The 56388-nt window shown below is 63.4% G+C and carries 53 protein-coding genes, 1 tRNA gene and 1 riboswitch (2 of these 55 running past the window's edge); of the genes, 21 read left to right on the top strand and 33 right to left on the bottom strand.

The window, feature by feature from the left end; translation table 11 throughout:
* Nucleotides 1-306: the 3' portion of an ABC transporter permease gene (locus tag AC0QTX_RS08995; RefSeq protein WP_474603492.1), read on the top strand. The gene continues 498 nt to the left of window position 1, outside the view; the window shows 306 of its 804 coding nt (coding positions 499-804); its start codon lies off the left edge, out of view; its stop codon occupies nucleotides 304-306.
* Here the strand turns inward: AC0QTX_RS08995 and AC0QTX_RS09000 are convergent.
* Nucleotides 300-2111: an AsmA family protein gene (locus AC0QTX_RS09000; RefSeq protein ID WP_474603493.1), complete on the bottom strand. Its 1812-nt coding sequence runs from the start codon at nucleotides 2109-2111 to the stop codon at nucleotides 300-302. The genes AC0QTX_RS08995 and AC0QTX_RS09000 overlap by 7 nt on opposite strands.
* A 198-nt stretch (nucleotides 2112-2309) precedes the next feature.
* Here AC0QTX_RS09000 and AC0QTX_RS09005 point away from each other — a divergent pair, with 198 nt between their 5' ends.
* Both AC0QTX_RS09005 and AC0QTX_RS09010 read left to right on the top strand, forming a co-directional pair.
* Complete coding sequence (locus AC0QTX_RS09005; RefSeq protein ID WP_474603494.1) at nucleotides 2310-3047, top strand: CoA transferase subunit A; 738 nt, start codon at nucleotides 2310-2312, stop codon at nucleotides 3045-3047.
* Nucleotides 3047-3727, top strand: coding sequence for a 3-oxoacid CoA-transferase subunit B (locus AC0QTX_RS09010; protein WP_474603495.1), 681 nt, complete (start codon nucleotides 3047-3049; stop codon nucleotides 3725-3727). The genes AC0QTX_RS09005 and AC0QTX_RS09010 overlap by 1 nt, the downstream gene beginning before the upstream one ends.
* Nucleotides 3728-3775: 48 nt before the next feature.
* Here the strand turns inward: AC0QTX_RS09010 and AC0QTX_RS09015 are convergent, their stop codons facing one another.
* The 4 genes from AC0QTX_RS09015 to AC0QTX_RS09030 form a co-directional block, all read right to left on the bottom strand.
* Nucleotides 3776-5500: an ABC transporter permease gene (locus tag AC0QTX_RS09015; protein WP_474603564.1), complete on the bottom strand. Its 1725-nt coding sequence runs from the start codon at nucleotides 5498-5500 to the stop codon at nucleotides 3776-3778.
* A gap of 81 nt (nucleotides 5501-5581) precedes the next feature.
* Nucleotides 5582-6622, bottom strand: a complete 1041-nt coding sequence (locus AC0QTX_RS09020) for a Fe(3+) ABC transporter substrate-binding protein (protein ID WP_474603496.1) — start codon at nucleotides 6620-6622, stop codon at nucleotides 5582-5584.
* Nucleotides 6623-6769: 147 nt separating this feature from the next.
* Entirely contained in the window at nucleotides 6770-7432 is a 663-nt protein-coding gene (locus AC0QTX_RS09025; protein WP_474603497.1) for a Crp/Fnr family transcriptional regulator, read from the bottom strand.
* A 145-nt stretch (nucleotides 7433-7577) separates the two neighbouring features.
* A complete protein-coding gene (locus tag AC0QTX_RS09030) occupies nucleotides 7578-7805 on the bottom strand; it encodes a hypothetical protein (RefSeq protein ID WP_474603498.1) in 228 nt (75 codons plus the stop codon).
* A 155-nt stretch (nucleotides 7806-7960) separates the two neighbouring features.
* On the opposite strand from AC0QTX_RS09030, the gene AC0QTX_RS09035 reads away from it, so the two are divergent.
* The 3 genes from AC0QTX_RS09035 to AC0QTX_RS09045 all read left to right on the top strand — a co-directional run bounded on the left by AC0QTX_RS09035 (nucleotide 7961) and on the right by AC0QTX_RS09045 (nucleotide 10431).
* Entirely contained in the window at nucleotides 7961-8755 is a 795-nt protein-coding gene (locus tag AC0QTX_RS09035) for a pentapeptide repeat-containing protein (RefSeq protein ID WP_474603499.1), read from the top strand.
* A 124-nt stretch (nucleotides 8756-8879) separates the two neighbouring features.
* Nucleotides 8880-9329: an RNA polymerase subunit sigma-70 gene (locus AC0QTX_RS09040; RefSeq protein ID WP_474603500.1), complete on the top strand. Its 450-nt coding sequence runs from the start codon at nucleotides 8880-8882 to the stop codon at nucleotides 9327-9329.
* Between the two features lie 364 nt (nucleotides 9330-9693).
* A complete protein-coding gene (locus tag AC0QTX_RS09045; protein ID WP_474603501.1) occupies nucleotides 9694-10431 on the top strand; it encodes an outer membrane protein in 738 nt (245 codons plus the stop codon).
* Between the two features lie 480 nt (nucleotides 10432-10911).
* Here AC0QTX_RS09045 and AC0QTX_RS09050 read toward each other — a convergent pair whose 3' ends face one another.
* The 11 genes from AC0QTX_RS09050 to AC0QTX_RS09100 all read right to left on the bottom strand — a co-directional run bounded on the left by AC0QTX_RS09050 (nucleotide 10912) and on the right by AC0QTX_RS09100 (nucleotide 22493).
* Nucleotides 10912-12144: a phenylacetate--CoA ligase family protein gene (locus AC0QTX_RS09050; protein ID WP_474603502.1), complete on the bottom strand. Its 1233-nt coding sequence runs from the start codon at nucleotides 12142-12144 to the stop codon at nucleotides 10912-10914.
* Between the two features lie 94 nt (nucleotides 12145-12238).
* On the bottom strand, nucleotides 12239-12628 hold the full coding sequence (locus AC0QTX_RS09055) for a DUF805 domain-containing protein (RefSeq protein ID WP_474603503.1): 390 nt from the start codon (nucleotides 12626-12628) through the stop codon (nucleotides 12239-12241).
* 103 nt (nucleotides 12629-12731) lie between these two features.
* Nucleotides 12732-13568 carry an ABC transporter ATP-binding protein gene (locus tag AC0QTX_RS09060; protein WP_474603504.1) on the bottom strand — a complete coding sequence of 279 codons (837 nt, stop codon included), beginning with the start codon at nucleotides 13566-13568 and terminating at the stop codon, nucleotides 12732-12734.
* A gap of 143 nt (nucleotides 13569-13711) precedes the next feature.
* Nucleotides 13712-15034, bottom strand: a complete 1323-nt coding sequence (locus AC0QTX_RS09065) for an ABC transporter substrate-binding protein (RefSeq protein ID WP_474603505.1) — start codon at nucleotides 15032-15034, stop codon at nucleotides 13712-13714.
* A gap of 77 nt (nucleotides 15035-15111) precedes the next feature.
* Nucleotides 15112-16197 (bottom strand): branched-chain amino acid ABC transporter permease, encoded by a 1086-nt coding sequence (locus AC0QTX_RS09070; protein ID WP_474603506.1) that lies wholly within the window; start codon nucleotides 16195-16197, stop codon nucleotides 15112-15114.
* Nucleotides 16198-16209: 12 nt separating this feature from the next.
* Entirely contained in the window at nucleotides 16210-17166 is a 957-nt protein-coding gene (locus AC0QTX_RS09075) for a branched-chain amino acid ABC transporter permease (protein ID WP_474603507.1), read from the bottom strand.
* A gap of 9 nt (nucleotides 17167-17175) precedes the next feature.
* The gene (locus tag AC0QTX_RS09080; protein ID WP_474603508.1) at nucleotides 17176-17976 is read right to left on the bottom strand and encodes an ABC transporter ATP-binding protein; all 801 of its coding nucleotides are present in this window, start codon (nucleotides 17974-17976) and stop codon (nucleotides 17176-17178) included.
* A complete protein-coding gene (locus AC0QTX_RS09085) occupies nucleotides 17973-19964 on the bottom strand; it encodes an AMP-dependent synthetase/ligase (RefSeq protein WP_474603509.1) in 1992 nt (663 codons plus the stop codon). Before AC0QTX_RS09085 ends, AC0QTX_RS09080 begins: the two co-directional genes overlap by 4 nt.
* 243 nt (nucleotides 19965-20207) lie before the next feature.
* A complete protein-coding gene (locus tag AC0QTX_RS09090) occupies nucleotides 20208-20411 on the bottom strand; it encodes a hypothetical protein (protein ID WP_474603510.1) in 204 nt (67 codons plus the stop codon).
* A gap of 324 nt (nucleotides 20412-20735) precedes the next feature.
* Complete coding sequence (locus AC0QTX_RS09095; protein ID WP_474603511.1) at nucleotides 20736-20903, bottom strand: hypothetical protein; 168 nt, start codon at nucleotides 20901-20903, stop codon at nucleotides 20736-20738.
* A 66-nt stretch (nucleotides 20904-20969) separates the two neighbouring features.
* Entirely contained in the window at nucleotides 20970-22493 is a 1524-nt protein-coding gene (locus AC0QTX_RS09100) for a sensor histidine kinase (RefSeq protein ID WP_474603512.1), read from the bottom strand.
* A gap of 228 nt (nucleotides 22494-22721) precedes the next feature.
* On the opposite strand from AC0QTX_RS09100, the gene AC0QTX_RS09105 reads away from it, so the two are divergent.
* Nucleotides 22722-23096, top strand: coding sequence for a response regulator (locus AC0QTX_RS09105; RefSeq protein ID WP_474603513.1), 375 nt, complete (start codon nucleotides 22722-22724; stop codon nucleotides 23094-23096).
* A 12-nt stretch (nucleotides 23097-23108) separates the two neighbouring features.
* Here AC0QTX_RS09105 and AC0QTX_RS09110 read toward each other — a convergent pair whose 3' ends face one another.
* The gene (locus AC0QTX_RS09110; protein WP_474603514.1) at nucleotides 23109-24431 is read right to left on the bottom strand and encodes a cobyrinate a,c-diamide synthase; all 1323 of its coding nucleotides are present in this window, start codon (nucleotides 24429-24431) and stop codon (nucleotides 23109-23111) included.
* On the bottom strand, nucleotides 24428-25222 hold the full coding sequence (gene cobA / locus AC0QTX_RS09115; protein ID WP_474603515.1) for a uroporphyrinogen-III C-methyltransferase: 795 nt from the start codon (nucleotides 25220-25222) through the stop codon (nucleotides 24428-24430). Before cobA ends, AC0QTX_RS09110 begins: the two co-directional genes overlap by 4 nt.
* A 68-nt stretch (nucleotides 25223-25290) precedes the next feature.
* Here cobA and AC0QTX_RS09120 point away from each other — a divergent pair, with 68 nt between their 5' ends.
* Nucleotides 25291-26394, top strand: coding sequence for a cobalt-precorrin-5B (C(1))-methyltransferase (locus AC0QTX_RS09120; RefSeq protein ID WP_474603516.1), 1104 nt, complete (start codon nucleotides 25291-25293; stop codon nucleotides 26392-26394).
* A gap of 11 nt (nucleotides 26395-26405) precedes the next feature.
* On the opposite strand, the gene cobM is transcribed toward AC0QTX_RS09120, so the two are convergent.
* From cobM to cbiE, 3 genes are read right to left on the bottom strand one after another with little or no spacing between them, the layout of a single operon-like run.
* Nucleotides 26406-27179: a precorrin-4 C(11)-methyltransferase gene (cobM, locus tag AC0QTX_RS09125; protein ID WP_474603517.1), complete on the bottom strand. Its 774-nt coding sequence runs from the start codon at nucleotides 27177-27179 to the stop codon at nucleotides 26406-26408.
* Nucleotides 27176-27562, bottom strand: a complete 387-nt coding sequence (locus tag AC0QTX_RS09130; RefSeq protein WP_474603518.1) for a cobalamin biosynthesis protein — start codon at nucleotides 27560-27562, stop codon at nucleotides 27176-27178. Before AC0QTX_RS09130 ends, cobM begins: the two co-directional genes overlap by 4 nt.
* Nucleotides 27559-28770 (bottom strand): precorrin-6y C5,15-methyltransferase (decarboxylating) subunit CbiE, encoded by a 1212-nt coding sequence (cbiE, locus tag AC0QTX_RS09135; protein ID WP_474603519.1) that lies wholly within the window; start codon nucleotides 28768-28770, stop codon nucleotides 27559-27561. The genes AC0QTX_RS09130 and cbiE overlap by 4 nt, the downstream gene beginning before the upstream one ends.
* Here cbiE and AC0QTX_RS09140 point away from each other — a divergent pair.
* Nucleotides 28769-29560 (top strand): cobalt-precorrin-6A reductase, encoded by a 792-nt coding sequence (locus AC0QTX_RS09140; RefSeq protein WP_474603520.1) that lies wholly within the window; start codon nucleotides 28769-28771, stop codon nucleotides 29558-29560. The genes cbiE and AC0QTX_RS09140 overlap by 2 nt on opposite strands.
* Here AC0QTX_RS09140 and cobJ read toward each other — a convergent pair.
* The 8 genes from cobJ to AC0QTX_RS09180 are packed head-to-tail and all read right to left on the bottom strand — an operon-like array spanning nucleotide 29542 to nucleotide 38649.
* On the bottom strand, nucleotides 29542-30306 hold the full coding sequence (cobJ, locus tag AC0QTX_RS09145; RefSeq protein ID WP_474603521.1) for a precorrin-3B C(17)-methyltransferase: 765 nt from the start codon (nucleotides 30304-30306) through the stop codon (nucleotides 29542-29544). The two genes, AC0QTX_RS09140 and cobJ, sit on opposite strands and share 19 nt — an antisense overlap.
* Complete coding sequence (locus AC0QTX_RS09150; RefSeq protein ID WP_474603522.1) at nucleotides 30303-31043, bottom strand: precorrin-2 C(20)-methyltransferase; 741 nt, start codon at nucleotides 31041-31043, stop codon at nucleotides 30303-30305. Before AC0QTX_RS09150 ends, cobJ begins: the two co-directional genes overlap by 4 nt.
* Before the next feature lie 7 nt (nucleotides 31044-31050).
* Nucleotides 31051-31683 carry a precorrin-8X methylmutase gene (locus AC0QTX_RS09155; RefSeq protein ID WP_474603523.1) on the bottom strand — a complete coding sequence of 211 codons (633 nt, stop codon included), beginning with the start codon at nucleotides 31681-31683 and terminating at the stop codon, nucleotides 31051-31053.
* Nucleotides 31680-32978, bottom strand: a complete 1299-nt coding sequence (gene cobG, locus AC0QTX_RS09160) for a precorrin-3B synthase (RefSeq protein WP_474603524.1) — start codon at nucleotides 32976-32978, stop codon at nucleotides 31680-31682. The genes AC0QTX_RS09155 and cobG overlap by 4 nt, the downstream gene beginning before the upstream one ends.
* Nucleotides 32975-36532, bottom strand: coding sequence for a cobaltochelatase subunit CobN (gene cobN / locus AC0QTX_RS09165; protein ID WP_474603525.1), 3558 nt, complete (start codon nucleotides 36530-36532; stop codon nucleotides 32975-32977). Before cobN ends, cobG begins: the two co-directional genes overlap by 4 nt.
* 1 nt (nucleotide 36533) lies before the next feature.
* The gene (gene cobW / locus AC0QTX_RS09170) at nucleotides 36534-37571 is read right to left on the bottom strand and encodes a cobalamin biosynthesis protein CobW (RefSeq protein WP_474603526.1); all 1038 of its coding nucleotides are present in this window, start codon (nucleotides 37569-37571) and stop codon (nucleotides 36534-36536) included.
* A gap of 26 nt (nucleotides 37572-37597) precedes the next feature.
* Nucleotides 37598-37993, bottom strand: a complete 396-nt coding sequence (locus AC0QTX_RS09175) for a DUF1636 family protein (protein WP_474603527.1) — start codon at nucleotides 37991-37993, stop codon at nucleotides 37598-37600.
* 20 nt (nucleotides 37994-38013) lie between these two features.
* On the bottom strand, nucleotides 38014-38649 hold the full coding sequence (locus tag AC0QTX_RS09180; protein ID WP_474603528.1) for a HupE/UreJ family protein: 636 nt from the start codon (nucleotides 38647-38649) through the stop codon (nucleotides 38014-38016).
* A 119-nt stretch (nucleotides 38650-38768) separates the two neighbouring features.
* Nucleotides 38769-38955, bottom strand: a riboswitch (cobalamin riboswitch).
* A gap of 104 nt (nucleotides 38956-39059) precedes the next feature.
* Between AC0QTX_RS09180 and cobO the strand changes: the two genes are divergently transcribed.
* Nucleotides 39060-39665, top strand: a complete 606-nt coding sequence (gene cobO / locus AC0QTX_RS09185; protein WP_474603529.1) for a cob(I)yrinic acid a,c-diamide adenosyltransferase — start codon at nucleotides 39060-39062, stop codon at nucleotides 39663-39665.
* Between the two features lie 12 nt (nucleotides 39666-39677).
* Nucleotides 39678-41120, top strand: coding sequence for a cobyric acid synthase (locus AC0QTX_RS09190; RefSeq protein ID WP_474603565.1), 1443 nt, complete (start codon nucleotides 39678-39680; stop codon nucleotides 41118-41120).
* Here AC0QTX_RS09190 and cbiB read toward each other — a convergent pair.
* Complete coding sequence (gene cbiB / locus AC0QTX_RS09195) at nucleotides 41107-42093, bottom strand: adenosylcobinamide-phosphate synthase CbiB (RefSeq protein WP_474603530.1); 987 nt, start codon at nucleotides 42091-42093, stop codon at nucleotides 41107-41109. The two genes, AC0QTX_RS09190 and cbiB, sit on opposite strands and share 14 nt — an antisense overlap.
* Nucleotides 42094-42104: 11 nt before the next feature.
* On the opposite strand from cbiB, the gene cobD reads away from it, so the two are divergent.
* A complete protein-coding gene (cobD, locus tag AC0QTX_RS09200) occupies nucleotides 42105-43109 on the top strand; it encodes a threonine-phosphate decarboxylase CobD (protein WP_474603531.1) in 1005 nt (334 codons plus the stop codon).
* Between the two features lie 589 nt (nucleotides 43110-43698).
* Entirely contained in the window at nucleotides 43699-43869 is a 171-nt protein-coding gene (locus AC0QTX_RS09205) for a hypothetical protein (protein ID WP_474603532.1), read from the top strand.
* A gap of 19 nt (nucleotides 43870-43888) precedes the next feature.
* On the opposite strand, the gene AC0QTX_RS09210 is transcribed toward AC0QTX_RS09205, so the two are convergent.
* On the bottom strand, nucleotides 43889-44143 hold the full coding sequence (locus tag AC0QTX_RS09210) for a hypothetical protein (RefSeq protein ID WP_474603533.1): 255 nt from the start codon (nucleotides 44141-44143) through the stop codon (nucleotides 43889-43891).
* A gap of 221 nt (nucleotides 44144-44364) precedes the next feature.
* Between AC0QTX_RS09210 and AC0QTX_RS09215 the strand changes: the two genes are divergently transcribed.
* Nucleotides 44365-44607 carry a DUF6894 family protein gene (locus AC0QTX_RS09215; protein WP_474603534.1) on the top strand — a complete coding sequence of 81 codons (243 nt, stop codon included), beginning with the start codon at nucleotides 44365-44367 and terminating at the stop codon, nucleotides 44605-44607.
* 1167 nt (nucleotides 44608-45774) lie between these two features.
* The gene (locus AC0QTX_RS09220) at nucleotides 45775-46161 is read left to right on the top strand and encodes a hypothetical protein (protein WP_474603535.1); all 387 of its coding nucleotides are present in this window, start codon (nucleotides 45775-45777) and stop codon (nucleotides 46159-46161) included.
* Nucleotides 46162-46379: 218 nt separating this feature from the next.
* On the opposite strand, the gene AC0QTX_RS09225 is transcribed toward AC0QTX_RS09220, so the two are convergent.
* Entirely contained in the window at nucleotides 46380-46577 is a 198-nt protein-coding gene (locus AC0QTX_RS09225) for a pyocin activator PrtN family protein (RefSeq protein WP_474603536.1), read from the bottom strand.
* 407 nt (nucleotides 46578-46984) lie between these two features.
* Between AC0QTX_RS09225 and AC0QTX_RS09230 the strand changes: the two genes are divergently transcribed.
* The 5 genes from AC0QTX_RS09230 (at nucleotide 46985) to AC0QTX_RS09250 (ending at nucleotide 55416) form a co-directional block, all read left to right on the top strand.
* Entirely contained in the window at nucleotides 46985-48643 is a 1659-nt protein-coding gene (locus AC0QTX_RS09230) for a cadherin repeat domain-containing protein (protein WP_474603537.1), read from the top strand.
* 10 nt (nucleotides 48644-48653) lie between these two features.
* Nucleotides 48654-49490 carry a hypothetical protein gene (locus tag AC0QTX_RS09235; RefSeq protein ID WP_474603538.1) on the top strand — a complete coding sequence of 279 codons (837 nt, stop codon included), beginning with the start codon at nucleotides 48654-48656 and terminating at the stop codon, nucleotides 49488-49490.
* A gap of 93 nt (nucleotides 49491-49583) precedes the next feature.
* Nucleotides 49584-50030 (top strand): hypothetical protein, encoded by a 447-nt coding sequence (locus AC0QTX_RS09240; protein ID WP_474603539.1) that lies wholly within the window; start codon nucleotides 49584-49586, stop codon nucleotides 50028-50030.
* Nucleotides 50027-50386: a hypothetical protein gene (locus tag AC0QTX_RS09245; RefSeq protein WP_474603540.1), complete on the top strand. Its 360-nt coding sequence runs from the start codon at nucleotides 50027-50029 to the stop codon at nucleotides 50384-50386. Before AC0QTX_RS09240 ends, AC0QTX_RS09245 begins: the two co-directional genes overlap by 4 nt.
* A gap of 911 nt (nucleotides 50387-51297) precedes the next feature.
* Nucleotides 51298-55416: a calcium-binding protein gene (locus AC0QTX_RS09250; RefSeq protein WP_474603541.1), complete on the top strand. Its 4119-nt coding sequence runs from the start codon at nucleotides 51298-51300 to the stop codon at nucleotides 55414-55416.
* 187 nt (nucleotides 55417-55603) lie between these two features.
* Here AC0QTX_RS09250 and AC0QTX_RS09255 read toward each other — a convergent pair.
* Nucleotides 55604-55677 (bottom strand) — tRNA-Gln (locus AC0QTX_RS09255).
* A gap of 369 nt (nucleotides 55678-56046) precedes the next feature.
* On the opposite strand from AC0QTX_RS09255, the gene AC0QTX_RS09260 reads away from it, so the two are divergent.
* Nucleotides 56047-56388: the 5' portion of a calcium-binding protein gene (locus AC0QTX_RS09260; RefSeq protein WP_474603542.1), read on the top strand. It continues 213 nt past the right edge of the window; 342 of the gene's 555 nt are visible here — the first part of the coding sequence; the start codon lies at nucleotides 56047-56049; its stop codon lies beyond the right edge, outside the window.

Raw genomic sequence — 56388 nt, forward strand, 5'->3', positions numbered from 1 at the left:
GATCTCGGCGCGCCGCCCATGCGCACCTTCTTCTCGGTGACGCTGCCGCTGATCGCGCCCTCCATCGTGGCGGGCTTCCTGCTCGCCTTCACCCTGTCGATGGACGATCTGGTGATCGCGAGCTTCAACGCGGGTCCCGGTGCCACAACTCTGCCGATCAAGATCTACAGCGCCGTGCGGCTCGGGCTCTCGCCGGAGGTCAATGCGGCCTCAGCCATCCTGATCGGGATCGTGACTATAGGTGTGATCTCAGCAACCCTGCTCAGCAAGCGTTCGACCTTAAGCTCGCGCCGCAACGCTCACTGAGCCGTGGCCTGCGGGACCTGTTCGTTGGCCGGAACGCGCTGCACGGGGAAGAGCGGCTTGGCAGCACCGGACCGTTCGATGAGCGAGCGGACCTGAGGGGTGACGGCTACATTGTCCCAGTCGCCCGTGACATCGAAGGCGAGGGCAGGGGATTGTCCCGCCGGTGCATCCACCGGCGCAATGCCCGCCGTGACCTGGAGCGTCCTGTCGACCAGCAGCACCTGTCCGCGAAGCTGGGCCTGCACCGCTGGCCCCTTGAGCTTGCCCTCGGCGATCTCTCCGACTCCGTCCTGAATGACGACCTGGGCCTCGGCCTTGCCGAAAGGCGTACGGCCCCCCTTCCAGTTCAGCGACGCGAGAAGAGGACGCTTGTCCACGCGGCGAAGGGCATCTTCGAGGTTGATCCCCACCAGCTCTCCGTCCGTCAGCTCGATCGAGGAACGGCCTTCCGCCTGACGGATGACGTCCGCAGGGTTTCGACCCTGCCCGTCGAAGCTGAACTGCCCCTGAGCGCGGCCAGTAATCCAGCGCGGCTCCCCGACGGCCGTGAGGAACGACGCGATCTTCACCCCTGAGAAGGTTCCTTGGCTCTTGAAATCGACCAAACCGTTCTGGGCCGCCAGGGACAGCCGCCCCTTCAGGGTGCCGTCATAAAAGGCCGCTCGCCCGATGGAGGCCTCGATGCGATTGGGCTGGACGAGCACGCTGGCCGCCATGTCATCCAGGCTGAGGCGTCCGAGGGTGGCGGTCGTGGCCGAGAGGCGAAGGTCGAGATCGGCCCCGGTCGCGCGGGTCAGGTCGATCGCTTCCTCGCTCCATGGCCCTGCGGGGGTGCGGGTCTGGTGGAACGGGGCGAAGAGATCCGACAGGTTGAGCGTATCGGCCGCGAGGGTGCCGGCGATGACGGGCCGCTCCGTATCGAAGCGGACGCCTAAGGTGCCCTCCAGCTTGTCCGATCCCAGGGTAATGGAGACCGCAGGCCAGGAAAGGCGGCGGCGATCCATGGAGAAATCGCCGTTGATCGACAGGGCCTGCAACAGGGATCCGAAGGGAAGATCCAGTCCGCTCCAGCGGGTGAACTCGCGCACCGAAGTGGTCTTGATGGTGCTTTCCCCCGTGACGCGAGGCCCGTCGCCGAGCTGCGCCTCACCTTCGGCCGTGAGGCGGGCGCCGGGCGCGGAAAGGGTGAGCGAGAAGGGGCTAATCTTGTTGGATGCGAGCAGGTTCGGGAAGATCGAGGACTGTTCCAGGGAGACGAGTTCGTCCCGCCAGAGAGCGGATCCTGACATCATCAAGGGCTCGGACGGATCCGCCCAGCGGATGATGCCATTGAGCTCATCAAGATCGGCATCCTTCAGGTCGGTCCAGCGCACTGAGGACTTCGTCACCACGAGGCGGCGGGCATGGGTTTGGCTCGAGCGGTCCCTGAGGATCTCGGCCCATTTGACCCCTTGGAGCTTCTGAACCGAACCGGTGATGCGGGTTCCCGTCAGGTCGAAATCGGAAAGCTCAATCCGTCCTAAGAGCAGCGGCAGGAGGCGCAGCTCGCCCCGCAGGGTGCCGCCTTCGGCAGTGAGAGCCCCCTCCGGGAACTCGAGTGCCACGTTTTCGAACTTGACCCGCGGGATGGGCAGCACCGCAAAGGTGCTCCGGCCCCTGACCGTCAGGTCCAGGCCATACCGCTCCTTGACGTGCTCCTTCAGCTCCGCCGACAGGCCGCCTCCGGGCAATGTCCAGGGGGAGGCCGCCGTTCCCAGAACGGCAAGCGATATCAGCGCAATGAGGAGGACAACGCGGCGGGACATGGAACGAATGTTGTAAACCTTGGGCGCTGCCTCGCAAGCGGTGAAGAGGAGATGTCCTCAAGGCAAGCCGATTTCATGAGTCGTTTCCATATATCCATACGAAGGGATTGTCTAAATTGAGGCCAGGTTGCAGGGTGGCCGCCATTCGAACCGCGACACTTCGAACGGGCGGGCACCTGCCCACAAGGAGAGGATTTGATGGATAAGGTTTACAGCGACGCGCGCTCGGCGCTGGCTGGCCTGGTCAAGGATGGCATGACCATCATGGCCGGAGGTTTCGGTCTCTGCGGGATACCGGAGGCGCTGATCGAGGCAATTCGTGATTCGGAGGCGAAGGACCTGACCTTCATCTCGAACAATGCGGGCGTGGACGGGGTCGGCCTCGGTCGCCTTCTGGAAACCCGCCAGATCCGCAAGATGATCTCGTCCTACGTGGGAGAGAACAAGCTCTTCGCCCAGCAGTACCTCTCCGGCGAGCTGGAGCTCGAGTTCAACCCCCAGGGCACCCTGGCCGAGCGCATCCGCGCCGGCGGCGCAGGCATCCCGGCCTTCTACACCAAGACCGGCGTGGGCACCCTCATCGCCGAGGGCAAGGAGGTGCGCGAGTTCAACGGCGAGAAGTACGTCATGGAGACGGGCCTGTTTGCCGACATCTCCGTGGTCCATGCCTTCAAGGGCGACACCGAGGGCAACCTCGTCTACCGGAAGACCGCCCGCAACTTCAACCCGATGATGGCCACCGCCTCGCGCATGACCGTCGCCGAGGTCGAGCATCTTGTGCCGGCGGGCGAGATCGACCCGGACTGCATCCATACGCCGGGCATCTTCGTGAAGCGCATGGTGCATGTGCCCAATCCCGCCAAACACATCGAGCAACGCACGACCCGCAAGCGCGCCGACGCCGCGGTGCCTGCCGGAGCAGGGGAGGAAGTCTGATGGCCTGGACCCGTGAACAGATGGCCGCCCGCGCGGCCAAGGAGCTGCGCGATGGCTTCTATGTGAATCTCGGCATCGGCATTCCGACGCTGGTGTCCAACTTCATTCCGAAGGGGATGCGCGTGCAGCTCCAGTCGGAGAACGGCATGCTGGGCATGGGCCCGTTCCCCTTCGAGGGAGAGGAGGACCCGGATCTGATCAATGCCGGCAAGCAGACGATCACCGAACTGCCCACCACGAGCTATTTCTCGAGCTCGGATTCCTTCGGCATGATCCGCGGCGGGCATATCGACCTGTCGATCCTCGGCGCCATGCAGGTGGCCCAGAACGGCGATCTCGCCAACTGGATGATCCCCGGCAAGATGGTGAAGGGCATGGGCGGCGCCATGGACCTCGTGGCCGGCGTCAAGCGCGTCGTCGTGGTCATGGAGCACGTGGCCAAGGCCAAGGACGGTTTGGAGGATCCGAAGCTCCTGAAGGAGTGCAACCTGCCGCTGACCGGCACGGGCGTTGTGGATCTGGTGATCACCGATCTCGGCGTGTTCGCCATCGACAAGAAGGGTGGCTCCGGCATGACCCTGATCGAGCTCGCCGATGGCGTGACGGTCGATGAGATCAAGGCCAAGACACAGGCTGACTTCAAGGTCGCCCTGAACGGCAGCCAGTCGGACGCAGCCTAAGGCTCAATCGGACAACCAATCAAAAGCGGCTCGAAAGGGCCGCTTTTCTCATGGGCCGGCCGTTTCAGATGAACCCGTGCTTTCCACGGCCGCCTTTGGGCGAGCCTCGGCGCTGCGCACCAACTGAATCACCGGAACGAGTCCCACCAGCACGATGACGAGAGCAGCCAGAGAGCCGTCCTCGAAGCGCCCGCGCGAGGCATAGGTGTAGACGAGCGTCGAGAGGGTTTCCGTATTGAGGGGCCGCAGCAGCAGGGTCGCAGGCAGCTCCTTGATGCAGTCGACGAAGATCAGCAGGGCGGCACTCGCGAGCGCAGGACGCATGAGCGGGACCTGAATCTTCCAGACCATCTCTCGCCGAGAGGCGCCGAGCGTGCGTGCCGCATCCTCGAGGCTCGGCGACACACGGTCGAGACCCGCGGAGAGAGAGCCTGTCGCGATCGACAGGAAGCGGATCACATAGGCGATGATGATGCCGCCTGCGGCACCCATGAGCAGGAGACCGAGGCGCTCGCCGGTCAGGTGGCGCCAGATCGTGCCGATCAGGTTGTCGAAGCCGACCAGCGGCGTCATGAGCCCCAGCGCCAGCACGGTGCCCGGCAAAGCATATCCGAGACCCGCCACGAAGAGCGCTCCCCTGGTCAAGGAGGTTTTGGACAGGCGGGCCGCCGAGACCAGCAGGACCGCGATAGCCAGCACCGCCAGAGTCGCGACCACCGACAGGACGATGGTCGTCATGAAGTGGACGAGGAAGTCAGTGCCGAACTGGTCGACGAGGCCCCCGCGCAGGGTCTCGCGCAGGAGGAATCCCGTTGGCAGGATGAAGCCCATGAGCACGGGCAGGGCGCAGAGCAGGGACGCTGTCCAGGCCCGTCCCCCGGTGAGCGGAACGGGATGCACCGTGCGATGGCGCTTCGGGGAGAGAGCGTAGCGCCTGTCCCGCCGCCCGTAGCGCTCGATCAGGATCAGGCCGACGACGAAGGCCAGCATGACGCACGCGATCTGTGCCGCGCCCGCAAGGCTGCCGCGGTTGAGCCAGGTGTTGTAGACGGACACCGTGAGCGTGCGCACGCCGAGATATTCGCTCGCCCCGATGTCGTTGAGCGCTTCCAGCAGCGCCAGCGAAAGGCCGACCGCCAGCGCCGGGCGGGCAAGGGGAAGGGCGATGATGCGGAAAAGCTTGATGCGGCTGGCGCCAAGGGTGCGCGCCACTTCCAGCATGCTGGCGCTCTGCGTCAGGAACATCGCCCGCGCGGCGATGTAGATGTAAGGATAGAGCACCGCGGACATGACGAGGATGCAGCCGGGAAGCGAGCGGATCTCCGGAAACCAGTAATCGGCCCGCGACCGCCAGCCCATGAGGTCGCGCAGCGCCATCTGCACGAGGCCGGCGGAGTCGAAGATCTCCACATAGATATAGGCCGTGATGTAGGTGGGCACGGCGAGTGGCAGCGGCAGAAGCCAGACCAGGATACCGCGTCCGGGGAAGCGATGAGCTGTGACGAGCCAGGCCGTCGTGATTCCCATGGAGCCTGCCACGACCGCAACGCCGGCGAGCAGGGCGAGCGTGTCGATCGTGCTGGCCGGCAGCACATTGGCGATGAGATGCGGCCAGATTTCCGCATCGCCCTCGGCCGCGATGCCGATGAGGGCGGCGACAGGCAGGAAGACCAGCAAACCGACAGCCGCCACGGCGGCTGACAGCCACCACGGGATATGCCTTGCCTTCGTCCTGGACGAAAAGCCGATTGCTTTCTGGGTCTTGGCGATCACGGTCAAATGGAAACGGCGCCGCCGGGGTCGGCAGCGCCTCTGTGAAAAGAAAGAGGGCGGCTGAATGAGCCGCCCTTCGTCTTATTGGTCGAAGCCGACCTTGTCGACCAGTTCGCTGGCCTTCTTGCGGAGCTTGGCGATCTCGGCGATCTGCACGTTGTCGGCCTTGAGCTCGCCGAAGGAGGCGATGGTCGGGTGGATCTTGATGCCCGCCTTGATCGGGTATTCCGAGTTGAGCTCGGCGTGGATCTGCTGGGAGGCGTCCGAAACCATATACTCCATGAACTTCACGGCGTTCGCCTTGTTCGGAGCGTTCTTCGCCAGCGCCAGGCCGGAGACGTTCACGTGGGTGCCGCCGCCTTCGAAGGTGGGGAGGATCACGTTGATCGCCTGGCCCCACTTCTTCTGCTCCTCGTCCTTGCCGTTCAGCATGAGCGAGACGTAGTAGGTGTTGCCGACGGCGATGTCGCAGACGCCGGCCAGGATGTCCTTGGCCTGCTCGCGGTCGCCGCCCGAGGGCTTCTTGGCGAGGTTGGCCTTCACGCCCTTCAGCCATTCCTCGGCCTTCGCCTCGCCCTTGTGGGCAATCATCGCGGCGATCAGGCTGATGTTGTAGAGATGCTGGCCGGAGCGGATGCAGACCTTGCCCTTCCACTTGGGATCGGCAAGCTCTTCGTAGGTGATCTTGTCCTGCTTCACGCGCTCCTTCGAGGCGTACACGACGCGGCCGCGCAGGGCGATGCCGAACCAGTGGCCTTCAGGATCTCGATAGGCCGTCGGAATGACCTTCTCGAGCGCGTCGGACTTCACAGCTTGAGTCACGCCGTAATCCTTGGCCGCTGCCAAGCGACCGATGTCCACCGTGATGATCACGTCGGCCGGGCTGTTCTGGCCCTCGGTGCGGATGCGCTCCTCGAGGCCGTTGGCGATGAAGATCGTGTTGACCTTGATCCCGGTCTCCTTGGTGAACTCATCCAGGACGGGCTTGATCAGGCCGGGCTCGCGGGTGGTGTAGATGTTCAGCACTTCCTCGGCCGAAGCGGAGAGGCTTGAGCCGGCCAGAGCACCAAGAGCCGCCGCTCCGCAGAGCAGGCCGCGAGCAAACGAGATGTTCGCCATCATGAGTTCCTTCAGAATTGATTGTGGGCGGCGTAGTGCCGTATCCCATTGATGCTGCAAGAACCACGATCGCACTTTGCGGTCAATCAAAAAGCAGATAAAAATCAATAACTTATAAGAATTCTAAACTGCTTGTTCCTTGTAATTCTTCTAAGCTGAGGCCGCTTTCCGGACCGTCTCGACCTCCGGCAGGGCAGCGCGAAGACGGACGATTTCCTCTTCCATTTTTTCCATGTTGTTGAACAGCCGCTCGCTGGCGAGGCGCAGGAAGTAGAAGCCGAACTGAGGGTTCTGGAAGTAGAGCTGACGCACCTCGTCATAGGAGATGCTCAGCACTTCGCCGGCCTCGATGCATTCCAGGGTCTGCGTGCGGGTGTTGTCGGGGGAGAGGAAGCCCATCTCGCCGACCACCTGGCCCTGAACCAGCTCGATACCGATTTCCCTCAGCCGGTAGCGCCCGGAAATCGTGTAGAACATGCAGGTGGCGACGTCCCCCTTGGCGAACAGCACCTCGCCGGCCGTCGTCTTGCGGCGGGTCATGAAGGGCTTGAGCCACTCCATGGATAGGTCGCTCTTGGAAGCCTGCTTCACGCGCTTGATCAGGCCCAGCATCTGATAGAGCCGCACGCTGTTGAGAGGCAGCAGGATCAGATTGACCACAAGGCTGGGGTAATTGCCCGTAAACGACGAAAAGATCAGGGAGCAGATATTCGCTCCGATCCCGATGCAGCGCAGCGGGATGATGGTCTTCATCGCGCTGCCCGTTATGGCAAGGGCTGCCCCGAGCCAGCCGATGGCCTCAACCCAAGTCATGGAAACTCACCCGCATTCTTATGTACCGTTAGGGCATATACCATCAGAATAGGAATCCGCGCCAGCTACGCATTGGCGCAGCATCGCGGCCCTCCAGAGGGAGGAGGCTCTCCGCTCCGGCCGCGAACTGCCGGATCCGATGGGATCAGGAGCGAGGGGAGGCGGCCCGGTTCGGTACGCTCAGCGCCCGTCGCTGGCTCGTCGTGCCGGCTGTCTGGCCGGCAGCGCTTCCCCGCGGCGTCTGGCCGGAAACGGACGGCGGGGGTGGAACAGGGTCACGGGGCAGCACGCCGACAGTAGCAGTCGAGGCAACGCAGCCGCCGAGGGTGAAACCGGCAAGAAGCAGTGCTGGAAGGGGGACGATCATGCGCATCTGGTGCTCCTCAAGAATCGTCGCAGAAGCTAGACCATAGGGAAGGGAAGTCGAGTCCTGCGCAAATCATGAAAGTCCTTTGGTGGAAGCGGAAAGCCGGGTCCACTTTTGCGCACGATGCGCTAGTTTATAGATCATAGCCTTGAGAGGGGCCCATGGAGGATTATTACCGCGTGCAGATCCGGACGTCATCGCTGGCCTTGGGGGCGGTGAGCCGCATCATGGGAAGCCTGATGCTCCTTGCTCTCTGTGCAGGATCCGCAACGGCCAAATGTCAGGACGCGCCGGGTCCGGGTGCCGACTGGTCCGGATGCTCCAAGGCGCGCCTCGTCCTCACCGGCGAGGATCTGACTGGAACCGTTTTCCAGCGCTCCCTGCTGACCTTGAGCGACTTCGCATCCTCGAAGATGGCAGGGGCCAACCTGAGCGAGACCGAAGTGAGCCGCACCCGCTTCGAGGGAGCGGATCTCTCTCGCGCCGATTTCACCAAGGCTCTCGGCTGGCGTGCCAATTTCGGGCAGGCCAATCTGACCGGGACCGTATTCGTTTCCTCTGACATGAGCCGCTCCAACTTCGCTCAGGCCAAGGCTGCGGGCGCGAATTTCAATAAGGCCGAGTTGAACCGGTCCGACTTCAGCGGCGCGGATCTCACAGGAGCGAACCTCTCCAAGGCCGAGCTTGCCCGCGTGCTCTTTCAGAGCGCCAAGGTGACGGGAGCGGACTTCAGCTACTCCAATCTGTCCAGAGCGGGCCTCAGCGGGCTGAATCTTCAGGGGGCGAATTTCACCGGGACATACATGTTTCTGGCCCAGATCGGCGGTTCGGACCTGAGCGGCGCCGTCGGGCTGACCCAGGCCCAGGTCGACATTGCCTGCGGCACGGGGCAGACCAAGCTTCCAGAGGGTCTGTCCCGGCCGAAATCCTGGCCCTGCAAGGAAGAGGAAGACTGATCGCCCGGAAGTTGCTGAAACCAAGCCCGAGCGTGGCCGTTGTCCTGTTGAAGGACGTTCGGGTTGTGATCCGGGTGCCTGTTTCCATGCAGGCCTTCCTCATCTCTCAAGGAGTGCGTTCGATTTGACCACGCTCAAGGAATTCGAGGATGCCCTGCGCGAGCAGGGAATGCACATGGCCCTCGCCATCCTGCAGAGGCTTCGGGAGCGGGATCGCACGAAGCGTTCCGTGGCTCCTGCGCGACGCATCACCGGCCGCAAGATGACGCCGGAACTCGCCAGGCGCATCCTGGAGCTTCACGGGACGACAGAGATGACCCAGCAGGAAATCGCCTTCCAGCTCGGCGTCAATCAGGGTCGCGTCAACGAGGTCATCAAACGCGGCAAGTGGCTGGACGACAACCCGGCAGCCCCGGAGGCTATCGCACGGGACAAGGCCAAGGCCCGGATGGCAAGTCCAAATGTTCGAAAGCGAGCCGAAAGCCGCGAAGTCAGGGCTGCGGCGTCTCCTGAAAAGAAAAGCTCAAGCCCCAAGGCGAGCAGTCAGGCTCAATTATTGCTGGGTGATCTGTAGTCTCTGGGTCGCCAAGGCAGTATTCCCAGAAAAAACCCCGCCCGATTGGGCAGGGTTGAGTGATCTCCTCGCCTTCAGTTGTCAAGCCGAAAACATAGATATTAGGACATCACGGGATAGTAATGTCAATTGAATTTAAACAGTTTGTTAAGAGACTTATTTTCATGATTGCTGGACAATATTCTTCATGTCGAAGGTGGTACTACTTTTTTGCCACTTGAATACTTTACGTTTGTCCGAGTGTTGCTGGTTTGCAATAGCCTTCCCCTTGGTAACGAGCGTAAGTTTTGCTCGTGAATCCTCACACCAAGGGGTTACGGTCATGAGAAAGTGCGTACTTAGTCTCCTGACAGGGGCTGCCAGCTTGACGCTTGCTGCAGCCGCTGCCTCTGCTGCGGACCTGCCGGCCCGCGAAGCACCACCTCCGGCTCCGATCATTGCGGCAGCTCCGATTTTCACCTGGACCGGGTTCTATGGCGGCGTGAACGCTGGCTGGGGCTGGCGCAGCGACGATGAAGAATCCGTCGTTCTCGGTGGCGCTACGCCGGGGACACTGATCTTCCCTGACAACGGAGACGGCGGTTTCACGGGCGGTGCCCAGATTGGCTACAACTACCAGATCGGGTCCTTCGTGATCGGTCTCGAGACCGACATTCAGTGGGCGGACACCGATGAAGGCGAGGATGTCAGGTTCGTCCCAGCCGGTGGTGGCGGGGTGTTCGTCCCCGGCACATTCGATAACAATCTGTCGGATTGGTTCGGCACGGTCCGTGCTCGTGCAGGCGTCGCGTTTGATCGCGTCCTGATTTACGCCACAGGCGGCCTTGCCTACTCAGAGGATACGACCGGCTGGGTTGCAGGCGGTGGCGTGGAGTGGGCGCTGCCCGTGAACTGGTTCGGCTCTTCGGCAGTCACCTTCGGCATCGAGGGATTGTGGCTGAGCTTCGATGAAGACGATGACGACTTCAATGGCGTGGTCGGTACGTTCACCCCTGCAGGCGGAGGAGCTGCCATTCCGGTGGTCGCGCCCACCGGAGGGAACGATGAGAACGACTTCTTCATCGCTCGCGCCAAGCTGAACTTCAAGTTCGGCACCTACTGAGGGCGCCTCAGGCCCCATGCCAACAAGGTCCGGGACACCCCGGACCTACTCTCGTCCTCGGAAGCGGACGAAAAGGCAGTGAAAGATGCTGCTTTGGGGAAATTGGCCGCGACCCGTCCTTGAAGGATCTATGGTCGCGGCCCCGGCCCGTAGTTGCCCCCACGGGAAGCTCAGCTCTAGACCCGGTAAACGTGACCTCATTGAGGCGCTGTCTAGGCCATAAAATTTTTCAAAAAAGTTTGGAACCAACTTAAGGCACCAGAGTTAATAAGCATCTCCGGTCACTTTTGCCCCTACGGCCGGACACCTTAGAGCACCCTTCGGGGTGCTCTTTCTTTTTGTGATCCTTCATCTTTTCCGAGTTCTCGAATCACCGACGAGCTTGAGCTTATGAAGTGCGAGTCAGGCGTTCAAGGCATGTAAGCTTGGCCGTCATTGCATCCACGCAAAGCGATATTGCCCAGATGAAAACAGGGCAACTCAATCATATCGGCGCTCGTCGGCGATCACCTTCCCATCGTTTGGGAGGCCTCCGGGCGAGGCGAAAGTCACGACCCCCTTCATCTTTGCCACGCTCTGCAATGTCGCGCCGACCGCAGCGGCGAGGTCACCGCTCGGTGCGTCTGTCTCTACTGCCAGGGTCATCACGTCCGTTTCGCCCTCCCTGGTCACGATAAGACGCATGCGCCCCAGTTCCGGATGGCGCCGGCCGATCTCCGCTACCTGCTCGGGCCGGACGAACATGCCCTTGACCTTGGTGGCCTGGTCGGCCCGGCCCATCCAGCCCTTGATGCGCGTGTTGGTGCGCCCGCAGGAGCTTGCCCCCGGCGTGACGGCAGTCAGGTCGCCCAGAGCTAGGCGAATGAAAGGGTGATGCGGATCGAGGGTGGTGACGACGATCTCGCCCACCTCGCCCTCAGGCACCGGATCGCCGGTTCCGGGGCGGACGATTTCGACGATGATGTCCTCGTTGACTACGAGTCCTTCCCGAGCCGAGGTCTCATAGGCGATGAAGCCGAGATCCGCCGTGGCGTAGGCCTGATAGGCCTCGATGCCCCTGGACGAGAAATCTTCCTGAAGCGACTTCGGAAAGGCCGCACCCGACACGAGCGCGCGCCTGATGGAGGAGACGTCCCGCCCCGCTGCCGCAGCGCCGTCGAGCAGGATCTTGAGGAAGTCCGGCGTGCCGCAATAGGCCACCGGGCGGTAGGCTTCGATCAACTCGAACTGCTGCTCGGTGTTGCCGGGTCCTGCCGGAATGACGGCGCAGCCCAAGGCCCGTGCGCCGGAATCCATGATGAAGCCGCCGGGCGTGAGATGATAGCTGAAGGTGTTGAGCACCACGTCGCCGCGCCGGAACCCGGCCGCGAACAACCCGCGTGCCGACCGCCACGGATCGGTAACAGCTGCCTCCGGTTCGAAGATGGGACCTGGCGATGTGAAGAGGCGTCCGAACGATCCTGGCGCATCGGCGATGAGTCCGCCGAAGGGCAGGGTGGTTTTCTGCAGGCCCGGCAGTTCGGCCTTGCGAAGCACCGGTAGGGTCGCCAGAGCCTCACGGCCAGTGATGGCGGCAGAATCGATCCCTTTCAGCCGCTCGGCATAGGCCGGCGAACGGATCGCATGGGTCAGGATCTCGGGCAGTCGCGCGAAGAGGGATGCCTCGCGCTCATGGGGATCACGGGTTTCGAAAGCATCATGATAATCTGCCAAGAGCCTGTCCCTCGTTCAACTGAATGCCGTTTCGTGGAGATCGCCCGAGCTGTTAGACGATCTCCCCATGGTCATAACGCCCGCCGACAAAGCTTCATGCGCGGGCCATGTGCGCATTCGCGATCGACGCCTGCAGCGGATCCGGTCCGAACTGGTTCGGTCCGACAGTACCGCGCTGGCAGAAGAACACGATGAGCACGATGGCGCCGACCAGAGGAATCAGGCCGAGAAGCAGCCACCAGCCCGACTTGTCCGTGTCGTGCAGGCGGCGCACGCCGGCAGCAATGCTGGGGACCAGAAGAGCCAGTGTGGCGATCAGGTAGAGAACGGGGATGTCGCCGAAGATCGCCGAGTCCAGAATGCTGGCGAGGATGTTCACGATCACCATGAACAGGAAGAAGTACCAGTACTCCGAACGCTGAGCGCGTCCCGAGAAGGTGGCATATTTGTTGAGACAGGTCCTGATTGCTTGAGAAAAGTCCATTGAGTGCCCCCAAGGTGAGTTGACGTGAGATCTTAGCGCTCACGGCTTGGACCGTAAGTAAAGCTATGACGTAACGTCAAGTGCGGTTCGGCACATCGCTCGATCAAGCCAGCCAGCGCTTGCGCCGCTTGTAACTTTTCACGTCGCGGAACGACTTGCGGTCCCCCTCCGATACACCGAGGTAGAATTCCTTCACGTCCTCGTTCTCGCGCAGCATCTGCGCCGGTCCGTCCATCACCACGCGGCCGGTTTCGAGGATGTAGCCGTAGGTGGCGTATTTGAGCGCCATGTTGGTGTTCTGCTCGGCAAGCAGGAAGGAAACGCCCTCCGTCGCGTTGAGCTTGCGCACGATCTCGAAGATCTCTTCCACGATCTGCGGCGCGAGACCCATGGAAGGCTCATCCAGCAGGATCATCGAGGGCTTGGACATCATGGCGCGGCCGATGGCGCACATCTGCTGCTCGCCGCCCGAGGTGTAGCCCGCCAGCGACGTACGGCGCTGCTTGAGACGCGGGAAATATTCGTAGATCCCCTCGATGTCCCGGCGAATGGCGGCATTGCCGTCGCGCCGCGTGAAGGCGCCGGTGAGCAGGTTCTCCTCGATGGTGAGATGGCCGAAGCAGTGCCGGCCCTCCAGCACCTGGATGCAGCCGCGGCGTACGAGCTCGTTCGGGGAGAGCTTGTCGACCCGCTTGCCGTTGAACTCGATCGAGCCCTTCGTCACCTCGCCACGCTCGGCGTGCAACAGGTTGGAGATGGCCTTCAACGTGGTTGTCTTGCCTGCGCCGTTGGCCCCGAGCAGCGCGACGATGCCGCCCTTGGGCACATTGAGCGATACGCCCTTGAGCACGAGGATCACGTGGTCGTAAACGACCTCGATGTTGTTGACCGTAAGGACGGTTTCGGCCGTCTGCGGTTGCGTCTGAACAGAGCTCGTCATCAGGGGCTCTCTGCGTTTCCCTCCCCTTGTGGGGAGGGATTAAGGGTGGGGGTGCCTGCGCCAGACCTATATAGGCTATCGCTCACACCCCCACCTCCAACTCCTCCCCACAAGGGGGAGGAGGGCTGGGGTTGCGTTCGAACTTAGCTCGCCTTGTCGCAGGCTTCCGAGCGCTTGGGCCAGCCGGCGTTCTTCTCGGCATAGTCCTTCGCGGCGGCTTCGAGCTGGCCGCGGACGCGGTCGGTCATCGGCTCGATGGGATTGGAGATCTTCACCCACTTGGTGCCGTCCCATTCCTGCATGAAGGCGGCACGGTGGCCGTTATGGTCGGCGCAGGACAGAACGAGCTGGTCAGTGAAGCCCTCGAGGCCGAGCTCCTTCAGACGGGCTGGATCGAGCTTGATGTTCTCCATGCCGCGGCGCACGTCCTCACCGGTCACGACCTTCTTGCCGGTGACCTTCTGGGCCTGGGCGATGCCCTCGGCGATCAGCAGCGAGTTGTAGACGCCGCGATTGTAGAGAAGCTCGCCGACCTTGTCCTTCTGGGCTTTCGAGAGGCCCTTGTCGACCACGTGCTTCTGGATGTCCTGGAGGGCGGGGAAGTTGGTGCCCACGGCATGCCAGTTGAGCATCTTGAAGCCCTTGGCGCCGGCGCCGCCCGAACGGGCGTCATCCTCACCCGGCCACCAGACCGAGTAGAACCTGTCGATCGGGTAGCCCGAGCGGACCGCTTCCTTCACGGCCGCGCCGTTCATGGAGCCCCAGCCCCACATGATCATGTAGTCGGGCCGGTCGCGCCGAGCGCTGAGCCATTGCGAGGACTGGTTCTGCATGTCCTGCGCGGCTACCGGGTAAAGGGCGACTTCGAATCCGATATCTTTCGCCAGTTCCTGAAGCAGCGGCACCGGTTCCTTGCCGAAGGCGGCGTCGAGATGCAGGAAGCCGATCTTCTTGCCCTTGAGCTTCTCAAGGCCGCCTTCCTTCTCGCCGATGTACTTGACGATCATCGACAGGCCGTCCCAGTAGGTGGCCGGCGGGTTGAAGACCCAGGGGAAGATGTCGCCGCGCGCCGAGGCCGAGAGGCCGTAGGCCATGGACAGGATCGGGATCTTGTCTACGGAGGCGCGCGGGATCAGCGGCAGGGTGATGCCCGTCGACCACGGGTTCACGATGACGGGGTTCTTGCCCTTCACCGACTCGTAGCATTCGACACCCTTCTTGGTGTCGTAGCCGGTCTCGCATTCCTCGAGAACGAGCTTCACGCCGCCGATGCCGCCATCGCGCTCGTTCAGCATGCGCAGGTAGTCGTGCATGCCGTCGGCGATAGGGGTGCCGGATCCGGCGAAGGGGCCGGTGCGGTAGGTGAAGAGGGGAACATAGACCGAGTCCTGCGCGAAGGCAGGAAGGGCCATGCCGGCGAGCATCGTCGCGGCGACTAATCCAAGACCAATTTTGCGAAACGACATTGTTGCGTTTCCTCCCGTTGTATCGGCCGGTGGCCGAATTCTTGTTCCGTCTTTTCTCGTCTCCTTGCGGTCCGCCTTCAGTAGGGGAACGGCCAGACCAGGAGCTTCTGCTTGCCGATCTGCCAGAGCCGCGCGAGGCCGTGCGGTTCGACGATCAGGAAAAAGATGATGAGCGCGCCCACGATCATGAAGCGCAGGTGTTCGATGACGTCGGCGCCGACCGAGATGCCGAAGGGCGAAAGCATTGCGGGCAGGACGATGCCGAGGACGATCGGCAGGATGAAGATGAGCGCCGCGCCGAAGAACGAGCCGATGAGGCTGCCCAGTCCGCCGATGATCACCATGAACAGGATGAAGAAGGACTGGTTGATGTTGAACACGTCGTATTCCGCGCCGCCATACCAGAGGAAGACGAGGAGCGCGCCGGCGACGCCGCAATAATATGACGAGACGGCAAAGGCCAGGAGCTTCGTCTGCAGCGGCCTGATGCCCATGAGCTCGGCTGCCAGATCCATGTCGCGGATCGCAATCCACATGCGCCCGATGCGGCCGTGGACGAGGTTCGAGGCGAGCCAGGTGAGCAGGATGACGATGGTCAGCACCAGGAGATAGCGGGTCTGCGGCGTGGCGTTCGGGCCCATGATCGGGGTGCCGAACAGGGTGCGCAGCGGCGCATCGAGAGCGCCCGAGACGTTGTAGTTCACCAGCCACGGGATGCGGATGAAGCACCACTGCAGGAAGAATTGCGCAGCAAGGGTCGCGACTGCGAGATAGAAGCCCTTGATGCGCAGGGACGGCAGGCCGAACAGAGCGCCGACGGCGGCGGAAAAGAAGCCGGAGACGAAGATCCAGACGATGACGTTCACCCCCGGAAAGGCCGTCATCAGCTTGTAGCAGGCATAGGCGCCCACGCCCATGAAGGCCCCGGTGCCCAGGGACAGCAGGCCCGTGTAGCCCGTGAGGATGTTGAGTCCGATGGAAGCAAGCGAGAACACCAGGAATGGGATCAGCACAGCCTGGAGCAGGAAGTCGCTTCCGAGGAAGGCGAGGGCATAGGCAGCAAGGATGATGAGTCCGAGCCCGATCCGGTCCTGGCGCAGGGGAAAGATCGCGCTGTCAGCGACGTAGTTGGTCTTGAACTGGCCGGCCTCACGGTAGAGCACGGAATGATCCTCTTAAATCCGTTCGATGATCTTTTCGCCGAACAGTCCTTGCGGCCTGTAGAGCAGGAAGAGCAGGGCGATCACGTAGGCCAGCCACGTCTCGATGCCTCCGCCCACCAGCGGACCCCAGTAGAACTCGCCGATCTTCTCGCCCACTCCAATGATCAGGCCGCCGATGATGGCGCCGGGAATGGAGGTGAAGCCGCCGAGGATGAGCACGGGAAGGGCCTTGAGGGCGATGATCTGGAGCGAGAAAGACACGCCCGAGCGTGCGCCCCACATGATCCCCGCCACCAGCGCGACCAAGCCGGCGGCAAACCAGACGATGACCCAGATCTGGTTGAGGGAGATGCCGACCGAGAGCGCCGCCTTGTGGCTGTCCGCCACCGCGCGGAGCGCTCGGCCGATGCGGGTCTTGGAGAAGAACACCGCCAGCAGCCCGATCATGATAGAGGCGATGACGGCCGCGGCGATGTCGAGGTGCTGGAAGCGCACCATTCCGCCCAGCATGTCCAGTTCCGTCGTACCCTGGGGCAGGAGCAACGCATCGGTGATCATTTCCTTCGGGTTTCCGCCGAAGATGAGCTCGCCGAAGCCGATGAGGAAGTAGGTGAGCCCGAAGGTCGCCATGAACAGGATGATGTCGGGCTGGTTGACGAGCGGCCGCAGCACGACCCGCTCCACCACCACGGCCAGGACGAACATCGTCAATGCCGCGAGGATCAGGGCAAGAAAGGCCGGCACGCCCTTCTCGTAGAGCCCCACCAAGGTCAGGGCCGCGAATACGACCATGATGCCTTGCGCGAAATTGAATACGCCTGAAGCCTTGAAGATGAGCACGAATCCGAGCGCGATCAGCGCATAGAGCACGCCGGAGACGAGCCCCTCCCAGAGGGTCTGGATCAGGAGGTCAGGCGCTTCGCCCATGAACACGAAGGGCTCGATGAAAACCTTATAGAGAATGTCCATCGCCCGTCCTCAATGCGCCACGCCGAGATAGGCATCGATGACGCGCTGGTCGCTCTTGACCACTGTTGGCGTCCCATCGGCGATCTTGCGCCCGTATTCCAGCACAACGACCCGGTCTGAGAGATCCATCACCACGCCCATGTCGTGCTCGATGAGTGCGATAGTGGTGCCGTATTGCTGGTTCACCTCGAGAATGAAGCGCGACATGTCCTCCTTCTCCTCGAGGTTCATGCCGGCCATGGGCTCGTCGAGCAGCAGCAGCTCAGGCTCCATCGCGAGCGCGCGCCCGAGTTCGACCCGCTTCTGCAGGCCATACGGAAGGCGTCCGACGGGAGTCTTGCGGATGTGCTGGATCTCGAGGAAGTCGATGATCTCCTCCACGAAGCGGCGATGCTCGACCTCTTCCTTCATGGCAGGGCCATGGCGGAAGAGCTGCCAGAAGAAGTTCGACCGCATTTTGATCGAGCGGCCGGCCATGATGTTGTCCAGCGTCGACATGCTCTTGAAGAGCGCCACGTTCTGGAATGTGCGGGCGATGCCGCCCCGCGCAGCCTCATAGGGGCGCATCTTGGGGCGCCTGACGCCTTTGAAGGTGATGCGCCCCTCCGTCGGGTAGTAGAAGCCGTTGATGCAGTTGAGCATCGAGGTCTTGCCGGCGCCGTTAGGCCCTATGATGGCGCGGATCTCGCCTTTGCGGATGTCGAACGACACGTCGGTGAGCGCCTTCACGCCGCCGAAGCCGAGCGACACGTTCTCCACCGCGAGCAGCACGTCGCCCTTGGCAAAGACGGGATGGTCGGGCGCCCTCATTCTGCGGCCTCCGGAAGGGGCGTGGCGTGTGCGGCTGGATAGAGCTTCATGTCCTTGATCTTAACCCGTGCGGAGATCACACCCTTGCGGCCGTCCTCGAAGGTGACTTCCGTCGAAATGTCCGCCTCTTCGGAGCCGTCATAGAGCGCCTGAATGAGGGGAGCGTAGCGGTCGGCGATGAAGCCGCGGCGCACCTTCTGGGTCCGCGTGAGCTCGCCGTCGTCGGCATCGAGCTCCTTGTGCAGGATCAGGAACCGCTTGATCTGCGCGCCGCCCATGAGCGGCTCGGAGGCCAGCAAGCGGTTCACCTCGTCCACATGCTTCTCGATCATCTCGTAGACCAAGCGATGACCGGCGAGCTCCTGATAGGAGGCGTAGGTAACGCCGTTCCGCTCGGCCCAGTTGCTCACCGCCACGAGGTCGATGTTGATGAAGGCCGCCACGTGATCCCTGCCGTCGCCGAAGCAGACCGCTTCCTTGATGTTGGGATAGAACTTCAGCTTGTTCTCGATGTATTTCGGCGGGAAGAGGGCGCCGTCCCGCATCTTGCCCACGTCCTTGGCGCGGTCGATTATCTTGAGATGGCCGCTCGCATCGAAGAAGCCGGCATCGCCCGAATGCACGAAGCCGTCGGGAGTCTTCGTCTCGGCGGTCTTCTCATCGTCCTTGTAGTAGCCCACGAAGACCCCTGGAGAGCGATAGAGGACCTCGCCATTGTCCGCGATGCGGATCTCGACCTGCGGGGCAGGGCGGCCCACCGTGTCGGCGCGGATCTCGCCGTCGGGCTGCATGGTGATGTAGACGGAAGCTTCCGTCTGCCCGTAGAGCTGCTTCAGGTTCACGCCGATGGAGCGGTAGAAGCGGAAGATCTCGGGACCGATCGCTTCGCCTGCGGTGTAGCCCACCTTCACCCGCGTCATGCCGAAGCGGTTGCGAAGCGGCGCATAGACGAGCACGTTGCCGAGCCTCCAGAGAAGCCTGTCCCAGGCGCCGACGCCCGGTTCTCTGTTCAGGATCTTTTCGCCGACTTTGTTGGCATGGTTGATGAAGTAGTGGAACATCCGCCGCTTGAGCGTACCCGCATCCTCGATGCGCACCATGGTCAGCGTCAGCATGCTCTCGAAGATGCGCGGAGGAGCGAAGACGTAGGTGGCGCCGATTTCGCGGCGGTCGTCCGCCACGGTCTCCGGGCTTTCTGGGCAATTGACGCAGAGCCCGGCCAGAAACGCCTGCGCGTAGGAGAAGATGTGGTCGCCCACCCAGGCAATGGGCAGGTAGGCCATGATCTCGTCGCTCTCGTCGAGCTTGTCGAAATCGCAGCCGATCTCGGCCGCTGCGATCACCGCATCCGAGGTGAGCATCACGCCCTTGGGACGGCCCGTGGTGCCGGAGGTGTAGAGGATGATCGCGAGGTCCGAGCCCTTGCCGTCCTGGAGGGTGCGATCGATGGCTTGCGCCTCCTGAGCATCCGCGAGTCTGGCGCGGCCTTCCTCAACGACGGATTGGATCGAGTGCAGATGGCCGTGATCGTAGTCTCTCAGGCCCTTCTGTTCGTCATAGAGCACATGCTGAAGCTGGGGCAGCTGCTCCGACACGGAGAGAAGCTTGTCGACCTGCTCCTGGTCCTGCACGGCCGCATGGGTCACCTCCGCATGGGCCAGCACATAGGCCATCTCGTCCGCGACGGAATCCGCATAGACTGGGATCGGAATCGCGCCGATCCACTGGGCTGCGGCGATGCTCCAGTAGAGGTAGGGCCTGTTGTAGCCGATGATGGCGATCTTGCCGCCCCGCCTCAGTCCGAGCGACTGCAACCCGCTGGCATAGGCCCGCACGATCTCGTGCACCTCGCCCCATGTCCAGGATTGCCAGATTCCAAGGTCCTTGTGCCGAAACGCCGTGCGGTTCGGGCGCGTGCGCGCATTGCGCACGAGCAGCTTTGGAAATGTATCCGCTCGCGCTTCTGCTGCCGTCGTCAAAGACGTCAACCTCCCTGGCACCCGCGCGTGTTTTGGCGCGGTATGGCTACGTTCCCTCTTGATGCACGGCCGTACCGGCGCATGCACCTGCCGGTCTCATGCCGGCTGTCCGCCTTGGGACTTCGTTAGGGAAGCATTCTGTCGCGCCCATCCAGGGAGGGCAAGGGCCATCACCCGCTACCATGGGCTAATACGCCGTCGGAAGCCGATCCCCGGCGGGTTCGATGTTCAATCAGAACCTAGGTGGTCTCGCTACGGAACGGCCGTGAGTGCTGCCGGCTCGATCTCATTGGCCTTGACGAGGCGCTCGACCCCGACCGTGTTCTTGACCCGGTACACCGCATATCCGTCTGTCTTGGACACAAGGCAGACGATGCAATAGGTGCGGTGATCCGCATAGCCTGAGGCAGGTCTGCTGATCCGCACGAGCTGCCCGATTTGGAATGCCTCTTTCATGGGCGCCTCCACGATCCTCGAAGCAAGAGGAGGGAGCTTGAAGGTCGGGGAGGGCGCCTTGCGATCTCCCGGCTGAAACTGTCAAGCTCGAACGTCCGCTTGCTTCCTTCCACGCTTTGGTCGGATCAAGAACGAAGGCTGAGGCAAAAGGATGACGATTCTCTCCTTTGAACCCTGCCGCGGCATGATGCCGTCCCCATTCCGGACATGACGGGTGTAAGGAAATCGCGCATGGATGGCAGGCGCATTAACATGAGATAACCCCGAGGCACACTCGCTGTCGCGCCTCGGATTCGCTTCTTATTCCGCGGAGAGGCGACCGGCCTACTGCGCAGGCGGTCCGGCCGGACGGCTTGGAGCATTGGGGTTGGCAGGCATCGTGTTGGCCGGCTGGTTGTTATTGTCTGTGCTGCCCGTCTCGTCGGGGCCGTCGTCGCCGCAGGCGGACAGGGCGAGCAGGGCAGCCAGGGACAGGATCAGTTTCAGCCTCATGGTGGTCTCCTTGTTGGGTCCTGTTCAACTCCCACCCCATCCTGTGGTTCAACATTCGGGCTCGGCTCAGCCCGGCTGGATCGGCATGGTCACCACGAACCGCGCGCCGGAGGGAGAGTTCGCGCTTGCCTTCACCTGAGCCTGCAGCTGCCGGGCGGTGTTCACGATAAGGCGTGATCCGAGACTCTGGCGGTGCTTGGAGAAGTCGAACTCTGCCGGGAGGCCGACACCCCGATCGGCCACTTCCAATCGGAGCTGTTCGCCGCCTGCCGAGAGCCGGACCTCGACGGGCCCGCCGCCACCCTCCGGATAGGCATACTTGAAGGCGTTGGTGACAATCTCGTTGAGCAGCAGGCCAAGGGAGATCGCCCGGTCGGTCGAGATCATGACGGAATGGCCCTGAAACTCGAGCCGATGCTCCATGGCTGTTTCCTGAAGCTTGTGACAGAGATCGTTCAAGAAGCCGCAGAGGTCGACGCTCTGGGCATCGTATTGCCGCCAGAGCCGGTCGTGGATCTGCGCGATCGTCTGAACCCGCGCGTAGGCATCCTCCAGAGCCCGCCGAGCCTCGGGGTTGGTCGTCGAGCGGGATTGGAGGCCAAGCAGGCTCGCCACCAGCGCCAGGGAATTCTTGACCCGATGGCTGACCTCCTGGGTCATCAGCTGGTTCCGCTCCTCCGCCTCGCGCTGCTCGGTCACGTCGGTGTTGGTGCCGAACCAGCGCAGAATCCTGCCGTCACTGTCGCGGATCGGCAGGGCGCGGGAGAGGAACCAGCGGTAGGAACCATCCTGTGCCCGCAGGGGAAAGGTGTCCTCCCACGGCTCGCCCGTCTCGAAGGAGCGGCGGAAGCGCTCGACCACCCGCTCAATGTGATCGGGATGGTGGAGGGAGCGCCAGCCCCAGCCCTTGATCTCCTCAAGGCTGACGCCCGCATAGTCGAAGACGCGCTGGTTGTACCAGTAGATCGAGCCCGAAGCGTCAGCCATCCAGGCGAGCTGCGGGATGGAATTGGCCAGGGTGCGGAAGCTCTCTTCGCTCTCCTGCACCGCTCCCTCGATCCTGATGCGCTCCATGGCGACGCCCAGGATGTTGGCGACGCCCTCCAGAAACGCGATGTCGGTCTGGGTGAATTTGTTTTCCTGCGGGCTGTCGACTTCGAGAACACCGAAGGACCAGTTCCGCCCGCGGACCGGCACGTTGATGGCCCGGCGAACACCATGCTCGACCATGACATGGGAGGCGCGAAACCGGTCTTCTCCCTCGGCTGCGGCTGCTCCGAGATGACTCGAAAGCACAGCCTCGCCGGTACGGTAAACATAACCTGCCGCGGATCCCAGGTCGGCAGACACACGAGCATGCCCGATCACGCCCGGCCGCCAGCCGATGCCGGCCCGCAGGAAGAGCTTGTCCTCATCGGGGCGGTACTCGAGCACTTTCGACAGCTCCCCTCCGAGGCCATTGGCGCCGATTCTGCAAGCCTCCTGCAGAAGCGCATCGAGATCCATGGCCTGCAGCGCGAAGAGACCGAAACCTGCCAGGAGCTCCTGTTGCCGGAGCCGGTATGCCAATTCCTCGGATCGGTGCGACATGGGGAGGAGATCGGCTCCTCTTGAATGCGATGGACTGCTGCTCACGAGCCGAACTCAATTGGCAAGATGTGAAAACACTAACCGTTCGAAACGTGTGATTGCGGCGCTCTGTTCCCATGGCCGCTCACGTCCAAGTCATGGCTGCCCCTCGTCCGATGGCCGGAACAGCCGCCGAGGTGGGGAATTGACTCGATCTGAAGCCCTTGTCCTGCAACCGAGGAGGCCGGGATGTTGAATGGCTTGCGTGTTCTCGTGGTCGAAGACGATCCTGCCATCGCAACCGACATCAGCGACCTGATCGAACGGGCGGAGGGAGAGGTGATCGGCCCTGTCGGATCCCTGCGTGAGGCGAGGCAGGCGGTCAAGACCGATCAGGACATCCACGGCGCGGTGCTCGACGTCAATCTCGGCGACGGGGATGTCACGCCCGTGCTGGAATCCTTGCGGGCGCGGAAGGTGGGTGTGGTGGTCTATACCGGAAGCGCCGGATTGCCCTCGGGTGTGGGCGAGCGCCATCCCGATATCGTCGTGCTTCAGAAGCCCGTGCAGCCTGGCCGCCTTGTCGGTGAAATCCAGCGCGCCTGTCGCGGCGTGAGCGTGTGAGGGGTCAAGCCGTCAGCGAGTAGCGATGGTGTGGAAGAAGCTGCCCGTCACCAGACCCTGGCGATGACCGGCGACGCCGAGGTCCTGGCCTTCCGCATCCGCAATCCTGGCGAATGCAGCGTCTCCGGACATGTTGGCCTGCGTCACCGAGGCATAGTGAAACTCATGGCCGACGAGGCATTGGCCCGCCGGTCCCATTGCTCCGGCATGGAGCAGATGCGCGATCCTGTAGCCGAGATGCATCCGGCGCTTGGCATAGCTCGTCTCGACCGGCAGGAGGCCTGCCATGGCATGGGCATGGCCGTCGCCGTCCTCCAGAGCTTGGCCCAGAACCATGTAGCCGCCGCATTCCCCATGAACCGGCCGCCGAGCCGCGAAACTCTGTAGCCCTTCGAGAAAGTGCCGGGCATCCGAGATACGCCCGGCGTGAAGCTCCGGGTATCCTCCGGGCAGCCAGCAGACGTCGCAGTCAGACGAGGGAGGCTCGTCGGCGAGGGGCGAGAAGGAGACGATCTCGGCCCCCGCCTTGCGCCAACCGGCAAGCACGTGCGGGTAGACGAAGGAGAAGGCCTGATCTGACGCCAGCGCGATCCGCTGGCCCGGCGGTGGCAGGGGGATCACGTCGTCGGTGCGCGCGAGACGAGTCGGACCAGCCAGGGCGGTGAGGCGGTCGAGATCGACTGAGCCTTCCACGGCATCCGCCAGGCGCTCAAGTCGCGAATCGAGTTCCTCGGTCTCCCCTGCCTGGACGAGGCCGAGATGGCGCTCGGGCAGAGCCAGATCCGCGTTGCGCATGAGGGCGCCGAGAACGGAGAGGCCGATGCGGGCCATCCCGTCCTCCACCAGCCTGCGGTGCCGTTCGCTGGCCACCTTGTTCAAGACCACGCCGGCGATCTGTATCCGCGGGTCGAAGCGGGCGCAGCCGAGCGCGACCGCTGCCGCCGATTGCGCGTGTCCCGATACGTCCAGCACAAGGATCACGGGCCAGCCGAACAGGGCCGCGATGTCGGCGCTTGCGCCGGTGCGGCCGATCTCCTGACGGATGCCGTCGAAGAGGCCCATGGAGCCTTCGGCAATCACGAGGTCGGCGCTGCCGGCGGCCTGTCTGGCAATTGCCCCGAGCAGGGGCGCTCCCATGGCGAAGCTGTCGAGATTGAAGCTCGGGGCGCCGGTGGCCGCCGCATGGAAGGCCGGGTCGATGTAATCGGGCCCGCATTTCACGCCGCGCACCTGCAGCCCTCTTCGGGCGAGAGCCCGCTGGAGCCCGAGCGCGATCGTAGTTTTGCCCGAGCCCGAGCGAGGTGCGGCGATGAGCAGGCCGGGGCACAGGCTCACTGGGCCGCCTCGCTGCCGAACTCGAGGAGGTGATTGGCGATGGCCGAGCGGAAGGCCGCGATGGCCCCGACGGCCACGATGGCGGGCGAGCGGATGAGCCCGTCCTCGGCCAGCTTAGGCAGGGTTGCGAGGGTTCCCTCCACGATGCTCTCCTTGGCGGTCGTTGCGCCATGGACCACGAGCGCCGGAGTATCACCGCCAAGCCCGCCTTCCATGAGGCCCTGCACGATGGAAGGGAGGTTCGACACCGCCATGTAGAGCACGATGGGAGCACCGGTGCGGGCCAGCGATGCCCATTCGATCTCGGCATCCGGGGCGGGATGCCCGGTGGCAAGGATCACCGCATGGTTCGTTCTGCGCATGGTCGCCGGAACGCCATGGATCGCAAGCGAAGCGAGGCCGCTCGATACGCCCGGGATGATGCGGAAGGGAATGCCCGCCTCCGAGAGCGCCAGCGCTTCCTCGCCGCCGCGTCCGAAGATGAAGGGATCGCCGCCCTTGAGCCGCAGCACCCGCTTCCCCTCGCGGGCGAGCTGGATCAGCCGCTCGCAGATGTCCCGCTGAACCGCCGACGGCTTGCCGCCGCGCTTGCCGGCGAATTCCAGAACGGCGCCCTCGCGGGCGAAGGACAGGACGGCAGGATCGACGAGGGCGTCGTAGACGATGACATCCGCCTTCGCGAGGGCGTTCAGGGCATGGATCGTGAGCAGGCCGGGATCGCCCGGACCAGCGCCGACGAGCCAGACCGTGCCCGGCGCAAACGGCGGCGTGAGGCGGGAGAGGGCGGTCATGCAGGCCTCCGCACCGAGCCGGTGGCGATGTGGCTGTTGGAATTCATGGGGACGTTGTAAGAGGGCTTATGGACGAGAGTAAACCCGCCGGACCATTGCGCCGTGGCTGGACCACGGGCGCCTGCGCCACGGCGGCCGCCAAGGCGGCGTATCTGGGATGGCAGACGGGCGATTGTCCCGATCCCGTCGAGATCGTGCTGCCGGGCGGGGCGCGGCCTGCATTCTCCCTTGCCCTCACGGAGATCATCGAAGGCGGAACGCGGGTCGGAGTCGTCAAGGATGCGGGTGACGACCCGGACGTGACCCATGGCGCCCTGGTGATCGCGACCGTCCGGGCCGGTGCACCGGGTTCGGGCGTGACCTTCCGGGCCGGCGAGGGCGTCGGCACCGTCACCCGCGCAGGCCTGCCCCTGCCGCCCGGAGAGCCCGCCATCAATCCGGCGCCGCGCCAGATGATCCGCGACAACCTGGAGGAGGCGGCGCGCAGCCTCGGTGGACCTTTGGACATCGAGGTCGAGATTGCGATTCCGGGCGGCGAGGCCATCGCCCAAAAGACCCTCAACCCGCGCCTCGGCATCCTGGGCGGGCTGTCGATCCTCGGCACCACCGGCGTGGTGGTGCCATATTCCTGCGCGGCCTGGATCCACAGCATCTATCGCGGCATCGACGTTGCCCGTGCAGGCGGTCTCGACCATGTGGCGGGGGCCACGGGCTCCACATCCGAGAAGGCCGTGCAGGCCCTCTACAACCTGCCTGATCATGCGCTCATCGACATGGGCGATTTCGCCGGCGGCATGCTGAAATACCTGCGCCGCAATCCGGTGCCCAAGGTCACCATCGCGGGCGGCTTCGCCAAGATGACCAAGCTTGGTCAGGGCCTGCTTGACCTGCATTCGCGCTCCGGGGCGGTCGATCTCGCTTGGCTGTCCGAACGCTTGCTCGAAGCCGGCGCCGAGCCCGCCGTCGCCGAGCAGGCGCAGGGCGCCAACACGGCGCTCGAGGTGCTGGAGAGGGCTAGAAGCCTCGGCCTTCCGCTCGCCGACGTCGTAGCGCTGCATGCGTGGCAGACAGCCGCCAAGGCTCTGCGTGGTACCGACATCGCGCTCGAAATCATCGTATTCGACCGCAACGGCGAGCTTGCGGGCCGCCTGCCGTTCCATCCGGTGGCCTGACGCTGCTGTCATCATCGGCCGTCCTCGCGGGCGCTTGGGCGGAAGCGCCGCTCGTAATCGGTGGAGTAGAGGGCGCTGTCGCGGAAATCCTTCGCCTCAAGCGTACGCCCCACCAGGATCAGGGCCGTGCGTTCCAGCTTCTCCGTGCGCACCATGGCGGCAATCGTGGACAGCGTTCCCCTGATTACCCGCTCGTCCGGCCAGGAAGCACGCCAGACTACGGCTGCGGGGCAATCGGCGCCGTAAGACGGTAGCAGGTCTTCGACCACCTGCTCGATCACATGGATGGACAGATGGATGGCGAGCGTCGCCCCCGTCTGCGCGAAGGCCGTAAGCCGTTCCGTCTCCGGCATGGCGGAGGCCCTGCCCGTTGTGCGGGTGAGCACCACCGACTGCCCCACCTCCGGCACGGTCAATTCTCTCCCAAGTGCGGCAGCTGCCGCCGCGAAGGCAGGAACCCCTGGCGTGATCGTGTAGGGGATGCTTAAGGCATCGAGCCGCCGCAGCTGCTCGCCCATGGCGCTCCAGATCGACAGATCGCCGGAATGGAGCCGCGCCACGTCCTCGCCGCGCTCATGCGCCCGCAGGTATTCGGCCGTGATGGCGTCGAGGTCGAGAGGCGCGGTGTCGACGAGCCGAGCCCCCGGCGGGCACCAGGACAGGATCTCCGGCGGCACGATGGAGCCGGCATAGAGACAGACGGGGCAGCGCTCGATGAGTGCGCGGCCGCGCACGGTGATGAGATCAGGTGCGCCGGGACCTGCTCCGATGAAATGGACCGTCATGGGCCTATCTCCCGACACGCGAGGGCGCAGGTGGCGGAGGCCGAGGATATGCGCTCCAGGATGAGTCTCGGGTGCGGCCCTGCGGCCGAAAGCGCCGCGGCTTCGGCGACCGATCCGACCCCATGCGCCGCGATGGAGCGGGCCGAGTGCGTGCGCACATACGGGGCGGCTGCCGAGAGTGCGGCTTGTGCCACAGGTGTCGCTACAGCATCGAGACGGCGGGCGGCCTCGGCGAAAGCCGGCAGGGTGGCGAGCGCCTCGATGGTTGCGAGCCTGCTCAGTGCGGCACGCGCAAGCGATGCGCGCTCCAGCGCCTGCTCCACGAGCGCCACGATCTCATCGGCTTCGACGCCGCGCCTGAATCCTACGCCGGCCACGATCATGTCTTCACCACCACCCATTGCGTGACGGGCATCGCCGCCCGCCAGCCATGCATGCCGCCGACGGCTTCGAGGCGCGACAGCGCCAAGCGCCGCATGGCGCCGCCATATCTGGCGAAAAGAGTGCCAAGCAGCGTCTCGGTCTCGAGCGTCACGGCGTTGAGCACGAGGCGGCCGCCGGGTTTGAGCGCCGCCCAGGCCGTTTCAAACACGCCGGCCTCCGATGCCCCGCCGCCGATGAAGACGGCATCCGGCGCCGGCAGGTCGGCCAGGGCCTCAGGCGCCTGCCCGACGCGGATGTCCAGCGCCGTCGCGCCGAGCTCCTGCGCATTGCGCCGCGCCCGCTCGGCGCGCTCCGGGCACTCCTCGACTCCGATGCAGCGGTTGCGCGGATGGCGCAGGCACCATTCGATGCCGACCGAGCCCGCGCCCAGGCCGATATCCCACAAAAGCTCGCCGGCCTTCGGCGCGAGGGCTGCCAGGGTCAGCGCGCGGATCTCCGCCTTGGTGAGCTGGCCGTCATTCTCGAACCAGGAATCGGGAAGACCGGACGCGAGGGGAACGACGCGGGCATCCCTGGATGCCATGATCTCGAACGCGATGGTGTTGAGTGGATCAATCTCGGCGATATCGAACCCATCGGCAGGCGCATGGCGGATGCGCTCGCACGGGCCTCCCATGGCTTCCAGCACGATGACCATGGAAGCGCCCATGCCCCGCGCCCTCAGAAGCTCCGCGAGCTTGCCCGGCGTCGAGCCGTCCCACGACAGGGCGAGAATGCGCGCGCCCGGTTGCAGAACGGGAATGATCCGCTCCAGCGTCCGGCCGTGCAGGCTGACGCACTCGCAATCGGGCAGCGACCATCCCAGGCGTGCGGCGGCGAGGCTGAAAGCCGAGGGACGCGGGTAGCAGACGATCTCGTCGGTCGGGACCAGCCGCGCGAGTTCGGCCCCGACGCCGTAATGGAACGGATCGCCCGTCGCCAGGACGCAGGTCGGCTCGCCCCGGCGGGCGAGGATCATCGGATAGCTCTCGGCAAAGGGGGAGGGCCAAGTCTGCGCCTGCGCAGACAAGGGCGCTGCAAGCTCAAGGTGGCGCGCGCCGCCGATCACGAACTCCGCTCCGTCGAGGGCAGCCAGCGCTGCAGGAGAGAGCCCCGCACGTCCGTCCTCGCCGATGCCGATGATGGTCAGCCAGGGAGCCTTGGTCATGCTCGACTCCTCATCGGTTTTCAGGGAAAAGGGGCGCATGCGCATTCTCATTCTGGGCGGCACGACGGAGGCTTCCGCGCTCGCGGCGCTTCTGGCCGGCCGAGGCGATTTCAGCCCTCTTCTGTCCATGGCCGGGCGCACCAGCGACCCGCGCCCCCTGCCGATCCCCACCCGCATCGGCGGCTTCGGCGGGGTGGAGGGGCTTGCCCGGTTCCTGGTGCAGGAGCGGATCGAGGCGGTGATCGATGTTACCCATCCCTTCGCTGCCGTGATGTCGCGCAACGCGGCGGAGGCCTGCGCGCAAGTGCACGTTCCGCTGCTCGCCCTGCGCCGCCCACCGTGGACGCCGCAGGAGGGCGATCGCTGGATCGATGTTGGATCCATGGAAGAGGCCGTCGGTGCATTGGGCCACGTGCCCCGCCGCGTCTTCCTCACCGTGGGGCGTCTCGAACTGCCGCCCTTCGCGGCCGCGCCGCAGCACAGCTATCTTGTGCGCACCATCGAGCCCATCGGCGAAGCGCTGCCGTTGCCGAACGTCATCGCCATCCGGGACCGCGCGCCCTTCGACGAGGCGTCGGAACGGGCGCTGATGGAGCGCGAGCGCGTCGAGGTGGTGGTCACGAAGAATTCCGGCGGGACTGCGACCTATGCGAAGATCGCGGTGGCGCGGGCTCTCGGGCTGCCGGTCATCGTCGTGGCACGGCCGCAAAAGCCTCGCGGTGTCGAGGAGGCGGCAACCGCCGAGGCGGCCTTCGAATGGCTCGAGCGCCGTCATGGGCGCTCCCCGTAGAAGCGCGGCGTGTAGACGTAAGGCGTCTTGCCGTCAGGCCGCTCGATCAGCCGCGTGGTCGTCGCGCCGATGATCACCACGGTGGACATGTCGGCCATGGAGGCTTCCGTTTCCGAGAGCGGCAGGATCCCGATCCGCTCGTCCGGCCGCATGACGGCGCGGGCCAGGATGATCGGCGTGTCGCGACCGCGGGTCTCGGCCACGATCTTGAACGCGGCGCCGAGCTGCCAAGGGCGGGCCGACGAGATCGGGTTATAGAGCGCGACGACGAAATCCGCCGCAAGCGCCGCGCGCAACCGCGCCTCGACGACCTCCCAGGGCTTCAGGTTGTCCGACAGCGACATGGCGCAGAAATCGCCGCCCAGAGGCGCGCCGATGCGGGCCGCGGCGGCGAGCATCGCCGTGATGCCGGGCTCCACGCGGATGTCGAGGCTGCGCCAGGCGGGATCGCCGCTGTCGACAGCCTCGAAAACCGCCGCCGCCATGGCGAACACACCGGGATCGCCGCCGGACACCACGGCCACGTGCGCTCCCTTCGCCGCGAGATCGAGCGCGAAGCGCGCGCGGTCGAGTTCGACCCGATTGTCCGACGGGTGCCGGCGCTGGCCGGGTCGCTCCGGCGCACGGTCCACATAGGGTCCGTAGCCGACGAGGTCTGTGGCCGAGGCGAGCGCCTCGGAGGCGGCGGGCGTCAGATAGCGCGGATCGCCCGGGCCGAGGCCCACGACCGTCAGCAGGCCTGTCATACGCGCCTCCCTTGCCCCGGCACAAGGATGAGCGAGAAGTAGGGGGCGTCGAGATCCTCGGGCAGTTCGAGCAGCGGGACGATCTTCTCCTCCGCCATGGTGGCCCGCTCCACATAGATCGCACGCTCCAGAAGGCCCGCGGTGCCGAGCGCTTTGCGAACCTTCGGCAGGTTGCGACCGAGCTTCATCACCACGGCGGCATCTGTGCCGGAGAGGCGCCGCGTCAGTTCCGCCTCGGGCAACGTTCCGGGCACCACGGTGAGCACGTCGTCGCCCCAGGTGATCGGTGCCCCAGCACGGGTCCAGGCGCCCGACATGCCGGACACGGCCGGCACGACTTCTGCAGGCACTTTGTCCTTGAGGCGCCACCAGAGATGCATGAAGGAGCCGTAGAAGAAGGGATCGCCCTCGCAAAGAACCGCGACGGTGCGTCCGGCTTCGGTCTCTGCCAGGAGCCGCGCCGCAGATTCCTCATAGAAGGGGTTTAGCGCCGCCGCATAGTCCGGGTGATCGGCGGGAATCTCTGTCGTCACCGGATAGACGAGGGCAATCTCCCGCTCCTGATCCTGGCCGACGATAGCATCGGCGATGGTGCGCGCGTTGCCGCGCCGTCCGCGCTTGCAGAAATGGACGAGCCGGTCGGCACTCTCCAGCACCTTGCGGGCGCGCACGGTCATGTAGTCCGGGTTGCCGGGGCCTAGCCCCAAACCGAAGAAGCGGATGGAATTGTCGGTCATGCCCGCCTCACTCCACCGGGTTCGCGAGGGCATTGACCGCTGCCGCCGCCATGGCGCTGCCGCCGCGCCTTCCGTGAACCACGAGATACGGCACGCGCCGGTCACGGGCCAGCGCCTCCTTGGATTCCGCCGCGCCGATGAAGCCGACCGGAATGCCGATCACAGCGGCGGGCTTCGGCGCACCGGCATCGAGCATTTCGAGCAGACGGAAGAGCGCTGTGGGCGCGTTGCCGACCACCACGAGCGCACCCTCCAGCCGCTCGCGCCACAGTTCCATGGCGGCTGCCGAGCGGGTGTTGCCGAGCTCCAGCGCGAGCGCCGGAACGCGGGAATCGTCCAGTGTGCAGACGACCTCGTTGTTCGTGGGCAGCCGCGCGCGGGTGATGCCGTTCGCCACCATCTTGGCGTCGCAGAGGATGGGCGCGCCGCGTATGAGGGCTGTTTCGGCAGCTTCGGCAAAGTCGGATGAGAGATCGATATCGCGGGGCAGGTCGGTCATGCCGCACGCATGGATCATGCGCACGGCGACGCGCTCGGCGGTGCCGGAGAAGCGCGACAGATCCGCCTCGGCCCGGATGATCGCAAAGGAGCGGCGATAGATTTCCGCACCCTCGCGGATATAGTCGCGTGCCCCACTCATCGCGTGACCTCCGCAAGTGTGCGGCGCAGATCGCCGGTATATTCCAAAGTCGATAAACGGGTCATGAGTTCTTCGAGAGAAAGATGAAGGGAAGCCGCATCGCGGGTCGAGCCATTCGGCACCACGTCGTAGCGGCCGTCGGCGCGGCCCACCAGGGTGAGATCCGCCTTGCCCGGATGGGCGCAGCCCTTCGGGCAGCCCGAGACGTGAAGCGTCGTGCCCTGACGGAGGAGGGTTCCACAGGAAAGCGCGATTCGCAGGGCGTCGGCGGGAGCGGGCGTGAGCCCGCTCCCGCAATCGGGTCCACCGGGGCAGGCGAAGAGGGAGAGGCGCGGGTCGCCGGCATCGGTTACGAAGCCCGCGCGATCCGCCGCGCCGAGCAGGGAGGGCACATGCTCAGGTGCGATCTCCGGCAGCAGGATGCCCCGCGTGAAGGACAGGCGGATTTCGCCGCTGCCGAAGCGCTCGCTCCAATCGGCTGCTTGAGCCAATTGCTGGGTGCTGCAGCGGCCGAACGGCAGGGCGAGGAGAACGGCCTGTCCGTTGCCGAGTGAAAGAACGCCGGCGCGGTAAGCCGCAGCGCGCTGGGGCGGCTCGGGAATTGGGCCGAGAGCCGCGCGGGCTGCCAGCTCCCGCACAAGGTCGGGCATGAGATCACGCAGACGCCGCGCCTCGGTCCTGCATTCGCGTCTCAGATCCGCGAAGCCGGAAAGGATCCTGTGCACGGCATCGGGTGTGTGCGAGAGGGTCGATATGCCGATCCAATGCAGGCCGTTGGAAGAGGGCGCCCCAAAAGCGATCGTTTCCTCACCGGTCGCCACCAGATGAAGGTCGGCTCCGAGATCATCGAGGGGCATCGCGCCGCCGCCGTCGACTGCGACGAAGAACTTTGCGGGAAGGTCCTCGATGGCACCGGCCGAATCCTCGATGGTCTGAGCCAGGGCAAGGGCGTTGCAATGGTCGAGTGGATCGAGACCTGCAAGCGGCGAGAGCGCTGTGAGGCGGTTCGGACCATCGCCTTCGGGCTCGACCAAGCCTTCGCGCTCAAGAGGCGCGAGCAGATCGGGATAGGTCGCGTCGCTCACGCCGCGAATCTGCAGGTTGCCGCGAGCGGTGATGTCGAGATGACCGTTGCCGTGTTCCAGCGCTGCCTGGGCGATGAAGCGCGCCTGATCAGCCGAAAGCCTGCCGCCGAACGGATGAAGGCGCACGAGCAGGCCATCGCCGGTTGCCATCGGGCGGCGCACGCCCGGGCACCAGCCCCGACGACGCGCGATGTCGGCCTGGGGGTTCATTCGGCCGCCTCCTTTCGCTCATCGTCGAAGAGGGCTGCAACGGAATTGAGGCGGCTCTCCCACAGGCCGCGCCGGCGCGCCTCCGCCAAACGCTGGCGGATCGCGTGTGCGGCGGCAGGGTTGGCGGCGGACATCCGTTGCCAGACGGATTCGTCGGCGACAAGGGCCGTGAAGACGTAATCGAGGTTTGCCGAGGAAACCGCGTCCGTGGTTGCGGCGAAGGCGAAGAGCGCATCGACCCCTTGCGCGATCTCGGCCGCGCCGCGCCAGCCGTGGCGCAGCTGGCCGGCGATCCAGCGCGGGTTCGTCAGGCGGCCGCGGACGAGGCGGTCCACGTCTTCCGGGAGGGTGCGGGCTTTCGGGGCCTGCGGGCGGCTCGTATCGAGGCTGTAGAGGGCAGGGGAAGCTCCCAAGGCCTGCGCTGCCGCCGCAAAGCCGCCCATGGCATCCGCTGCGGAATCGCCGTCGAGGATGTCGCGCTCGGCCACGTCGCTCACATGAACGAAGGCTTCCGCCTGCTCGACGCGCTGCGGGAAGCTCTCATCGGCCTGTGCCTCGCCGCTGGGGCCGAATGCATGAGAGGTGCCTACGAGATAAGTACTGCCGAGATCGCTTCTCGTCACCCATTCGCCGTCGAGCGCCTGTGCCGACACGCCCGCCCCGTAGGTTCCGGGCGCAGAGCCGAACACGCGCGACAGCATTTCGCCACGACGACGGGCGGCCGCGAGTTCATTCCACTCGTCGTCCTCATTGAGCGCGGCAACTGCGCGGGCCGCCTGATCGAGGAGCGCGATCTGGTCAGGGAACGTATCGCGGAATGCCCCGGAAACCCGCACCGTCACATCTGCGCGCGGCCGGTCGAGGAGCGGCTGCGGCACGATTTCGAAGCCGGTCACACGGGTGGAGGCATGGTCCCAGGTCGGGCGCACGCCCATGAGCGCGAGCGCGTGGGCGATGTCCTCACCGCCGGAGCGGAGCGTCGGCGAGGCCCAGAGATCCATCACGATCCGGCGCGGCCAGTCGCCCTGCTCCTGCAGATGGCGGCGCACCACCTCCGCGGCTGCGCGCTGCCCAAGTTCGGTGGCGGCGCGGGTGGGGATCGCACGCGGATCGAGGGTTGCGAGATTGCGTCCGGTGGGCAGCACGTCCGACTGCCCGCGCGATGGCGAGCCGGAAGGGCCGGGTGTCACGAAGCGCCCGTCCAGAGCGCGTAGCAATCCGTCACGCTCACCGGCGGCGCTGGCTTCGAAACCATCGGGAGCGCTGCCGAAAACGTGCAGCCCCTCGCGGACCGTCACCTCGCCGAGATCGCAGAGATGCGCATCGAGGCGGGTGAGGGCCTCGTCCATCGGCATACGCTCATCCACGCCGCAGGCGGCAGCAAGGCCGCTCGCCTGCGCGCGCTCCAGGATCTCTCTTGCCACGAGATCGGCGCGTCCGGGATGCAGTACCTGGGCCGAGGAAAACTCTTCCACGAGCTCACGCAAGGCCGCAGCCTCGCCGTGCAGGCCAGCCTCGCCGGTCTGCGGCGTCAGATGACCAATGGTGACGGCTCCGATCCGGCGTTTGGCTGGAGCCGCCTCGCCGGGATCGTCGACGATGAACGGATAGACCACCGGCATCGCCCCGATGGCGATGCGCGGCCAGCAATGGGGCGAGAGCGCCACCGCCTTTCCGGGCAGCCACTCGGTAGTGCCGTGGGTGCCGAGATGCACGAGGGCGTGAACTTGCTCCAGAGCCTTCAGGCCGCAATAGAACGCGAGATAGCCATGGCTCGGAGGGCATTCGGGATCGTGATAGAAGCCTTTGCGATCGAGGCCGTGACCGCGATCGGGCTGCAAGGCGACAAGCACGTTTCCCGCACGGATGGCGCGGAAGCGGAAGGCGTCGCCACCGAATGCGGGATCGTTCCGGACGCTGCCCCAGCGCCCATCGACGGCATCACGCTGTTCGCTCGGCAGCGCGTCGAGCCATTCACGGTAGATTGCGAGCGGCACCTCGAAGGTTTCTTCACCCTCGGTGAGACGCGGCATCAGGTCATCCGCCGTGAAGTTCCGCCCGGCCTCATAGCCGGTGCCGTGCAGCAGCTCGAGGATCGCGCAGGCGCTCGCCGGCGTGTCGAGCCCGACCGCGAAGCCGGCACGGCCGCCGCGCGCGGGATAGTCGGAGAGAACGAGTGCCAGCCGCCGCTCGCGGCGTGGCGTGCGGGCGAGCCGCACCCATGCGGCTGCCATATCGGCAACTGTGTCGATGCCGGCTTCATCCGGCGCCTGCACACGGCGTGCGAAGGCAAGAGCCGGATCTTCGGGTTCTTCGGCCTTGAACGAAACAGCGCCCGCCGCGATGCGGCCGTCGAACTCGGGGAGAGCGACCTGCATGGCGAGGTCGGCGGCGGAGAGGCCGCGCGGCGAGGCCTCCCAGGCATCCTTGGCGCTGCCGACCGGGATCGCCTGCAAGATCGGGCAATCGGCCTCGTCGAGCACGAAGCTTTCATCGTCCCGGGCCGAGAAGGCCGTTGTCGTGACGATCACGTCCGGACGGCGGGCTTGGATCACGCGTCGAACGACCGCCACCGCTTCCGGGTCCTTCAGGCTCGACACGGCGAGCACGAGAGTCCCGATGCCCCGCGAATGTAGAGCCTTCGACAAATCCTCGATGGCCTGCGTGTCCCCCGAAAGAACGGTGGAGCGATAGACAAGAACGAAGGCGAAGGGACGTTCGCGGGAGAGGCGGGCGAGAGCATCCTCGGGCTCGACGATGCTACCACCAGACTCTCTTCCCCCTTGTGGGGAGGAGTTGGAGGTGGGGGTGTGAGCACCACGCTGGTCCAGTTCATCGCCGGCACCCCCACCCTGTGTCCCTCCCCACAAGGGGGAGGGAAGAACACCTCCGACATCATCCTGAGGAGCAGACGCAGTCTGCGTCTCGAAGGAGGTTCCAGAGTGCACTGGGGGATCCTTCGAGACGCCGCTAACGCGGCTCCTCAGGATGAGGTCGGAGCGGTGGAGCGGGGGAGCCCAAGCGAATGCCCGCGGAGCAGCGCGCGGCGCTTCCACCTCTGCATCACTTTCATCGATCTCCGCGTCAATGCGTGCAAGCAGGCGGCTCATGTTGTCGATGCCGCCAGCCTGGAAATAGGCTTCGATCTCGTCGCAGAGTTCCTGCGAAACCGTAGCGTAGGCGGCAAGTCGCGGATCGGGACGATCGTCGCCCGGCAGCACGGCAAGTTTCACGCCCCGCGAGCAGCACGCTGCTGACAGACGCTCCAATCCGTAGCGCCAGTAATCGAGCCCACCGAGACAGCGCACGAGGACGAAGCGCGCCTTCGATGCCGTCTTGTCGATGTAGAGATCGACCGAGAGAGGATGGCGCAGGCGGCGCAGCGAGGCGAGGCGGAGCGTTGGTCCGCCTGCCTTCAGCCGATGGGCGGCCGCCAGCGCGCCGAGGTCACTGTCCGCGAAGGAGAGGACGACGATATCCCCGGGAGGCTGCTGGAGGTCGATCGCCTCCTGGCCGTCCTCCAGGGATACCGTTGTGACCGGAAGAAGGTGCATGTCATCCTGCGCACAAGGCGGCTTCGACGGCCTTCACGTCAAAGCCTTTGAGGCCGATCACGACCATGCGGCCGTCGCGCGCTTCGTCCGCCTTCCACGGCCGATCGAAATGGTGCGCGACACGCTGCCCGACGCCCTGGACCACGAGGCGCATGGGCTTGCCGTTCACGGGCGCGAAGCCCTTGATGCGCAGCACGCCGGCGGCCTCCGCCGCGCGCTCGACGCGGGCGACAAGCGCCTCAGGCGTCGCGACGGGATCGACGGGAAATGCGATGCTCTCGAAATCGTCGTGATCGTGATCGTCCGCCGTCTCGTGATGCGAGGGACGGGAATCGAGGTCGGCTTCCGCTGCGGCGCCCATGCCCAAAAGCACCGTCGGATCCACCTTGCCGTGAGCGGCTTCGATCACCTTCACCGCGCGGGGCAGATGCTCATTGATCTCGGCAAGCACCTTGCCCTTGTCGCCCGCCTGCATCTGGTCGGTCTTGTTGAGGATGATGAGGTCGGCGCACAAGAGCTGATCCTCGAACACTTCCTCCAGCGGACTCTCGTGATCGACGGACGAATCCGCCGCGCGCTGGGCCTCCAATGCGTCAGGATCCTCCGCAAAGGCGCCGGAAGCGACGGCCGGGCCGTCCACCACGGCGATCACGCCGTCCACCGTCACGCGGGAGCGGATGTCGGGCCAGTTGAAGGCGCGAACCAAGGGCTTCGGCAGGGCAAGGCCCGAGGTCTCGATCAGGATGTGCTCAGGGGGATTGAGCCGGTTGAGCAGGGTGTTCAGGGCCGGGACGAAATCGTCCGCCACCGTGCAGCACAGGCAGCCGTTGGGCAGTTCCACGATGTCCTCCTGCGTGCAGCCCTCGATGCCGCAGCCCTCGATGAAGGAGCCGTCGAATCCGAGATCGCCGAACTCGTTCACGAGCACCGCGAGGCGGCGCCCGCCTGCATTCTCCAGCAGATGGCGCACCAGGGTTGTTTTGCCGGCGCCGAGGAACCCGGTGATGATCGTGCAGGGGATCTTTGAAAGATCGCTCATGAAGGCTTGCCTTTCGGCGGCTTGGTTCAGGCCGCGCTGTCTGTCTTAAACGGAGGGATGCGGGCGACCACGCCCTTGCGGAACGCTTCCGGCCGCTCGCGCCAGGGCACGAGACCGTCCGAGGTCGCCGCATAGCGGCGCAGGCCGTCGAGAATGGTCTCCACCGAGGTGTCGGGGCTCAGGTCGCCATAGATGTAGGTCCAGCGACCGGGGCCGGAGACCGCGACGGTGCAGGGCCGCTTGCACACGGAGAGGCATTCGACCGCCTCCACGCGCACCTTCGGGGCATCGGGCTGGGCAAGTGCCTCGGTCAGCGCCCGGTGAAGGACCGCACCGGGCCGGAGCGCCTTGTCGTCGGGGCCACCCGCCTGACGGCAGGTGACGCAGACATGCAGGCAGATCTCCTCAGGGGATGAGCTCATCGCTTGTGATGCCGATCCGCTCAGGCGAAGGCAGGCAGGGCGAGGAATGCCGTGCCCGTGACAGCAACGGCCAAGCCGGCGAGGCGCAGCTTGAGCGAGGGAACTGCCAGTGAGCCATTCGAAAGCGAGCGGGCAAGGAGAGCAATGCCGGTCGTGAGCGCCGTCTGAACCGCCACCAGGCCGACGAGGTAGGCGGCGAGCGGGGTGGTCTCCGCACCGACGATGGATTCGCCCAGGGCATAGCCGTGCACGGCGCCGCCGGCGGCAAACAGAGCCGCGATCAAGGCGTAGGGCAGGGTGGTGCGCATGGTCGCCGCGATGCCGATGGCCACGACACTGAGCGCCACGAGGGCCTCCTCGTAGGGCAGGTCGGCGCTGGCGAGATGAAGGCCGACACCGGCCGCCATGGCTACGAGCCAGAAAGCCGGAAGCGCAAGGCCACGGGCAAAGCGCGAGGCGACGAGGCCGACGCCCACGAGGGCGGCGAGGTGATCGAGACCGATGACAGGATGGCCGAGACCAGAGAGCAGGCCCTGGGTGAAGGTAGCTGGCGTCATGCCGCCCATGGGATGGTGGGCGAGAGCGGGCGTCGCGGCGGCAAGGCCGGCGAGCGTCAGGGCAAGGAGGCGGGTCTTGGGCAGGATCGGTGCGGTCATCGTTCTCTCCGTCGGGAGACTCTGGGTTCTTGAGTCTGGTGCGCTTCCACGGACGGAACCGAACGACGAGGGTCATTCGACTACGGTCACCGTCGGCACACCCCGTCCGACAGACCCGATAGAAGCAAAGGCTGACGGCAGGTCTCCTGGCTCGCGGGTCGATGCTTTTCGCCGCCTTCCCGGGCTGTGAGGCCCAGTGGCATGTGGAGCGAAGGCTCGCCGCTTACAGTTGCGGGGGCAGCCGCGGTGTCTCACCGCATTCCCTTTTCACCCCGTTGCCGGGGCACCGTCACTCCCATGCTTATCTGGCCGGGGGGGATGTTTCAAGCCTGGGCATCGAGAATGGCCGGCCTTGAAATCGGGTCTCAGCCTGTTCATGGTGCGGCCCTTCCACAGGAAAGCAGGCCGGGATGACCCAGGACGAAGAGGCGCGCCACCGCGCCAAGATGATCAAGCGCAAGGAGGTGCAGGACCGGGAGGTCGCCTCCAAGACCGTCGAGAAGGGACTCCTCATCGTCCATACCGGCCCCGGCAAGGGCAAGTCGACGGCGGCCTTCGGCCTGATGCTGCGGGCGCTCGGGCGCGGTTTCCAGGTGGGCGTGGTCCAGTTCATCAAGGGCGCCTGGGAAACCGGCGAGCGCATGGCCTTGGATCGGTTCAGTGATCAGGTGGAGTGGCACACCATGGGCGAGGGCTTCACCTGGGAGACGCAGGACCGCTCCCGCGACGTGGCGGCGGCCGAACGCGCCTGGGAGAAGGTCAGGGAACTGATGGCCCGGAAGGACATCCGCCTCCTGGTGCTGGACGAGCTCAACATCGCCCTGCGCTACGAGTATCTGCCGCTCGCCGAGGTGGTGGAGACCCTGCGGCAGCGCCGGCCCGACCTCCACATCGTGGTTACCGGGCGCAACGCCAAGCCGGAGCTGATCGAGGCCGCCGATCTCGTCACCGAGATGACCCTGGTGAAGCACCATTTCGCCGCCGGGGTGAAGGCTCAGGAAGGCGTGGAGTTCTAGATGCGCGCACTCATGGTGCAGGGCACCGGCTCGAATGTGGGCAAGTCGCTCATGGTGGCGGGCCTGTGCCGGGTGTTTGCGCGAAAAGGCCTGAGGGTCCTGCCGTTCAAGCCTCAGAACATGTCGAACAACGCTGCGGTCACAGCCGACGGCGGTGAGATCGGTCGCGCCCAGGCGCTGCAGGCCAGGGCGGCGGGCGTGGCGCCCAGCGTTCATATGAACCCGGTGCTGCTGAAGCCCCAGAGCGAGATCGGCTCGCAGGTGGTGGTGCAGGGGCGCGTCGTCGGCACGGCGAAGGCGCGGGAATATCAGTCGTGGAAGCCGCGCCTCATGGAGGCGGTGCTCGACAGTTTTTCGCATCTCTCGAACGAGGCCGACCTCGTGCTCGTGGAGGGGGCGGGCTCGGCGTCGGAAGTGAATCTGCGTGCCGGCGACATCGCCAATATGGGCTTCGCCCGCGCGGCCAACGTGCCCGTGGTCCTCGTGGGCGACATCGACCGCGGCGGCATCATCGCAAGCCTTGTGGGCACCAAGGCGGTGCTCGACGAGGCGGACGCCGCCATGATCCGCGGCTTCATCGTCAACCGCTTTCGCGGCGATCCCGCTCTGTTCGACAGCGGCATGCAATTTGTGGCCGAGCGCACCGGCTGGCCGGCTCTGGGCCTCGTGCCGCATTTTCCCGATGCCGCGCGCCTTCCGGCGGAGGACGGTTTGGGATTGCGGCGTGAGGGGCGTAAAGGGTCGGTGCGCATCGCCGTGCCGGTGACGCCCTGGATTTCGAATTTCGACGATCTCGATCCCCTGCGCGAGGAAACGGGCGTGGAGGTGGTTCTGGTCGAGCCCGGCCAACCGCTTCCGGCCGACGCGGTCCTCGTGCTGCTGCCAGGCTCCAAGACCACCATCGACGATTTGACGTTCATGCGGCTGCAGGGCTGGGACATCGACCTCAAGGCGCATGTGCGCCGAGGCGGGCGGGTGCTCGGCCTCTGCGGCGGCTACCAGATGCTGGGGAGCCGCATCGACGATCCCTACGGTATCGAGGGCGAGGCGGGCCGCTCCATCGAGGGGTTAGGGCTTCTCGACGTCACGACCACGCTCACGGCGAGGAAGCGGCTTGAGGAGGTGACGGGCAGCTCTGTCGATGGCGTGCCGCTTTCCGGCTACGAGATGCATATCGGCGAGACATCAGGGCCCGACGCCTTGCGGCAGCCCTTCGCGCGTTTGGCGAACGGGCAGGCGGACGGTGCCGTCTCGCCGGATGGCCGCGTGACAGGCACCTATGTGCATGGCCTCTTCTCGGACGACCGGCAGCGGGCGCGGTGGCTCCAGTTGCTCGGAGCCGAGACGAGCGACCTCGCTTATGAAGCCCTCGTGGACGACATCCTCGATCGCTTCGCCGATCACCTTGAAACTCACCTCGACTGCGAGCGGCTGCTGGCAATCAGCGCACGATGATCCAGGCGATCAGCGTCAATCCTGCCGCAAGGCCGAAGAGCAGCGCACAGGCCGTACGGTACAGAGCAAGCGCGCGATCGATGTCATGCGCATCTGCGTCGGCGCGTCCGTCCCCCATCCAGCGATCATCGACACGTAAGTCGCCATAGACGCGCGGTCCTGCCAGGCGCAGACCGAGGGCTCCCGCCATCGCGGCCTCGGGCCAGCCTGCATTGGGCGAGCGGTGATGCGGGGCATCGCGGCGGACGGCGCGCCATGCGCCCTGCGGGGAGGCCCCCCTGTGCAGAGCGGCCGCCATGACGATGAGCAGCGCCGACAGGCGTGAGGCAGGGAGGTTCACGAGATCGTCGAAGCGCGCCGCCGCCCAGCCGAAGGCCTCGTGGCGGGGGGTGCGGTGGCCGATCATGCTGTCGGCCGTATTGGCAGCCTTGTAGAGCGCAGCACCGGGAAGTCCGCCGAGCCCGAGCCAGAAGGCCGGGGCCACGATCCCGTCCGAAAAATTCTCGGCCAGGCTTTCGATGGCGGCGCGGGATACGCCGGCCTCGTCCAGGCTCTGCGGATTGCGCCCGACGATCATCGAGACGGCCTCGCGCCCACCATTGATCCCGCCAGCGCGCAGCCCCTTCGAGACCGCTGTCACATGCTCGTGCAGGCTGCGCTGAGCGATTAGGCTGCTGGCAAGAACCGCCAGGAGCAGAATGCCGATGAGGCCGAGAGGCTGGAGGAGAAGGCTCAACGCCCAAGCAACCAGTCCAGAGCCGGTGAGGAGGATGAGCAGGGCGAGGATGCCGGCGACCCGTCGCTGCTCGAAAGACCAGGCATCCCGGTTCAAGCTTTGGTCGAACCTCTTGATCAGCCGCCCGATCCAGGTGACGGGATGCCCGATCCACGTGTAAAGGCGGTTGGGATAGCCCACAGCCGCCTCCGCCGCGAGGGCGAGGCTTAAGATGAGCAGGCTGTCCGAGAGGGCCATGGGTGAACGGGATGAGTGAGGTGCGGATCTGGCATGGGGGCGATCTGGACGAGGCCCGGCGGCTGTTTCCGCAGGCGCCGGAGCCGTGGATCGACCTGTCGACGGGGATCAACCCCATAGCCTATCCGGTGCCTCTCTTTCCAGCCTCCCTGTTCACACGGCTGCCGTCGCCGGCCGATCACCGGGACCTTGAGGCCGCTGCGGCCGAAGCCTATGGAGCCAAGGACGCCGCGATGGTAGTTGCGGCGCCCGGGACGCAGGTGCTGATCAGCCTTCTCCCCCATCTGCGGCCGCGTTCCCGCGTGGCTGTTCTCGGGCCGACCTATGCGGAACATGCCCAGGCATGGCGCAAGGACGGGCATGGCGTGGTGGAAGTCCAGTCCCTGGACCGCCTCGACGGCGCGGACATCGTGGTGCTGGTCAATCCCAACAACCCCGATGGAAGGCTCCTCGAGCGCGAGGCCCTGCTGCGCCTTGCCGAGGAGCTCCGCCCGCAAGGCGGCTGGCTGGTGGTGGACGAGGCCTTTGCCGATTTCGATCCAGGCGAGAGCCTCGTGCCCTCGCTGCCGTCCAACGCGATCGTCCTGCGGTCCTTCGGCAAAACCTACGGTCTGGCGGGGGTCAGGATCGGCTTTGCGCTGGCGCCGGAGCCCATCGCAGCAATGCTGAGATCGGCGCTTGGCCCCTGGGCCGTCTCGGGACCAGCCATCGAGGTGGGCCGGAAGGCTCTCCGCGACCGGGAGTGGCTGGAATCGGCTCAGGCTGCCCGTGCCGCCGATGCCAGCCGACTGGATGCTCTTCTAAGTCCCCTCGCGGATGTACCCCTTCGAGGGACGATCCTCTATCGTCTCCTGGACAGTCGGCAAGCTCACGGACTCTTCCGGCATTTGGGAGATCATGGCATCTGGGTGCGGCGGTTCCAGTATGATCCGGACCTGTTGCGGTTCGGATTGCCCTGCACCGAAGCTGAATGGCGGCGCCTTGCGGCAGTATTGGCACGCTTCTCCATCAGATAAGCCTTCAAGGTCTCCATTGCCCAGCAAAAAGAAAAGCCGCGTCCAGTCTAGTCGACTGGTTCGCGGCTTCAACCGTGTCTGCCCCCTCCAACACGGTAGTCTTAGGAAGTATATCTTTGGTGAACTTGTATATAATTGTTCCGCATCAATGAGAAAATGCATAAACCGATTTGCTTGCCGAAGGGAATAGTGGAAATTACGTAGGATCCTATCGTCAGGCTTAGACTTCGGTATGAAAAGCTCACCGACTAAACTTGGCTATTCACCTTGTCGTGATGCGATGGCAGGCCCTAAATCCTTCAAATAAACGGATTCTTGTCTCCTGCATGCTGGGATGCCCGCTTGTTTGGAAAAAAGCCACGCTTCAGAAGAAGGCGCTGACATCTGTGCAGCGCAAAGTGTCGCACCTCCCTGATTTGAGGGGCTTTGAGGTGGTCGATAAGCGAGGCACCCAAGGAGGAGATCCTCTCCATGTTCCGAAGAGCGCGACATGACGACCGGCATCCTGATCATCGGATGGAATGATCAAGGAACCAGCCGAGAGGCCCCGAGTTCAGCCCTCTGACATTGTCCTGAAGGAGAGCACATCATGAATACTCGAAGCTGGACGGCGCTCGCGCTCGTTGCACTTGCCGTCGTCGCCGTCTTCTTTGCGCTTCGGGAAACGCATTCCGATCCAGAGGGGGCTCCAGGCCGTGCGGCCAGCCAGGAGACCATCAAGCCAATTCCGTCGAACCCGGATACGGTCACGCCGCGCTGACCGGGCCAGCTAGCCGTGCCTATCGCCTCAGGCGCTTGGCGTTGGCGCGGACCTTTTTCCGATACCCTTTGACGACCTTGTGCGCGGAGCCGCCTGCGGCGAGCACGGCTGCCGCTTCCGTGAAGGCCGTGATCTTCTCCGTCACCATGAGCAGGTTCTCAGCGGAGGACCCCTGACCCATCGCGGCCCGCGACAGGCGGGTCCAGATCACCGTCTGCGCCTCAAAGGCTAGCATGGTGGTGTCAGTGGCAAGTTTCATCCAAGGTACGAGCATCGGAACTCCTGAGGCGCTTCTATGAGTCGATAACATCCGAGCGCCGGCATCTGATCCTCTCGAATCTGGAAAGTTGAACCCCACCGCTCAGGAAAGCAGGATTCGCTCGAAAGAGTGGGGGGCGATTCAGAGTGAATTCCAGCGATGCACGCTGTCGATTAACATGGATGTATATAGTGAGGGGATTGCCCTCAGGTCCAGAGTTGTCGAGGGGATCGCTTTTGCCCCGCTATTACATCGATATCAGAAGTCATTTCGGAACCGATGAGGATCCGAGCGGCATAGAACTGCCGGACGTTGCAGCGGCCAAAACCGAGGCGCTGAGAATCGCCCAGGAGCTCCTGCTGAGCTGGGCCGCTACGCCGCCATCCTACAGCAACGAGATCATGATCGAGATCGTGGGAGAAGACCTTCGTCCCGTGCTCATCATCCCATGCGTCGATGTTGAGTTCATGAAGAATTGAGGGATGCAAGACTGGCAGACTGCGGAACCGGCAGAGTGCGCCGTAGCCCGCCCGATCAGCATCTGCGGGCAACAAATGATGTTGCGAGCACGGCTTGAAGCCTCGATTGTGCCATCGCCCTTCACCGGAAACATTCAAGGTATCGCACAGCAAGACAAGGCCCTGAGGGGTGCCTCAGGGCCTTGGACGATGCGCTGAAACTAGTTGTTGCTGGCCCAGCCGGACAGAGCGGTCTCAGGAAACCTGTCGGTAGGCACTGCAACCTGGATCGGAGCAGGAGGCCGAGCCCTTGTCATGCACACGCGCATATGGTCCCGGCGTGCTTCCTTGATGATCTCTCGATAATCGAGGGAGGTCAGGTTGCGGGTTCTGTGGATCAGGCGGGTCTCTTTGTAGCACGCATCCCAGCGTGCTTTCCCTTCGGGAGTAGAGGCCCAATTGCCGGGCTGCGCGAACGCATTCGCGGAGATGAGGGTCGCTGCAGCGAAGACACACAAAGACGAAAAACGCATATCAGTGCTCACGTTGTGAGTATCGGCTCACTTCATGAAGATAACCGCTCCGAGCCTTGAACGTCCCATCGGAAGGGCTAGGGCAAAGGGGTATCTACTTTTGCGTCATCGTGGATGGGGATTGGGGGAAGCCTCGGCGTTGCTTCCAATGGAAAGCCTAGCTTCAGGGGAGCTGGCAGCAGATGAGGAACGCCGTCAATGCAGCCACGAGAGCCGTGGCCATGAGGCCCCTGTCGACCGGATTATCGGGCACCGCTCTGCGACCCAGCACTCGCCCGATCAAAGCCCAGCTCTCGGTAAGATTAACATAGGTTGCATAGGTGTGGCAGGACGAGCCAGGGTCAACCTCCCTCCATATGCGACTAACGGTTTAGTTTTCCGGCCCCTCGGCCGTGGGGAGTGGCGAGGCGAAATGCGCATCTCTGCCAGCATCGTCGGGAGCGATCTGGCCTTACGGCCCGATTGCCCTGGGAGCGTTTGTGGCCGGCTAAGCACCATCCGAGTAGCGTGGGGGTCTCTCTGTTCAAGGGGTATGTCTTTGGAACTGCCCAAATGACCTATCGTTTACCTCTCGTGAGGTATATCTGTGGGAATGCGGCGCTGACGTCAGGCTCGACCGCATCGCACGAAGTCACGGACGCGAGGGAAGGCAGTGATGGAGCTGGAGAAAATCAAAGAGGCTATCGCAGCCGTCACACGCGATGAGGAACTGGCTTCGTCGACATGCTACGAAGTCGAGGCCTACGCCAAGCTCTGGCCCTTTGTCTTCCTCGTCAATGACTGGGATATCTGGAACGGGAGCAAGAGAGCGCTCAAGCTTCAAGTCGTCCGCTGGCTCGAGGACAAGGGCGGATCCTATGACTTCTTTCACATCCGGACGGGTTTTGGCCTCATCGGGTTCAAGGATGAGGACGCGGCCAAGAAGTTCGAGCGCCGGTGGTCGGCCCAGGCTCAAGCTACGCCGGCCTTGAATCCTGCTCCAAACGGAGACTGGAACCCGCATCCGCTTAAAAGCACCTTCGAACCTGTCCGCGCGAATTAGGCCGCTCTCAGGAGCGGCATCCCTGGTGGTAATAAAGCGCCGCTTCCATCCCATCGGGCCCCGAACGTCACATCAGGTGCGGATGAGGGGTGAACCTGGATGGGAGAGAAGGCCACCGGGCGACTGACATGTAGGTTGGCTGGGGGACCTGAAAGAGAACCCAGACCAACAGAGGCAGAGTCCCTCGAAGAGCCTCATTTCCTGATGCTGCGTTGCGGCTATGTTGCAGGTTGCGACGCAGCGTCCAGCCGCTTGTCGCTTTCACCCCTACAGTTGCCGGCACTCCTTCCGAGCGGCCTCAGCCCTTCCGCAATATAGGCCGCCAGATCGTTCAGGTGGACGCCTTCGGCGGAGTTCTGGCTGCCTTCCACCCGCACGAGTGGGATGGCGATCTCACCTGACGAGACCTTCCGCACAAACTTTTAGGGCGTCAGGCGCGAAAAGTGTCTCGGCACAGGTCCCAGATCGGGATGATCGCCAAGACGCTTTGCTGTGCCATGAGCAGGAAAGCTGTGTTCTTCCCAAGAACTTCCCCTGCATTTCTGTGCTGCGCTGCACCTCAAATATGAAAGCCTTTCCTGGGTTAAGGAACTTTTCTTTTGTAACGCATGGTATTAATGTAATATCGTTTTATCAATCAGCAGTACTGGCTTGTGAAAGCCATACCCTCACTTTGTTGCTCAATGAACAAACCTTTTTCACATCAAGACCCTGATATCTCTTGGGGTTTCGGATCCTCGGCTTCGCCGGGAGATGATCTGTTGACTTTGAGCCCTTCGGAGGTCGATGCAATGTTCTTGATGGCCTTGGCGGCAACGACACCTTGCAACTGCTGGATGGCGGCACGTTCGACCTCACGACCCTTCAGACCTTTGCCAGCATCGAGACGATCCAAGGCTCGGCCGGGCACGACACGGTCATTCTCAGCGCCGACCAGATGGCAAGCGTTCTTGTCCTCGATGGCGGCGGCTCCCTAGCGACTCATTGGGACGAGGTTCAGCTATTAGGCGATGCCTTTGACTTCACGGGCAAGACCCTGATCGGGATCGACCGGATCGCCTTGCAGACGGATGGGGCGGTGCTGCGCGTCGGCGACCGCGACACCGCGTTCCTCGCCTGGGGGACTGCGAGCCAGGACGACAGGCTGATCGCAGCTTCCGTCACGTTCAGCGCGGCCGAGATCCGGCAACTTCACCGCCAGGGCATCGACACCGTCGTGGACGCGTCCGGCACGTATGCCAACCTCGCGCCGGTCACAGCCCATCTCGATGGCGACCGGTTTGAGGCCAAGGCGGGCGAGCGGGTGTTCGTGGACGAGGGCCGCGACGCCGTGCTCGCCGAAGACGATGGGGTAATTGCCCTGCTGAAGGTGGAGGCTCCGGTTGGGCTGTCCGCCCCGGGGCGCCTGCGCATCGACCTTGGCGGGGCCGTCTCGCTGGAGGGCGGCTATACCTCCGGCGGCATTGTGCTGGTTGGCGGCATCGACATCGGCATGCTGTGGGACGCTTCGGATGCCGGGTTGAGCGTCATCTTCAACGCCAATGCCACCCCGGCCCGGGTGCAGGAAATCCTGCGCTCTCTCACCTACGCCATGGCGGACGCGGTGCCGGAGACGACGACTCAGCAGCAGATCGTCGTCACGCTGACCGACGAGGGCGGCCGGCGCTCGATATCAACTGTGCGGATCGACCAGATCGTGAAGGTGGAGCCGCCGCAGCTCCTCTTGAGCCACGCCGCCGTGCCGGAACTCTCGCCGGGCGGCACGCTGGTCGGCCTGCTCAACGCGAAGGCTCCCGGCCCGGGCGGATTTACCTATCGGCTTCTCGACGGCGCCGGAGGACGGTTCATCCTCGACGGCGACCGCCTGCTGGTGGCCCCCGGCGCTGGACTCGACTTCGAGACCCTGACCACGCATCGGGTGACGGTGCGGGCGAGCGCCGCCGACGGCCGCACGTTCGACCAGAGCTTCGTCATCGAGGTCGAGGATGTGCGCGACGAGGTGATCTTCTCTCCAACCGGATCGGCCACCGGCACGGACGGCAACGACACCCTGATCGGAGGGCGGGGCCGCGATACGCTAGATGGCGGGCTTGGGGACGACGTTCTGTACGGGAAGAGCGGCCATGACAGGCTGTCCGGCGACAAGGGCAAGGATACCTTCGTCTTCGACACCACACTGACCAAGCGCACGAACGTCGACCGGATCGCCGACTTCAAGGTCAAGGACGACAGCATCTATCTCGACAACAAGGTGTTCAAGAAGCTTGGGCTCAAGGGCTCGCTCGATCATCCGGCGAAGCTGAACGCGAAGATGTTCTGGACGGGGACCAAGGCGCACGATGCCGATGACCGTGTGATCTATAACACGAAGACGGGTGTGCTCTCCTACGATCCGGACGGAACGGGCAAGCGTGCCGCGGTGACGACCGCCGTGCTGTCGAAGAAGCTGGCGCTCAGCGCCAAAGACTTCTTCGTGATTTAGGAGAGTGGGAATGTTCGCGATTTTACGTTCCAAGGTCTCTGTTGCACAGCTCGTATTCGGCGTGGTGCTCTGCGCGTTTTGGGCAAACGGAAATGCTTCGGCAAAGGAAGGCTTCCGTCTCGGAGCCAAGGCAACGGAAGGTGAGATAGGATCTGCGGTCTCGCTCCTCCTGCTTGCGCAGGCGTCTCAAGACGACATGCCTCAAGACAAAGACGTCATTGCATACATCAAAAACAATAAACGTGTCGATTTCAGAAAACTCTTCCCTTCGGACTGGGAGGCTATTTGCTTCAGCGGTGAATATCAACATCCCGTCAGCGATATCAAGTATGAACTCGGCAAGGATTTTCCCACGTGTTCTGGAAAATATAGTAGATTCCGAGATGATGGGCTCTCAGCTATTACTATTGTTTGGGCTCAAAAGTGTAGAGTTATAGAGGTAAATACATTTGATTTCTTTATTGAAAGTCAGAATGGCACGAGATGCTATAAGAGAGAGACAATCAATGAGTTCTCTCTTCAGAAATCACCTGTCGGGGTGATCTTGGCTCAAGAAAAATCGCTCATCGGCTGTTGGAGCAGGAAGAGTTTCGACGGGCGTATTGTTTCGGGTTCATGGCTCTGCTTCTACGAGAATGGAAATCTTCATGGGGTCGATGTGGCCCAGGGACATGGCGCTGACTTCAACGCTCAGTGGGAGCTTGTGGAGAAGGGCAAGTTGCGACTTACAGCAGATGGGCATGAAGACACCTGCTCCGTGCATTGGACTAGCGTACCGGAAACGCTGACGTTGGAAGCGTGCAGTGAGCCGTTTCTGAATGGCGTGTTCTCACCACAACGCAATTAGAGCAAGGTTTGAGACGGGTAATCGTGGGCGAAGTAAAGCTTTATCATATGAGCTGCTAAATCTCTGTAGGGGCAATAATACATGAGGCGAGTATTGAAAATATTCAAATATATATTTGTTATTTTGATAATGATCTCTGCAGCAGCTATGATATCTTATGTATATCGAGATGGCAGTACGACGTATTATTCTGTTAGAGCAGATTTACTTAGCGTGAAATCCAAATTTTTGTGTGTATTCCCGGCGGCAAAATCCCTGAGAATGCAAGTTATTGATTCTCTGCCGAATGAAGAAATGCTTCCACAAAAAGCAAGGCTATATAAGTGTGAAAGAAGTTACACGAACTGCTGTAATAGATACATTGATGGTGCATGGGCTTATGCTCTAGTAGATGAGGATAAAGCGCTATGCAATCTAGTGGCGACCCCGAACCTTTCCCTAAAAAATTCGGCTGATATCTGTATCCGTTCAGATGAATTGGTAGTGACGGAAGATCCTGTAGGGATGTTCTCCGCAAATGTGAAGGATCCTAAGAGATGAACTCAGTAAAGAGTGGAACAGATGCGGCGACAGATTACGCGAAAGACTATTTGCAGTGGGAGCAAAATTTCAAGGATGCTCGGGATCTTGGGAGAAGGTATGGTGTTCCTGAAGATGAGTTGAATGCTATAGAACACTCATACTACAGTGCGTGGCTTGATTATCACTATGGTCCTAAGATAGCAAATACTCGAGGGCAGATCCTCGAGTTGGAGTCAAAACTTGGAACGGAATATCTTGGTTGGAAGGATCGGAGGTTTGATACATACAAAGATTTATGGAATAATAGTATAGGCCGACAAATCTCTGAATATGCTAAAAAAACGATTTGCACCTTAATGTTATCAAGGAATTGATTATAGATGCTTACAAGAATGGAAATTTGATTGGTAATGAGAGGCTTAAAGATGGAACGCTGCATCCTAAAGTCCCTCCAAGCTGGCAAGGTTGGCCTACTGAATTTCCAACTGATTTGCCAAAGTGGGATCCACCTACCCGCCAAGAGCTGAATGATGCCAAAGAGCGCGCTCATAAAGCGAGCCAGCGGGATGCAAAGACTGACTTAGGTAGTAACAGTCGAGGCGCATTTTCGCCCGGACTGCTTGACCGAGCCCTAAAAGCATCTGACGCATCATCGGCTTTCGGAAATCATGAAATCAGTGCAAAGGACGCGGTCAAGGCTACTCTCCTAGGTGGCTTGCACGCTTCGGCATTAGGTGCACTGACTGAAGGTGCAGTGAGTCAGTTGCCTCGTGCCCAATCACCTGATCCCGGCTTCAATCTACCTGGGCCGAGGAACGGTAGCTCGTCCGGCGGCTCCTCCGGTGGTTCAGGCGGCCAAGGCAGCCAAGGACCCGAACAGGGTGAGGGTTCCGGCTACAATGGAAACCCTTCACATCAGGGCGGTTCTCCCTCCACCTCAGATAATGGCGGCAATCAAGGTGGTGGTGGAGGTGGCGGCAGCTCGGGTGGTCGTGGTTCTACCTCAGGTGGGGGCGGTGGCTCTGGTTATGGCAGTCGCGATGAGGGAAGTAGGCCAGGTCCAGGCGGCACACTTGGCGGAGGCGGAGCCATCAACGGCAGCAGCGGTGATGACAATATCGGAAGTGGTACTGGTACGGATAATATAGGAAATGGCTCTGGAGACCAAGGCTCTTCTCCGCCCAAGGATAGCCCGGTTGGCGGGGCAGGAGGCGACTCTAACAGCGGGCACGGCATAGGTGATAAGCCAGGAGTCGAGGGCCAAGGGCATGATGATCGAACTCCTATGTCTCCAATCGTAATCGACCTCGATGGTGACGGGATCGACATCGTCCCTCTCACCAAGTCGAAGACATATTACGACTACAACGGTGATGGAGCGGTTGGCCACACAGCTTGGATCGGCTCCGGCGACGGCTTTCTCGTTTTCGATGCTGACGACTCCAACACCGTCAACCGTGCGAGCGAGTTCGTCTTCACGCAATGGTCCTATATCGCCTCACGCGATATGTGGGCCTTGCGTGCGGTATTCGACACCAACAAGGACGAGAAGCTCTCCGCAGCCGACAAGGATTTCGACAAGTTCAAGGTCTGGGTCGACGCGGATGGCGATGCGGTCACCGACCCAGGCGAGCTGAAGACGCTGAGCAGCCTCGGGCTTGCGTCGATTCCTCTTACGCATAACGGAGCCGGTAAGAAGTATTCCAACGGCTCGCGGATCTATGGAACGGCAACAGCCACGACGACAAGCGGAAAGAAAATCACCGTTGCCGATGTCGGTCTGACGATTGGGACCAAAAATGCCTCTCTGAAGGTCACCGGAGACAAGGTTGAGATTCAACCCGGCGACGGCACGAGCAAGTCGGTGTTCTCCGGCGATGGCAATCGGAACAAGGCCCTGAAGCTCGGAAAGTCAGGCTATGACGTCGCTTTCATCAAGCAGACCGACGGGACGCGCCTGACCGCCCATTATGAGATGTACGGGGCCATCAAATCCCTTCTGCATCAGACCGCGGGCGGCAGGACGACCAAGTCGGAGGTGTGGTCGAAGGACCAGGTGTCCCTGATGGTGTTCGACAGGAAGCAGGTTCTCACCCGCTGGGAGATGACGGGCAACGCTTCGGACAACATCTACAAGGGCGGCGACGAGGTGTCCGTCCTTGAGGGCGAGCGCGGCGACGACGCGCTGTATGGCGGCGCGGGCACCGACACGTTGAAGGGCGGCAAGGGCCATGACCGTCTCAACGGTGACGGAGATGACGACCGGCTCGAAGGGCTGGACGGGGATGATACCCTGAAAGGCGGCGCGGGGGACGATGCGCTCCATGGCGGCGACGGCTACGACGATCTCTATGGCGGCGAGGGCCAAGACCTGCTCGAAGGCGGCGAGGGCCGCGACTACCACGACGGCGAGGCTGGCGACGACACCCTGCGCGGCGGTGCTGGCATCGATGAACTCCACGGTGGAGCGGGAAGTGATCGGCTCGAAGGTGAGGATAGTGACGATCTGCTCTTCGGTGACGAAGGGCATGACCATCTCGACGGCGGTACGGGCCGCGACGAGCTCCAGGGCGGGTTGGGCAACGAGACCCTGAACGGAGGTGCCGACCGCGACTGGCTCGTTGGCGGCGACGGCGCCGATCTGCTCTCCGGCGGCGACGGCGACGACAGGCTGATCGGCGGGGCGGAGGCCGACCGTCTCATGGGCGGCGAGGGCCGCGACACCCTCGAAGGCGGCGACGGCCGGGATAGGCTGGAGGGCGGCGCGAGCGACGACCGCCTGCGCGGCGAAGCCGATGACGACGTTCTGCATGGCGAGGACGGATCGGACGATCTCAACGGCGGTGCAGGGTACGACGTGCTGTATGGCGGCATCGGCAATGACGCGTTGATCGGAGAAGCCGGCAACGACACGCTGGAAGGCGGCACTGGCGACGACGCGCTCGTGGGCGATGCCGGCGACGACCGCCTCTCCGGAGAAGCCGGCAGCGACGTGCTCAAGGGCGGCGCCGGTCGCGACTTCCTTTCCGGCGATGACGGGGCCGATTACCTCTATGGCGGCGCGGGCAACGACACCCTGCTCGGCGGCAGCGAAGACGATCTCCTGTATGGCGACGAGGAAGCCGACAGCCTCGACGGCGGCTCGGGCGAGGACAAGCTCTGGGGCGGTTCGGGTGACGATACCCTGATCGGCGGCCTTGGCCATGACGTGCTCACCGGGGACGCGGGTGCCGACAGCCTCGACGGGGGGATGGGCGACGACAAGCTCTCGGGCGGCGCCGGCCACGACACCCTGGTTGGCGGCGGCGGGGCCGATCAAGTTTTCGGCGGCGAAGGCAACGATATATTGGCAGGAGGGGCTGACGCCGACTACATCGACGGCGGCTCCGGCACCGATACGATCGTGCTCACCGGCAACCGCACGGATTATCTGATCCGCTTCAACACGGCCCTCGGCCGGTACTTCATCGTCGACCTGCGCTCCGGGTCCCCGGACGGCACGGATCTCGCTGACATCGAGATCTTCCGGTTCAGTGATGGCGACCTCACCATCGCGGAACTGAACTACATCACTGCGGCCGACGCCGAGATGGCCTATGACGTGGAGAGCTCGGACGGCTCGAAGAGCCGCCTCGGCTGGCGCCCATCGGCCGAGGATCCCTCGGTCATCGAGGCTTACGTCCAGCGCCGCAACATCGCCGGCGATCTGCTGAGCGAGACCGTGTTCCGTCCGAATGGCTCGCGCTTGGCTCATGCCTGGGATCTGACAGGCACGTTGGCATGGTCCTCATATGTGCAGACCTACGACACCCAGGCCAACCTCGTCGGTCGGGTCGACACCAACCGCAACGGCACCTTTACCAAGTGGGAGTTCGATCCCGAGGCAGTTGACGCTCACGACTGGCTGAACCGCGAGAGCACTTACGACACTCTCGCCGATTACGAGGCCGGGATTGCCTCCCGGGTATTCGAGACCATCGACGATGGGAAGCTCGGTCCGGCGGATTTCATCGAACGCTTGACCGATCGCAGCGGACAGGCCTGGAACACCTCGGTCAGGGAACTCAACGCCACCAAGCAGGTGCTCATCGAGACCGTCGTAAACGACAACGGTTCCAGTCTCATCCGTGGCTTCGACTACGGCGCGGACGGCCGGAATTATCGCGACGGGATGAATTCCGCGCAACAGTCCGGCTGGGAGTGGATGTCCTTCGAGGAGCATCGCGATGCCGCCAACAACAAGACAAAGGACATCTACCACTACTACGGCACGAAACAGCAGGCGGAGCGCACGTTCGAGCGCGGCTGGGACCACGGCGGGCAGGCCTGGACCCGGTACGAGCTCACCAAGGATCATCTGTTGCGGGAGACCGTGCAGGAGACCTGGTTCGACAGCGGCACCCGCGCGGTCAAGGAGTGGAACTGGTCCGGCCAGACCTGGGCTTGGCGCGAGACGCTCTACAGCGGCGCGACTCCGCTGACCCAGTGGGACCAGTACGAGGGCCAGCGGCACATCTATCGCGAATGGAACGGCGGCAGCGCTTTCGACGAGCGCGAGACGCGATACGCTGCCAACGGCATTCACTACTATCAGCACATCACCAAGGGCAGTCAAAAGGTCGTCCACGAATGGGATCGTACCGATGCCTACGATTGGGTCAGGAAGATCACGACGACCGATGGCGGCGTCACCACTCGTGTCGAGACGATCTATGGCAACAGAAAGATCGTGGAGATCTTCGACAATGACGGGGATGAATGGACCTACCGCGTGCAGGAATGGCGCGGATCCGACTTTGCTGACCAACTGAACGACAAGTTCTACAAAGGGACGACTTTAGTCCGGCAAAGGAAATGGGACCTCGCGGATGAGGCGTGGGACTATGACGATAAACGCTACCACGACAACAGCGTCGTCTATCACAAGATCATCAACGACAACAAAACTTACACGCTCAACAGGGTGGACTATGAGGGCAAATCTTGGGACACGATCTCGATCAAGGGTAAAATTATCGGCGAAGAGGAGAAGGCATTCTGGACAGAGACTCTTTACGACGACGCCTATTGGGTCACAGAGGAGAAAGATCTCGGAGAGAAGGACTGGGACACGAAGGTATGGAAGTCGCGCGAGTACGGGGGCGTAAGGCTGAATTTTGCCGAAGGCATTGTGCTTGACGATCCTGTGACGGAAGGAGGGCGAACCTATAGGGTTTACATCGGGTTCACGGATCACGCCGACGTGATGGATTGGCTGAGAGTCGGTATCTATGCCATGAGTATGGATCAACGCGGCGACTGGCTGGGTTGGTATCTGAACGAACGGGATTCGTCACGTGTCGTATACCCGGAACTGTACGTCCAAAAGCTCAAGACATGGAATGGCTTGGACTATTTATTCTAAGCAACTACGTAGTTCGAACGAATGTCTGGTTGCAGCAGGCTCATGCCGAATTAGGCGGAAGCGCTGGGCGTACGTTGTAAGTCGTTGTAAAATAAAGAACTCTGTTGCAGAGCGCTGCAATGCGAGACTCACAGGTTCTAAGCATGAAAAAACCCGCTAAGTTGTTGAACTTGCGGGTCAATCAGAGTGGCTGGGGGACCTGGATTCGAACCAAGACTAACGGAGTCAGAGTCCGCTGTTCTACCATTAAACTATCCCCCACCGAACCTTCTGAAAATCCTAGCCTTTTTGACGGGTTGCCCCAGGGGAGGCCGGAGATCTGTCAGTCGGTGCCGTGGTGCCGGTGAAATAGGGGGCTTTTGGTGCGCCGTCAAGCCTCGAACTCACCGGCTCGATCCGAACTGAGAACCTCTGCCTCCATAACCCCCAGGTTTTCCTTGCTGGACGGATTCAAGGGGTACGTGCGCTCCCGCACCGCCCGTCCCTGGCGGAACACTACAAGAATAACGCTCCGCTTCAAAGGATCGGGATCATCCCATCATTACAGTGTTGCCTTTTGAGCCTGCAACTCTTAGTGCAGTTTCAGTGAGGGGATGACTTAACGTTAGTTTATTCAGAAGGACAGATTTTATGGCCACCAGGAGAGTGAACAGCGAAGGTGCGGCTATCGGCACCTCCGGAAGTGATAAAGTCTATGGTGACAACCGCCCGAATATTCTCGCAGGTGCTGGAGGGAACGACACCCTCTGGGGGAAAGGCGGCGTTGATCTCATCGATGGTGGCACTGGCAACGACAAGATCGATGGGGGAAGCGGAAACGATTTTCTCTCCGGCGGCTCGGGGCAAGACACGCTGATCGGGGGCCAAGGCTATGACTTCTTTGCTTTCAATGCGAGGCCGTCGGGCAGCAATATTGATGTCATCGTGGACTTCAGCGTCAGATACGACTCGATTGCCCTTTCCAAGAAGTTC

This window comes from Microvirga sp. jy35, from assembly GCF_056148915.1.

Bases quoted from the DNA above. Each gene is read 5' to 3' on its own strand.
- AC0QTX_RS09000 (WP_474603493.1), bottom strand. From the start codon at position 2,111: ATGTCCCGCCGCGTTGTCCTCCTCATTGCGCTGATATCGCTTGCCGTT.
- AC0QTX_RS09005 (WP_474603494.1), top strand. From the start codon at position 2,310: ATGGATAAGGTTTACAGCGACGCGCGCTCGGCGCTGGCTGGCCTGGTC.
- AC0QTX_RS09010 (WP_474603495.1), top strand. From the start codon at position 3,047: ATGGCCTGGACCCGTGAACAGATGGCCGCCCGCGCGGCCAAGGAGCTG.
- AC0QTX_RS09020 (WP_474603496.1), bottom strand. From the start codon at position 6,622: ATGATGGCGAACATCTCGTTTGCTCGCGGCCTGCTCTGCGGAGCGGCG.
- AC0QTX_RS09025 (WP_474603497.1), bottom strand. From the start codon at position 7,432: ATGACTTGGGTTGAGGCCATCGGCTGGCTCGGGGCAGCCCTTGCCATA.
- AC0QTX_RS09030 (WP_474603498.1), bottom strand. From the start codon at position 7,805: ATGCGCATGATCGTCCCCCTTCCAGCACTGCTTCTTGCCGGTTTCACC.
- AC0QTX_RS09035 (WP_474603499.1), top strand. From the start codon at position 7,961: ATGGAGGATTATTACCGCGTGCAGATCCGGACGTCATCGCTGGCCTTG.
- AC0QTX_RS09055 (WP_474603503.1), bottom strand. From the start codon at position 12,628: ATGGACTTTTCTCAAGCAATCAGGACCTGTCTCAACAAATATGCCACC.
- AC0QTX_RS09060 (WP_474603504.1), bottom strand. From the start codon at position 13,568: ATGACGAGCTCTGTTCAGACGCAACCGCAGACGGCCGAAACCGTCCTT.
- AC0QTX_RS09065 (WP_474603505.1), bottom strand. From the start codon at position 15,034: ATGTCGTTTCGCAAAATTGGTCTTGGATTAGTCGCCGCGACGATGCTC.
- AC0QTX_RS09075 (WP_474603507.1), bottom strand. From the start codon at position 17,166: ATGGACATTCTCTATAAGGTTTTCATCGAGCCCTTCGTGTTCATGGGC.
- AC0QTX_RS09080 (WP_474603508.1), bottom strand. From the start codon at position 17,976: ATGAGGGCGCCCGACCATCCCGTCTTTGCCAAGGGCGACGTGCTGCTC.
- AC0QTX_RS09090 (WP_474603510.1), bottom strand. From the start codon at position 20,411: ATGAAAGAGGCATTCCAAATCGGGCAGCTCGTGCGGATCAGCAGACCT.
- AC0QTX_RS09095 (WP_474603511.1), bottom strand. From the start codon at position 20,903: ATGAGGCTGAAACTGATCCTGTCCCTGGCTGCCCTGCTCGCCCTGTCC.
- AC0QTX_RS09100 (WP_474603512.1), bottom strand. From the start codon at position 22,493: ATGTCGCACCGATCCGAGGAATTGGCATACCGGCTCCGGCAACAGGAG.
- AC0QTX_RS09105 (WP_474603513.1), top strand. From the start codon at position 22,722: ATGTTGAATGGCTTGCGTGTTCTCGTGGTCGAAGACGATCCTGCCATC.
- cobA (WP_474603515.1), bottom strand. From the start codon at position 25,222: ATGACCGCCCTCTCCCGCCTCACGCCGCCGTTTGCGCCGGGCACGGTC.
- AC0QTX_RS09120 (WP_474603516.1), top strand. From the start codon at position 25,291: ATGGACGAGAGTAAACCCGCCGGACCATTGCGCCGTGGCTGGACCACG.
- cobM (WP_474603517.1), bottom strand. From the start codon at position 27,179: ATGACGGTCCATTTCATCGGAGCAGGTCCCGGCGCACCTGATCTCATC.
- AC0QTX_RS09130 (WP_474603518.1), bottom strand. From the start codon at position 27,562: ATGATCGTGGCCGGCGTAGGATTCAGGCGCGGCGTCGAAGCCGATGAG.
- AC0QTX_RS09140 (WP_474603520.1), top strand. From the start codon at position 28,769: ATGCTCGACTCCTCATCGGTTTTCAGGGAAAAGGGGCGCATGCGCATT.
- cbiE (WP_474603519.1), bottom strand. From the start codon at position 28,770: ATGACCAAGGCTCCCTGGCTGACCATCATCGGCATCGGCGAGGACGGA.
- cobJ (WP_474603521.1), bottom strand. From the start codon at position 30,306: ATGACAGGCCTGCTGACGGTCGTGGGCCTCGGCCCGGGCGATCCGCGC.
- AC0QTX_RS09150 (WP_474603522.1), bottom strand. From the start codon at position 31,043: ATGACCGACAATTCCATCCGCTTCTTCGGTTTGGGGCTAGGCCCCGGC.
- AC0QTX_RS09155 (WP_474603523.1), bottom strand. From the start codon at position 31,683: ATGAGTGGGGCACGCGACTATATCCGCGAGGGTGCGGAAATCTATCGC.
- cobG (WP_474603524.1), bottom strand. From the start codon at position 32,978: ATGAACCCCCAGGCCGACATCGCGCGTCGTCGGGGCTGGTGCCCGGGC.
- cobN (WP_474603525.1), bottom strand. From the start codon at position 36,532: ATGCACCTTCTTCCGGTCACAACGGTATCCCTGGAGGACGGCCAGGAG.
- cobW (WP_474603526.1), bottom strand. From the start codon at position 37,571: ATGAGCGATCTTTCAAAGATCCCCTGCACGATCATCACCGGGTTCCTC.
- AC0QTX_RS09175 (WP_474603527.1), bottom strand. From the start codon at position 37,993: ATGAGCTCATCCCCTGAGGAGATCTGCCTGCATGTCTGCGTCACCTGC.
- AC0QTX_RS09180 (WP_474603528.1), bottom strand. From the start codon at position 38,649: ATGACCGCACCGATCCTGCCCAAGACCCGCCTCCTTGCCCTGACGCTC.
- cobO (WP_474603529.1), top strand. From the start codon at position 39,060: ATGACCCAGGACGAAGAGGCGCGCCACCGCGCCAAGATGATCAAGCGC.
- AC0QTX_RS09190 (WP_474603565.1), top strand. From the start codon at position 39,678: ATGGTGCAGGGCACCGGCTCGAATGTGGGCAAGTCGCTCATGGTGGCG.
- cbiB (WP_474603530.1), bottom strand. From the start codon at position 42,093: ATGGCCCTCTCGGACAGCCTGCTCATCTTAAGCCTCGCCCTCGCGGCG.
- cobD (WP_474603531.1), top strand. From the start codon at position 42,105: ATGAGTGAGGTGCGGATCTGGCATGGGGGCGATCTGGACGAGGCCCGG.
- AC0QTX_RS09205 (WP_474603532.1), top strand. From the start codon at position 43,699: ATGAATACTCGAAGCTGGACGGCGCTCGCGCTCGTTGCACTTGCCGTC.
- AC0QTX_RS09210 (WP_474603533.1), bottom strand. From the start codon at position 44,143: ATGCTCGTACCTTGGATGAAACTTGCCACTGACACCACCATGCTAGCC.
- AC0QTX_RS09220 (WP_474603535.1), top strand. From the start codon at position 45,775: ATGGAGCTGGAGAAAATCAAAGAGGCTATCGCAGCCGTCACACGCGAT.
- AC0QTX_RS09235 (WP_474603538.1), top strand. From the start codon at position 48,654: ATGTTCGCGATTTTACGTTCCAAGGTCTCTGTTGCACAGCTCGTATTC.
- AC0QTX_RS09245 (WP_474603540.1), top strand. From the start codon at position 50,027: ATGAACTCAGTAAAGAGTGGAACAGATGCGGCGACAGATTACGCGAAA.
- AC0QTX_RS09250 (WP_474603541.1), top strand. From the start codon at position 51,298: ATGTCTCCAATCGTAATCGACCTCGATGGTGACGGGATCGACATCGTC.